51 protein-coding genes, 1 tRNA gene and 1 pseudogene (1 of these 53 running past the window's edge) are annotated in these 57,671 nt (G+C 42.1%); 38 read left to right on the top strand and 15 right to left on the bottom strand.

Annotated features, from left to right (window positions below; all coding sequences use genetic code 11):
* From gyrB to dnaA, 4 genes are all read right to left on the bottom strand, one after another.
* Positions 1–78: the start of a DNA topoisomerase (ATP-hydrolyzing) subunit B gene (gyrB, locus tag ACP7AE_RS11030; protein WP_055125618.1), read on the bottom strand. It extends 2,538 nt beyond the left edge of the window; the window shows 78 of its 2,616 coding nt (coding positions 1–78); it begins with the start codon at positions 76–78; the stop codon falls past the left edge of the window.
* Between the two features lie 488 nt (positions 79–566).
* Positions 567–1,766, bottom strand: coding sequence for a DNA replication/repair protein RecF (gene recF, locus ACP7AE_RS11025; protein WP_201540825.1), 1,200 nt, complete (start codon positions 1,764–1,766; stop codon positions 567–569).
* 171 nt (positions 1,767–1,937) lie between these two features.
* The gene (gene dnaN, locus ACP7AE_RS11020; protein ID WP_201540824.1) at positions 1,938–3,113 is read right to left on the bottom strand and encodes a DNA polymerase III subunit beta; all 1,176 of its coding nucleotides are present in this window, start codon (positions 3,111–3,113) and stop codon (positions 1,938–1,940) included.
* A gap of 161 nt (positions 3,114–3,274) precedes the next feature.
* The gene (dnaA, locus tag ACP7AE_RS11015) at positions 3,275–4,720 is read right to left on the bottom strand and encodes a chromosomal replication initiator protein DnaA (protein ID WP_201540823.1); all 1,446 of its coding nucleotides are present in this window, start codon (positions 4,718–4,720) and stop codon (positions 3,275–3,277) included.
* Positions 4,721–5,343: 623 nt separating this feature from the next.
* Here dnaA and rpmH point away from each other — a divergent pair.
* The 8 genes from rpmH (at position 5,344) to ACP7AE_RS10975 (ending at position 12,820) form a co-directional block, all read left to right on the top strand.
* The gene (gene rpmH, locus ACP7AE_RS11010; RefSeq protein WP_007394757.1) at positions 5,344–5,478 is read left to right on the top strand and encodes a 50S ribosomal protein L34; all 135 of its coding nucleotides are present in this window, start codon (positions 5,344–5,346) and stop codon (positions 5,476–5,478) included.
* A gap of 38 nt (positions 5,479–5,516) precedes the next feature.
* Complete coding sequence (gene rnpA, locus ACP7AE_RS11005) at positions 5,517–6,050, top strand: ribonuclease P protein component (protein ID WP_296292565.1); 534 nt, start codon at positions 5,517–5,519, stop codon at positions 6,048–6,050.
* Position 6,051: 1 nt separating this feature from the next.
* The gene (yidD, locus tag ACP7AE_RS11000) at positions 6,052–6,429 is read left to right on the top strand and encodes a membrane protein insertion efficiency factor YidD (RefSeq protein WP_426243061.1); all 378 of its coding nucleotides are present in this window, start codon (positions 6,052–6,054) and stop codon (positions 6,427–6,429) included.
* Positions 6,430–6,640: 211 nt separating this feature from the next.
* Entirely contained in the window at positions 6,641–8,338 is a 1,698-nt protein-coding gene (yidC, locus tag ACP7AE_RS10995) for a membrane protein insertase YidC (RefSeq protein ID WP_426243059.1), read from the top strand.
* Positions 8,339–8,529: 191 nt separating this feature from the next.
* Positions 8,530–9,975 carry a tRNA uridine-5-carboxymethylaminomethyl(34) synthesis GTPase MnmE gene (mnmE, locus tag ACP7AE_RS10990; protein ID WP_426243092.1) on the top strand — a complete coding sequence of 482 codons (1,446 nt, stop codon included), beginning with the start codon at positions 8,530–8,532 and terminating at the stop codon, positions 9,973–9,975.
* Between the two features lie 136 nt (positions 9,976–10,111).
* Positions 10,112–10,570: a transcriptional regulator NrdR gene (gene nrdR / locus ACP7AE_RS10985; protein WP_045453932.1), complete on the top strand. Its 459-nt coding sequence runs from the start codon at positions 10,112–10,114 to the stop codon at positions 10,568–10,570.
* A 99-nt stretch (positions 10,571–10,669) separates the two neighbouring features.
* Positions 10,670–11,725: a bifunctional diaminohydroxyphosphoribosylaminopyrimidine deaminase/5-amino-6-(5-phosphoribosylamino)uracil reductase RibD gene (gene ribD, locus ACP7AE_RS10980; RefSeq protein WP_426243057.1), complete on the top strand. Its 1,056-nt coding sequence runs from the start codon at positions 10,670–10,672 to the stop codon at positions 11,723–11,725.
* A gap of 420 nt (positions 11,726–12,145) precedes the next feature.
* The gene (locus ACP7AE_RS10975) at positions 12,146–12,820 is read left to right on the top strand and encodes a riboflavin synthase (RefSeq protein ID WP_055125626.1); all 675 of its coding nucleotides are present in this window, start codon (positions 12,146–12,148) and stop codon (positions 12,818–12,820) included.
* A gap of 50 nt (positions 12,821–12,870) precedes the next feature.
* Here ACP7AE_RS10975 and ACP7AE_RS10970 read toward each other — a convergent pair whose 3' ends face one another.
* Positions 12,871–15,702 (bottom strand): response regulator, encoded by a 2,832-nt coding sequence (locus ACP7AE_RS10970; RefSeq protein WP_426243055.1) that lies wholly within the window; start codon positions 15,700–15,702, stop codon positions 12,871–12,873.
* A gap of 349 nt (positions 15,703–16,051) precedes the next feature.
* On the opposite strand from ACP7AE_RS10970, the gene fmt reads away from it, so the two are divergent.
* The 16 genes from fmt to ACP7AE_RS10890 all read left to right on the top strand — a co-directional run bounded on the left by fmt (position 16,052) and on the right by ACP7AE_RS10890 (position 32,088).
* Positions 16,052–17,104, top strand: a complete 1,053-nt coding sequence (gene fmt / locus ACP7AE_RS10965; protein WP_426243090.1) for a methionyl-tRNA formyltransferase — start codon at positions 16,052–16,054, stop codon at positions 17,102–17,104.
* Between the two features lie 119 nt (positions 17,105–17,223).
* The gene (locus ACP7AE_RS10960; protein ID WP_426243053.1) at positions 17,224–18,789 is read left to right on the top strand and encodes a transcription antitermination factor NusB; all 1,566 of its coding nucleotides are present in this window, start codon (positions 17,224–17,226) and stop codon (positions 18,787–18,789) included.
* A gap of 44 nt (positions 18,790–18,833) precedes the next feature.
* Positions 18,834–20,255 carry a threonine synthase gene (thrC, locus tag ACP7AE_RS10955; protein ID WP_426243051.1) on the top strand — a complete coding sequence of 474 codons (1,422 nt, stop codon included), beginning with the start codon at positions 18,834–18,836 and terminating at the stop codon, positions 20,253–20,255.
* Between the two features lie 372 nt (positions 20,256–20,627).
* The gene (locus ACP7AE_RS10950; protein WP_227690087.1) at positions 20,628–21,725 is read left to right on the top strand and encodes a LysM peptidoglycan-binding domain-containing protein; all 1,098 of its coding nucleotides are present in this window, start codon (positions 20,628–20,630) and stop codon (positions 21,723–21,725) included.
* 76 nt (positions 21,726–21,801) lie between these two features.
* Complete coding sequence (gene dprA, locus ACP7AE_RS10945; RefSeq protein WP_426243048.1) at positions 21,802–23,073, top strand: DNA-processing protein DprA; 1,272 nt, start codon at positions 21,802–21,804, stop codon at positions 23,071–23,073.
* 516 nt (positions 23,074–23,589) lie between these two features.
* Complete coding sequence (locus tag ACP7AE_RS10940; protein WP_426243046.1) at positions 23,590–24,219, top strand: L-threonylcarbamoyladenylate synthase; 630 nt, start codon at positions 23,590–23,592, stop codon at positions 24,217–24,219.
* 122 nt (positions 24,220–24,341) lie between these two features.
* The gene (locus tag ACP7AE_RS10935; protein WP_045447558.1) at positions 24,342–24,860 is read left to right on the top strand and encodes a GbsR/MarR family transcriptional regulator; all 519 of its coding nucleotides are present in this window, start codon (positions 24,342–24,344) and stop codon (positions 24,858–24,860) included.
* Positions 24,861–25,017: 157 nt separating this feature from the next.
* Positions 25,018–25,965 carry a fatty acid desaturase family protein gene (locus ACP7AE_RS10930; protein ID WP_426243044.1) on the top strand — a complete coding sequence of 316 codons (948 nt, stop codon included), beginning with the start codon at positions 25,018–25,020 and terminating at the stop codon, positions 25,963–25,965.
* Between the two features lie 117 nt (positions 25,966–26,082).
* Positions 26,083–26,583 (top strand): hypothetical protein, encoded by a 501-nt coding sequence (locus tag ACP7AE_RS10925; RefSeq protein ID WP_426243042.1) that lies wholly within the window; start codon positions 26,083–26,085, stop codon positions 26,581–26,583.
* A 23-nt stretch (positions 26,584–26,606) separates the two neighbouring features.
* On the top strand, positions 26,607–27,572 hold the full coding sequence (locus tag ACP7AE_RS10920) for a TIGR01777 family oxidoreductase (RefSeq protein WP_201552194.1): 966 nt from the start codon (positions 26,607–26,609) through the stop codon (positions 27,570–27,572).
* 83 nt (positions 27,573–27,655) lie between these two features.
* Positions 27,656–28,111 carry a hypothetical protein gene (locus ACP7AE_RS10915; RefSeq protein WP_109592250.1) on the top strand — a complete coding sequence of 152 codons (456 nt, stop codon included), beginning with the start codon at positions 27,656–27,658 and terminating at the stop codon, positions 28,109–28,111.
* A gap of 115 nt (positions 28,112–28,226) precedes the next feature.
* Positions 28,227–28,454 (top strand): hypothetical protein, encoded by a 228-nt coding sequence (locus tag ACP7AE_RS10910; RefSeq protein ID WP_426243040.1) that lies wholly within the window; start codon positions 28,227–28,229, stop codon positions 28,452–28,454.
* Positions 28,451–29,104 (top strand): fatty acid desaturase family protein, encoded by a 654-nt coding sequence (locus ACP7AE_RS10905; protein ID WP_426243038.1) that lies wholly within the window; start codon positions 28,451–28,453, stop codon positions 29,102–29,104. Before ACP7AE_RS10910 ends, ACP7AE_RS10905 begins: the two co-directional genes overlap by 4 nt.
* 1 nt (position 29,105) lies before the next feature.
* Positions 29,106–29,567: a thiol-disulfide oxidoreductase DCC family protein gene (locus ACP7AE_RS10900; RefSeq protein ID WP_060492096.1), complete on the top strand. Its 462-nt coding sequence runs from the start codon at positions 29,106–29,108 to the stop codon at positions 29,565–29,567.
* Between the two features lie 187 nt (positions 29,568–29,754).
* Positions 29,755–30,789, top strand: a complete 1,035-nt coding sequence (locus ACP7AE_RS10895; RefSeq protein ID WP_426243036.1) for a metallophosphoesterase — start codon at positions 29,755–29,757, stop codon at positions 30,787–30,789.
* A gap of 156 nt (positions 30,790–30,945) precedes the next feature.
* Entirely contained in the window at positions 30,946–32,088 is a 1,143-nt protein-coding gene (locus ACP7AE_RS10890; protein WP_426243034.1) for a metallophosphoesterase, read from the top strand.
* Between the two features lie 109 nt (positions 32,089–32,197).
* On the opposite strand, the gene ACP7AE_RS10885 is transcribed toward ACP7AE_RS10890, so the two are convergent.
* On the bottom strand, positions 32,198–33,601 hold the full coding sequence (locus tag ACP7AE_RS10885; protein ID WP_426243032.1) for an alpha/beta hydrolase: 1,404 nt from the start codon (positions 33,599–33,601) through the stop codon (positions 32,198–32,200).
* A 456-nt stretch (positions 33,602–34,057) separates the two neighbouring features.
* On the opposite strand from ACP7AE_RS10885, the gene grpE reads away from it, so the two are divergent.
* Entirely contained in the window at positions 34,058–34,657 is a 600-nt protein-coding gene (gene grpE / locus ACP7AE_RS10880; protein WP_426243030.1) for a nucleotide exchange factor GrpE, read from the top strand.
* Between the two features lie 192 nt (positions 34,658–34,849).
* Complete coding sequence (gene dnaK, locus ACP7AE_RS10875; protein ID WP_045453885.1) at positions 34,850–36,793, top strand: molecular chaperone DnaK; 1,944 nt, start codon at positions 34,850–34,852, stop codon at positions 36,791–36,793.
* 108 nt (positions 36,794–36,901) lie between these two features.
* Here dnaK and ACP7AE_RS10870 read toward each other — a convergent pair whose 3' ends face one another.
* Positions 36,902–37,711 (bottom strand): methyltransferase domain-containing protein, encoded by an 810-nt coding sequence (locus tag ACP7AE_RS10870; protein WP_238049548.1) that lies wholly within the window; start codon positions 37,709–37,711, stop codon positions 36,902–36,904.
* A gap of 74 nt (positions 37,712–37,785) precedes the next feature.
* Complete coding sequence (locus tag ACP7AE_RS10865) at positions 37,786–39,018, bottom strand: 8-amino-7-oxononanoate synthase (RefSeq protein ID WP_426243027.1); 1,233 nt, start codon at positions 39,016–39,018, stop codon at positions 37,786–37,788.
* Positions 39,019–39,325: 307 nt separating this feature from the next.
* Between ACP7AE_RS10865 and ACP7AE_RS10860 the strand changes: the two genes are divergently transcribed.
* The 6 genes from ACP7AE_RS10860 (at position 39,326) to ACP7AE_RS10835 (ending at position 44,394) form a co-directional block, all read left to right on the top strand.
* On the top strand, positions 39,326–39,871 hold the full coding sequence (locus tag ACP7AE_RS10860) for a porin family protein (RefSeq protein WP_193008890.1): 546 nt from the start codon (positions 39,326–39,328) through the stop codon (positions 39,869–39,871).
* A gap of 111 nt (positions 39,872–39,982) precedes the next feature.
* Positions 39,983–40,525: a porin family protein gene (locus ACP7AE_RS10855; RefSeq protein ID WP_045447596.1), complete on the top strand. Its 543-nt coding sequence runs from the start codon at positions 39,983–39,985 to the stop codon at positions 40,523–40,525.
* Between the two features lie 209 nt (positions 40,526–40,734).
* Entirely contained in the window at positions 40,735–41,283 is a 549-nt protein-coding gene (locus tag ACP7AE_RS10850) for a porin family protein (RefSeq protein ID WP_045447599.1), read from the top strand.
* A gap of 184 nt (positions 41,284–41,467) precedes the next feature.
* On the top strand, positions 41,468–41,965 hold the full coding sequence (locus tag ACP7AE_RS10845) for an NfeD family protein (protein ID WP_087816353.1): 498 nt from the start codon (positions 41,468–41,470) through the stop codon (positions 41,963–41,965).
* A gap of 12 nt (positions 41,966–41,977) precedes the next feature.
* Complete coding sequence (locus ACP7AE_RS10840) at positions 41,978–42,838, top strand: SPFH domain-containing protein (RefSeq protein WP_426243025.1); 861 nt, start codon at positions 41,978–41,980, stop codon at positions 42,836–42,838.
* Between the two features lie 164 nt (positions 42,839–43,002).
* Positions 43,003–44,394 carry an esterase-like activity of phytase family protein gene (locus ACP7AE_RS10835; RefSeq protein WP_426243023.1) on the top strand — a complete coding sequence of 464 codons (1,392 nt, stop codon included), beginning with the start codon at positions 43,003–43,005 and terminating at the stop codon, positions 44,392–44,394.
* Positions 44,395–44,672: 278 nt separating this feature from the next.
* Here ACP7AE_RS10835 and hemN read toward each other — a convergent pair whose 3' ends face one another.
* The gene (hemN, locus tag ACP7AE_RS10830) at positions 44,673–46,214 is read right to left on the bottom strand and encodes an oxygen-independent coproporphyrinogen III oxidase (RefSeq protein WP_426243021.1); all 1,542 of its coding nucleotides are present in this window, start codon (positions 46,212–46,214) and stop codon (positions 44,673–44,675) included.
* 336 nt (positions 46,215–46,550) lie between these two features.
* A complete protein-coding gene (locus ACP7AE_RS10825; protein WP_426243019.1) occupies positions 46,551–49,034 on the bottom strand; it encodes a penicillin acylase family protein in 2,484 nt (827 codons plus the stop codon).
* Positions 49,035–49,404: 370 nt separating this feature from the next.
* Between ACP7AE_RS10825 and ACP7AE_RS10820 the strand changes: the two genes are divergently transcribed.
* Positions 49,405–50,982 carry a YifB family Mg chelatase-like AAA ATPase gene (locus ACP7AE_RS10820; protein ID WP_201540688.1) on the top strand — a complete coding sequence of 526 codons (1,578 nt, stop codon included), beginning with the start codon at positions 49,405–49,407 and terminating at the stop codon, positions 50,980–50,982.
* Positions 50,983–51,027: 45 nt separating this feature from the next.
* Here ACP7AE_RS10820 and ACP7AE_RS10815 read toward each other — a convergent pair whose 3' ends face one another.
* Together ACP7AE_RS10815 and ACP7AE_RS10810 are read right to left on the bottom strand one after the other, a co-directional pair.
* On the bottom strand, positions 51,028–51,729 hold the full coding sequence (locus ACP7AE_RS10815) for a phosphoglycolate phosphatase (protein ID WP_426243017.1): 702 nt from the start codon (positions 51,727–51,729) through the stop codon (positions 51,028–51,030).
* 165 nt (positions 51,730–51,894) lie between these two features.
* On the bottom strand, positions 51,895–52,395 hold the full coding sequence (locus ACP7AE_RS10810; protein WP_060492083.1) for a DUF4385 domain-containing protein: 501 nt from the start codon (positions 52,393–52,395) through the stop codon (positions 51,895–51,897).
* Positions 52,396–52,568: 173 nt separating this feature from the next.
* On the opposite strand from ACP7AE_RS10810, the gene ACP7AE_RS10805 reads away from it, so the two are divergent.
* Positions 52,569–52,937, top strand: a complete 369-nt coding sequence (locus ACP7AE_RS10805; RefSeq protein ID WP_201540690.1) for a hypothetical protein — start codon at positions 52,569–52,571, stop codon at positions 52,935–52,937.
* A gap of 87 nt (positions 52,938–53,024) precedes the next feature.
* On the opposite strand, the gene ACP7AE_RS10800 is transcribed toward ACP7AE_RS10805, so the two are convergent.
* Together ACP7AE_RS10800 and ACP7AE_RS10795 are read right to left on the bottom strand one after the other, a co-directional pair.
* Positions 53,025–53,100, bottom strand: a tRNA-Phe gene (locus tag ACP7AE_RS10800).
* 112 nt (positions 53,101–53,212) lie between these two features.
* Positions 53,213–53,635, bottom strand: coding sequence for a hypothetical protein (locus tag ACP7AE_RS10795; protein ID WP_201540691.1), 423 nt, complete (start codon positions 53,633–53,635; stop codon positions 53,213–53,215).
* 400 nt (positions 53,636–54,035) lie between these two features.
* Between ACP7AE_RS10795 and hisB the strand changes: the two genes are divergently transcribed.
* The 4 genes from hisB to ACP7AE_RS10775 all read left to right on the top strand — a co-directional run bounded on the left by hisB (position 54,036) and on the right by ACP7AE_RS10775 (position 57,264).
* On the top strand, positions 54,036–54,701 hold the full coding sequence (hisB, locus tag ACP7AE_RS10790; RefSeq protein ID WP_045453866.1) for an imidazoleglycerol-phosphate dehydratase HisB: 666 nt from the start codon (positions 54,036–54,038) through the stop codon (positions 54,699–54,701).
* A gap of 158 nt (positions 54,702–54,859) precedes the next feature.
* Entirely contained in the window at positions 54,860–55,495 is a 636-nt protein-coding gene (hisH, locus tag ACP7AE_RS10785) for an imidazole glycerol phosphate synthase subunit HisH (protein WP_426243014.1), read from the top strand.
* A gap of 183 nt (positions 55,496–55,678) precedes the next feature.
* Positions 55,679–56,053: a hypothetical protein gene (locus ACP7AE_RS10780; protein WP_426243012.1), complete on the top strand. Its 375-nt coding sequence runs from the start codon at positions 55,679–55,681 to the stop codon at positions 56,051–56,053.
* Positions 56,054–56,151: 98 nt separating this feature from the next.
* The gene (locus tag ACP7AE_RS10775; protein WP_426243010.1) at positions 56,152–57,264 is read left to right on the top strand and encodes a hypothetical protein; all 1,113 of its coding nucleotides are present in this window, start codon (positions 56,152–56,154) and stop codon (positions 57,262–57,264) included.
* A gap of 15 nt (positions 57,265–57,279) precedes the next feature.
* On the opposite strand, the pseudogene ACP7AE_RS10770 reads toward ACP7AE_RS10775, so the two are convergent.
* A pseudogene (locus ACP7AE_RS10770) lies at positions 57,280–57,671 on the bottom strand (hypothetical protein); the annotation flags it as partial.

Below are 57,671 nucleotides of genomic sequence, written 5' to 3'. Positions count from 1 at the left end.
AACCACCGCTGGTGCCGTAGTTTCAGCAATGCTGTCTGACGTCAGTTGCTCGTGGTCGGTAGGTAATGAATCACTCATGTGCATTCCTTAATCTAGCCATAATCAGCCGTTTGTTATTAGCGCACCACTACGATGACGCCTCATAACGTTATTTTAGACTTAATTTTTATAGTCAAAACCTTTGATAAGCATTACCAGCTAAAACACGATTAGCTAAAAATTCTTGAGTGTTGATAGCGACTTAAAAAGAGTTTCAAGTCCGCGCTTTTTTTCTCTAACATCGGCTTCTTTTTTTAAACATTATAAAAACCAAGAGAGCAAATAAAACATTTATTTATCAAATACTTAGAAATTTACAGGCATTGGAAAATACCTATATAACGTCATCAAACAACTTGCTGAGAACAGGACAAAAATAAAGCCCCATTTTAGCATTTTTTTGCCTCTAAGTCACTGTTTACTGAGCGTTTTATGCCTATAAAACCAGCTCGAAAAAATAGCCTATATCATTACGAAACGACAGGTAGATAAGTATCGATATGAAAGCCCGTGGAGAAAGGAAATAATTAAGGACTAAAGATTTGACCTTGTTTCACATGAAACGTACTGGGATTTGACCAATATTGATGCACCAAAGGCAAAATATCGTCGGTCAAACTGGTCATAAATACCTGACATGGCAGCTGCGCTAACGTCGACAATAGAATATCTATCGCCCTATAATCAAGCTCTGCAGTAATATCATCTAGCAATACCACTGGTGTCACCTGAGCACTATCATTTGATAGGTCATTAGTTTTTTGGGTATTTAGCAGTAATGGCAGTTGCGATAAACGCAGTGCTGTGATTAATAGCTTTTTTTCACCACGCGACAACACATTGGCTGCCTGCTCTTTTATAACAGGTACTTTGAGGTTAGTGTCCGCTTCATGCATTGTATCTGAGAGTTCGTTATTCGACGCTGCCGAGTCATTAGAACGCCAATGCACATGAACATCAGCACGGTGATTACCGATACGAGTATATCCCAGTTGCAAATCCTGTTCTAAGCGCTCGTTAAGCTGTATATCCAGCGCAACAGTAGTATCGTAACCAGCATTATAGCTAAGGCTCAATTGCTCCGCATAAGCGGGTAATAACTGCACGATACTTTCAGCAAAATAAGGCTGCCATTCTGCGAATATGCGTTCGCGATAATGATGAATCAGTGCCGCATGATTACTAAGTCCTTTGTCCCACGATTTTAGTTCAGTGAGCTGCACTTGGGTCAAATGACGTGTCTTTTTTAGCAAACTATTGCGCTGTTTTAATAGACGCTGATAGGCGAGCCATTGCGGGTGGAAACCTTGTTTCATGTGAAACACTAGCCAATCTAGCAGCTGGCGACGACTAGCACTACCCTGCTCTAACATATCCATCGTCGATGGATCTATCAGTAGCGTTGGTAGCTGCTCAGTTAAGATGCTTTGGTTATAGACAGTGGTTTGATTCAGACGTAGAATTGTGGTCGCGTCAGCTTGTTTTTGGATAGCTAAGGTACTACTATCATTGAGTCTAGCGTATACAGTCGCTGTATTTTGATGGTGCTGAATATAGCGTTTTGGCTGGTGATGACGAAAGCTTTTTCCTCTTGATAGCAGAAATATGGCTTCAAGTAATGAGGTTTTACCGCTGCCATTGTCACCGATAATGACGTTGCAAGCTGTCGCGTGTATATTGACTTGCGTCAGGTTGCGTAGATTGGATATTTGTAGACGTTCAATCATAATACCGACAGCCGCCTATTGACGCTACCTATAAAAAATAGGCAAAAGTTTAATAAATATTGAATTTAAAATACTGGATTTTAATCAAAGACACTGAGCTTACCTTAATTTTTTAGTGCAAACTGAGTGTCTTTAGTCCCTGCTATTAAGCCTATTGAAAACATACAGAAACTATATACGCATTGGCATAATGACATATTGATGGAACTCATCATTCAGCTGATTGACTAGCACCGACGCGTTTGATTGACTCATGTGCATTTGCAAGTCACCTTGAATCACACCAAGCACATCTTGTAAATAAGCCGCATTAAAAGACAGCTCCATCGGCTCACCTTGATACTTCGCCTGTATCATCTCCACCGCTTCATCTTGCTCTGCATTATTAGCACGCACCTCTACCATGCCATCGCTGGCAAAATTAAACACCACACCGCGAGATTTTTCATTACTCAAAATCGCGACACGGCGCAGTACGTCCGTCATTTTTTCTTGATTGAATAAAGCCAATTTATCCGTATTACTTGGCATAACTCGGCGATAATCAGGGAATTTTCCATCAATCAGACGCGCAGTGAAAGTAACCATCAGGTTCTGATTGACCTGCCCTGCACTATCAACGTCACCAAAGGGTAAGCTCACTTGCAAAAACTCACGACCAAAGCTCAAGGTGACCTGATTGTCTTGCTCACCAAGCATTTTTCCTAGCTCAGAGGCCAAGCGCTCAAGCTCAATGACAGCTTTACGGGGCAAAATAGCCTGCATGCTTAAATCAGCACTGACATCGATAACACTGCGCGCCAAAGCCAATCGATGCCCATCGGTTGCAACCGTCGTCAGTTGCTGTTGCGACACGTCAAACAACATACCAGTGAGATAATAGCGAACATCTTGAATCGCCATTGCAAACTGCGTTTTATGAATCAAATCGATAAGACGATTGCGACTGATGGTCAATGGCGTGATATTTTCGGGATTACCTAAACTCGGATAATCTTCGCTAGGTAATGTGCCTAAGGTAAAGCGACTCTTGCCACTGGTTAATAAGCAGCGTTCATTTGCTTGAGTGGCCAAATTAATTTGAGCTTGTGCAGGCAATGATTTACAGATGTCTTTTAATTTTGTTGCAGGTAAAGTCGTGGTACCAGCTTCAACGCAAGCACCAGCAGGCAATTTTAAAGTCGATGTCAGCTCTACTTCTAAATCAGAAGCCGTCAAAATAAGCGTTGATTCGGATAGCTGTAGCTTGATATTGCCCAAAATAACCATATTGTGCCGTTTATCAGCAGCCTTGGCGATCAAATTAATGGCTTTTAGTAACGACTCTCGATTAATCGATAATTGCATGCTTGGTTACTCTTATTTAAATGATTTTTATTATAAAACTTAACAATAATGGCTTAATCATACCCTGTCTATTGACTATAATCCATTCGCTGTCTGTCTACTCGTATTTTTAATATTATAAACCATATCAATCCACTAAAACATAGTGATACCGCGACCTGCTAACCCGCTTGCAGCATCAATGCCAGTGTTTTGTAATCCTTATCAAAAGCAGGATCTGCTGCTCGTAGCTCATTAACTTTATCGCAAGCATGCATCACCGTTGTATGATCGCGACCGCCGAATGATTGACCAATCTCAGGAAAGCTATCACCAGTCAACTCACGCGATAATGCCATCGCTATTTGACGCGGTCTAGCAATACTGCGCGTGCGTTTACGACCCATCATCTCTTTAATAGTCACATCATAGTACTCAGCAACCACTTTGCGAATATTATCCATATTCACAGCTTGCACACGCATCGCGACGATGTCTTTTAGCGCATATTGCACCATTTCAAGAGTAATCTGTGCACCCGTCAAGTTAGCATTAGCAAAAACTTGATTTAGAGCACCTTCTAAACGCCTAACATTTGAAACCACGTTTTGAGCGATGAATAATGCGCATTCTTTAGGCAGTGTCATACCATATGAAGCTGCTTTTTTTTGCAAAATTTGCACACGAGTATCAATCTCAGGCGGATCAACTGCTACAGTGAGACCCCAAGAAAATCTCGATCTAAAACGTTCATCGAATTCGGTCATTTGCGAAGGATGACGATCTGAAGCCAAAATCAGTTGTTTATCACCACTGGTAAAATCTGCAAATAATGTCAAAAACTCATTACTACTTTTGGTTTTTCCTGCTAATACATGAATATCATCTACAATCAATAAATCCACTTTTTTAATTTTCTTTTTAAAATCTTCTATTTTATTATTTCTTAACGAATAAACTAATTGATTAATAAATTTTTCAGAAGTGAAATAATAAAAACTTTGATTATTTTTTAAATAGCGATGTGCTACAGAATGCATTAAATGTGTTTTTCCCAAACCAGAAGGTCCGTATATAAATAAAGGATTGTGTCGATTTTTTGATTGGCGCTTACCAAGCTCATAACAGGCTTTATAAGCCAGATTGTTAGATTTGCCAGTGACAAAAGTTTCAAAAGTAAAGTCAGGGTTTAGATAACTTAACGACTTAGCATCAGCAGAATCAACCAATTCTGCATGACGCATATTGGCATCAATATCTGCTTTTGCATTGTTATGATGAATGGTTTCAAACTTATGGTCTGCAGGGGTAGGGGAGGGTTTATCTTCATCAAACAAAGACCCTGATTGCAATTGACGATTGTCTTCATTATCGCGGCCAGCGTTATCAACACGCACAAACACCTCTTCGATACTTCCTTGACTGTGCTTAGCAACCAGCTGCTGTATCTCTTGCAAGTGGTTTTTTTTGATGTAAGTCACAAAATAATCATTAGGAGCAAGTATAGTCAGCGTTTGCGCCTCTTGATGAGCTGACAATGGCCTCAACCACATAGTAAATACGTTGTCTTTGACGTTATATCGTAGGTCATTTAGACATTTATCCCAAATATTTGCTGTGTCTATCATGAAAAATACTAACCCTATAATTTGAAATAATATTTGTGTTTTAGCAGTGTGATCTGTTGCGTAGCCCTTCATATTTTCCGCAATTATTTCCGTTGGAAACCATATTGGAAGTTACGTTGATAAACTATACGAAGCCACATATTAAGTAGGGGCTAATCTAACACAAATACCCTGTGGATAAAACCTTGTTTTTTGGGGATAAGGCTGTGGATACTTTTGTGCATAACTTTGAAAGGTGAGTTATCCATATTTAACCCACAGGTTATCCACAGGTTTACCCATAGTACAATATATTGATAATAAAAAGGAAAACTTACTTAGCCACAGATAATCGAGCTCCCAATAACAACAATACTTATACATATTAATAGTTAATTATTATAGATTTCGACATAAACTGTGGATAACTTTTGGGAATCCATCACTGAATTAATTAACTGAGTCGTTATTTTTGAGTTATGAATATGAACTTTACACACGATGAATCATTTAAAATGATATTTCCTCTGTCAAAATATCTGTCTGCATCGACATAGATTAAATTAGTTCATTGACCAAGATTCTATGCGGTGGTATAATCCTCCGTTATTACGAATTTAGTCCATTATTTTGATAGGTGAGTTATGAAACGTACATTCCAACCAAGCGTGATCAAGCGTAAACGTACTCACGGTTTCCGTGCTCGTATGGCAACTAAAAAAGGCCGTCAGGTCTTAGCTCGTCGCCGCGCTAAAGGACGTCATCGTCTTACTGTATAATCAGTAGATTGCGATAAGCATGGCTTATAGTGCTTGTTGTGTTTCTATTATTTATAGATTGCGATAGTCAATCACCACAACTGACACTTAGCCATATATTAAAAGCGCCCACATCGGCGCTTTTTTTGTCTCTGTACTTTGTTGTTATTTCTGCGCTATTATTTCCGCTACCGTTATTCGCTCTTATACTAGGTTGTGCTATGTCCAATACTGTTTCAGCGGCAGCTAATGCCCGCTTCACCAAAGAGCAGCGTTTGCTCACGCCTGCAGCCTTCCGTGAGGTTTTTGATGCACCTGAGCGTAAGCTTCATCAGAGCCATCTAATGGCATTTGTGCGTACTAATGATCATGATAAGCCACGAGTCGGCATGGCTATTACCAAGCGTAAAGTTCCTACGGCTGTCGCGCGAAATTTAATCAAGCGTCAAATACGTGAGCATTTTCGTGTAAAGGCTCATTCTTTAGAAAACAAAGATATTGTTTTTATTGTTAAAAAATCTATAAAAGATATAGATAATAAAGAATTAAAAAATCAAATAATCAATATTATTAAAAAAGTAGAAAAAAAATAAGATGGATTTTTTATTTATTAATTTAAATAATATTCTTTATAAAATTATTTATTATTTTATTGTTTTTTATCAAAAGTTAATAAGTCCACTATTACCTGCTCGTTGCCGCTATTACCCTACGTGCTCGAATTATGGTAAACAAGCTTTGGCATGGCATGGAGTCCGAGCAGGCAGTTGGTTATTATTAAAACGTATCAGCAGTTGTCATCCTTTGGGTGGACACGGCATTGATTTTGTGCCGCTACCGTTATCTTCTTATCATTATCAATATGTACCTTTTAACGCACTAGCTACTGGTGTCAAAGTTCAAGGTTTATATGTTTTTAGAGATAATAAAGGCTATGTGTCTCGCTTAAACGATATGATGAAACTAACATAGCGTTCGTCATCGACTGCGAAGTTGTGGATATCTATTTAGTTACGCACAAGTTATCCACACTCTTGGTATCATTTAAGGCGGATTTTTAGTAAAATGATGCACATTTTATGTAAATGACTGGCAATACTGTTGTCACATACGATGATAATTGTACGGTCATGACACATGCCCTAATTTTTCATTCCCTAATTTTTTAATCTAGGAAAGGTTTATGCAAAAGATATTTCGGGTGATGATCATCATTGCGATGTTAATCACCGCTTATCTGCTGATTTTGGCATGGCGAGATGATTATGCCGATGCGCCAGCTGTAGATGCGGTGTCAGAAACCACTACTTCAGTAGGTGCTGACATCCCTTCGACAACTGGTGCCGCAGGTGATATTCCGGTACAGACACTGCCTGTTGATAACAATACAGTCGCTAATGATGCTGTGACGGCAACGCCTGCTAAAGACACGGGATTAATCACGGTCACTACCGATCGCTATGATATAAAGATCAACCCAGAAGGCGGCGATATTGTTTATGCTGCTCTTAAGCAGTATGACGCAACGCTCGATAGCGATAAGCCTTTCGTATTGCTAGAGAATAATAGTAATCGCGTGTATGTGGCTCAGTCTGGTCTTATTGGTCCTAACGGTATTGATACTGCAGAAGGTCGTGCCAAATACAGCCATACTGCTAATAATTACGTTATGGAAGCAGGGCAACAGACGCTGTCAGTACCGCTGACTTATAAAAAAGATGGCGTGACCGTTACTAAGACATTTACCTTTACTGAAAATAAATATCCGATTGATATTAGCTATCAAATACAAAATGCTTCTACACAACCGTGGCAAGGTCAGCTATTTGCCCAGTTGAAACGTGATGACAGTAAAGATCCAGGTATGTCTGATAAAGGTGCGCTTAGTATGGCGACTTACTTAGGCGGCGCTTGGGGTACCCCTGATGATCCATATAATAAGCTCAAATTTAAAGACTTTAATGATGGTGAGCTAGTTGTTAGTAGTGATAAAGGTTGGGTTGGTGTTGTGCAGCATTATTTTGTATCAGCATGGATACCTGAAAACTTTACCGCTACTTTCTTTAGCCGTGAAACAGGCGATGATTACTTCATCGGTTTCAACAGTCAACCTGTCAATGTCGCGCCGAATAAACAAGTAACATTAGATGCCACATTATACGCTGGTCCTAAAGTACAATCTGAGCTAAAAGATGTGGCAGTAGGCCTTAATAAAACGGTCGATTATGGGTTGTTATGGCCAATATCGAAGATTTTATTTGCCATCTTGGATGGTATTCATAAAGTCATCGGTAACTGGGGTTGGTCAATCATTGTATTGACGATTTTAGTCAAAATTGCTCTGATGTGGTTCTCGAATAAGAGCTACTATTCGATGGCGAAGATGCGTGCGATTGCGCCAAGATTAGCCGCACTTAAAGAAGAGCATGGCGACGATCGAATGAAGATGTCGCAAGAAATGATGGCTATTTATAAAGAAGAAAAAGTCAATCCAATGGCAGGTTGTTTGCCTATTTTGATGCAAATGCCTATCTTCTTAGCACTATATTGGGTGTTGGTTGAGAGTGTTGAGCTGCGTCATGCACCTTGGATTTTATGGATTCAGGATTTATCGGCGATGGATCCTTGGTTTATTTTACCATTGCTGATGGGTGCCTCGATGTTTGTACAGCAGCAGCTAAACCCGCAGCCAGCTGATCCGATGCAAGCGAAAGTGATGAAGTTTTTACCAATCATCTTTACTGCTTTCATGCTGTTTTTCCCAGCGGGTCTCGTACTATACTGGACAGTCAACAACTTATTCAGTATGACTCAGCAATATATTGTCAATAAAAAAGTCGAAGAAGAACAAAAGCGTCGTACTGTGAAAGTATTGGACTAAGTAGCTCATCAATTGATAAAAGACCATCGCTACGGCGGTGGTTTTTTTATGCGTGACATTTATATTATCGCTCACTGATTTGAAATAAAATAAGCGCAAGCATGGCTATTTAAAGTTTGCTTTGTCAGTCTGTGTCCAGCCGTCTATAATGGAGTTTTTAGCTATTGAGAGTAATTGTGGATTCCCTAGAGATGGCGTCAAACGTACCTAAAGCATCTGAATCACCTAAAGCATCTGGCTTGGCCACGATTGCTGCTATTGCCACACCGCTTGGAAGAGGTGGCGTTGGTGTTGTACGTCTGTCGGGTGCGCGTGCTTATGACATTGCCTGTATACTAACGGGTAAGTCTGCTTTTACGCCACGTATGGCCAGTTTTTGTCGTTTTTATCAGGCTGATGGTACAGTCATTGATGAAGGGTTAGTGCTGTACTTTAAAGGCCCGCATTCGTTCACAGGGGAAGATGTGATTGAGCTGCAAGGGCATGGCGGCATGATTCTACAAAACCAACTGTTAGCAAGGGTATTTGAGCTGGGCGCAAAACAAGCGGGTGCTGGGGAATTCTCTTATCGTGCTTTTGATAATGATAAATTGGATTTGGTACAAGCAGAGGCTATCGCTGATGCCATTGATGCGACCAGTGCTGCCGCTGCGAGTAGTGCCATTCGCTCCCTTAGTGGTGAGTTTTCAAAGAAGATTAATCAACTATTAGAGCAGCTTATTCATCTGCGTCTGCATGTTGAAGCGGCGATTGATTTCCCTGACGAAGAAGACGTGGATTTTTTATCAGACGGCGTCATACAAAGTAAACTTGAGCAAACGCAAGATAAGATACAGCAAGTATTGGCGACCGCTAAGCAAGGTCAGCTTTTACGTGATGGCATCCATGTGGTCCTAGCAGGTAGACCAAATGCGGGTAAATCAAGCTTGCTGAATCGTCTGGCAGGGCAAGAGCGCGCTATCGTTACTGACGTTGCAGGTACTACACGTGATACTCTGCAAGAGACCGTGGTTCTTAACGGTTTGACGCTGCATTTGACCGATACGGCAGGTCTGCGTGATACAGAAGACACGGTAGAGCGTATTGGGATTGAACGTGCGCGTACAGCCATTGCCCAAGCTGATATGCTACTGATGGTTTACGATGTGACTCGTGATGTTGAAGAAGAAAGCACACCGTTGCAACTTGCTGAACAATTATTTGGTGAGTTACCAGAGGCCAAACGCTTATTAATTATTGCTAATAAGAGTGATTTGTTAAGTGATTTACTAGATGATAGTAGCAGTCAAATACCCTCTGTCTCGCAAATCGCAATAAAAGAACGTGGTTATGAACAAGTTAATGTTTCATGTGAAACAGGTGCTGGTATCAATAATCTGGTCGAGGCCTTGTGTGCTAAGGTCGGTTTTCATCCGCCAGAAAACAGCCTAATTGCTCGCACACGTCATATAGACGCACTTAGACGCACAGCCGACTCTTTAGCAGAGGCGCACGAGCAGTTAACGGTCTTTCAAGCAGGAGAGTTAGTCGCTGAAAGCTTACGCCAAGCTCAGAACAGTTTGGGTGAGATTACGGGAGCGTTTAGTGCGGATGACTTGTTGGGCAAAATCTTTGGTAGTTTCTGTATTGGAAAATAATCAGCCGATTTTTTTTGAATTGCCTGATGCAGCTCGTTAATTCTCAGAAATTTCGGTCTTATAGTTTGGTCTTATCATTCGGTCTTATAAATAGTGACTGTGATTCTTGCGCTTAATATTGAAATAAGGAAACGCTATGCATTGCCCGTATTGTAACGCGTCAGAGACTAAAGTTATTGATTCGCGTCTGGCGGCAGAAGGTGCGCAAGTCCGTCGTCGCCGCTCATGCAATAGCTGCCAAGAGCGTTTCACTACTTTTGAGATGGTAGAAGTAGTGATGCCAAGAATCATCAAGTCAAGCGGTAAAATTGAGCCTTATGATAACGAAAAACTGCGCCGCTCTATTTTATTACCATTGCAAAAGCGCCCTATCACCATTGATGAACAAGAAGCGATGATCAGTCGTATTGAGAAGCGTGTTAGACAGATGGGTGAGCGCGAAATCAGTAGCAAGGTGTTGGGTGAGATTATCATGAGTGAGCTTAAAACGTTAGATGATGTTGCTTATGTGCGCTTCGCTAGTGTTTACCGCGACTTTCAAGATATTGATGCTTTCCATCAAGAGATTGCCAATATTCGTCCAAATGATAAGTAAATTGATGAATACAATCGAATCTTACTTATTTACTTTTTAGCTCAAAATGCTTGTTTTCTTAGATAGAATTTCCTGTGATCATTAATGAAGTCTACTTTTATGCCAGTCTTAAACCATACTCAGAATGCGCAAGACCGCTACCTTATGATGCTTGCGATCGAACAAGCCAAACAGGGTTTATATACCACCAGACCTAATCCAGCGGTAGGCTGTGTCATCGTGCAAGCAGAAGCGATCGTCGGTCAAGGGTTTCATCCGAAAGCTGGTCAGCCTCATGCAGAAGTATTTGCGCTAAAAGAAGCGGGTGCGAGGGCTTTAGGTGCAACCGCCTATGTGACTTTAGAGCCTTGTAGTCATACGGGGCGTACGCCACCTTGTGCTTTGGGCCTTATTGATGCCGGTGTGAAACGTGTCGTAATCGCAGGGCTTGATCCCAATCCACAAGTGGCAGGACGTGGTGTGAAACTGTTAGAGCAGGCTGGAATTCAAGTGACAGTCGGTATATTAACCGAGCAAGCAGAAGCTTTAAATCGTGGGTTTTTAAAGGCAATGCGCACCCAGATGCCTTATGTACGACTGAAAATTGCCACCAGCCTTGACGGTCGTACCGCGATGGCATCTGGCGAGTCGAAATGGATTACCTCAGCGTCTGCCCGCGAAGATGTGCAGAAGCTACGTGCTCAAAGTGGCGCGATTATTACCGGTAGTGAGACGGTTATCACGGATAATCCACAGCTTAATGTACGTTCCAACCAATTAGCTGTGCCACCTGAACAAGTTCCTGCTCCTAAGGTTGTCGTACTCGATAGGCGTCAGCGCTTAGAACACAGCTTACAGTCTGACTATCAATTATGCCGTCGACCGGATACGATTTATTGGCGCGACGATAACTTGACTGAATTACTAAAAAAATTAGTCAGTGATGATCAGTGTTATGACGTGTTGGTAGAGGCAGGAGCTAGTGTTGCTGGTAGTTTCTTAAGCCAACAATTGGTAGATGAGTTGATTGTCTATCAGGCGCCTTGTTTGTTAGGCGCGCAAGCCAGACCGATGGTCGATTTTAACCCATTGTCTTTAGCTCAGCAGTTGCGTTTTAATATTTATAGCCATGAAACATTAACTCCTGACCTTAAATTGACTTTATTACCGCTATAACTTGTTATTTATAAACAGCTTATCCACAGTCTGTGCTAAATTTTTGCTCAATGTGGATAAGCAGCCAGTGCCTTACAAGGTTCCACATGAAACTGTGTATAACTTTGTTTCACATGAAACAGAAAACTAGGCCTTTTATAAAAAATTTTATATTAATCTTGTATAATCAGTAACTTAGGTTTTATTTCTAATCTTTGTTGATATTAGCCAACATCTTGCTTTCTGTGGATAACTTAACGGAAATTCGTTTTTTAATACGTTATGAGTTGATTTATCAGTACTTATCCACAATCTATCCCATCATAGGCTCAATTAAGCCCAAGTTGCCATAAAAAACTGGCTTAGACAAATGCTGCCACAATCTTAATAGATCGAGATATGTTGTCTATAAAGACAACATCATAATGAAATGAGGTCGATATGTTTACTGGAATTATAGAGAGTGTTGGAAAGGTTAAGTCCATGCAGCCTACGGGCGGTGATATACGTTTGACGATAGAGTCTGATGATTTGGACTTTAGTGATGTGAAGCTAGGAGATTCTATTGCCTCCAATGGTATCTGCTTAACCGTTGTAGACCTAGGTAGTAATCATTACTCGGTCGATGTCTCACGTGAAACTATTGCTCGTACCGCATTAGAAACCTTGAAGGCTGGTCACACGGTGAATTTAGAGAAAGCGATGCTACCAACCACGCGTTTTGGTGGTCATATCGTCGCGGGTCACGTCGATGGCGTCGGCGTGGTCAGCAAGCTGCAACAAGATGCGCGCTCTATCTATATCGAAATCGAGATACCACAAGAGCTGGCGCACTATACAGCGACTAAAGGCTCCATCACGGTTGATGGTATTAGTCTGACGACCAACCTTGTACGAGACAATATTGTCTCTTTAAATATCATTCCGCATACCGCACAAGTGACCAATATCGCTAAGCATTGGCTGGTTGGAAATAAAGTCAATATCGAAGTGGATATCGTCGCGCGCTATTTAGAACGTTTGTTAAATAAGTCGCAAACCAGTGGTATGAATACGCCAAGTCCGCAAAGCCAAATTACAGAAGCATTTTTAGCAGATAATGGTTTTATGAAATAGTTGATTTATGAAGTAATGGTTTAAACCTAAAAAGTAGGTTTTACAGGTTGTCATGATTTTATGAAGCTCTGTAAAACCGACTCTAGCTCTTTTTTGTTGATAGGTTTGGCTAAAAATTCATCCATTCCTACTTCTATACAAGCGTCGCGATCTTCTTTGGTATTGTTCGCAGTCAGCGCCACAATCGCAATTTTATCGCCTTGCGCACGAATCGCTTGGGTAGCCTGAAGCCCATCCATGACAGGCATGCGACAGTCCATCAAAATGAGTGAGATATCTTGACGCTGTTGTTGTAGCATATCTAACGCTTGCTGACCATCTTCTGCGACCACACTGCGATAACCAAGTTTACTCAATATCTTGCACGTTATTTTCTGATTGGTTGGACTGTCTTCTACTACCAAAATAAGTGGCAATACATTCTCGTTGGCAGCTTTATCTGCTTCGTTTGCTAGCTGCTTATTCTCTTCTTTTATCTCTATGGCTTGAACCAGCTTCTGTCTCGCTGGTAAGGTTAAGCGCAGTAATTCAGAGAGCAATAAAGTCGCATCTAATGGTTTGCTCAAGAATCCTTCATATTTATCTAATAATATAGAGGGAATACGGCGCTCAGGTTTCATACTAAGTAGTATCTTTGGTAGCGACGGATTATCGAGTAGGGTATTTAATGCCTGTTGTTTATCATCATTCACTATCGCCTGATTAGCGGAAGCAATAGAGAGGGTTTCATAATATTCATAATCTAATAGCAAGATAGGTGCGAGTCTTTGCTCGTCTTGTGCCAATTTTTCGTTTAATTGTTGTAGATCTAATTTATCTATAGAAGTGTAGATAGTAGCTGGCATCGATAAATATGCGCAAAAATCGCGCAGATGTTTGGCACGTAGTGGTTGTTTAATCACTGCTATTAGATGGATATGAGTCAAATGCTGACTATGATGATAAATAGGCTGATAATTTGGACGTCTGCAAGGCAGATAAAGATTCAGACTGCTGCCTTCAGTCATCGTGCTTTTTATTTCAATAAAACCACCCAATAATCGCGCAAAACTATTGACGTTATTTAACCCTAGGCCTTGCCCAGTCGTATTCTTTTGAATGTAATTAACGTTTCGATGGGTGTTTTGGTTGTTGCTTTTATTAAGCTGAACCAACAGTTGATGTTGCTTCGCTATATCGATGCCCATACCGCTGTCTTTTATGCTAAAACGAATCCAGTCGTGTGAGGCATGATTGGGATTGTCTTTATTGATTTGACTATTTTTAATCAGTGTAGGGTCTTTATTAAGATTTACTAAGCTTCGGTTTTTTGTTGCTAATAGCTCTGCATTACTGACCGTTTCGATGGTCAGTGATACATAGCCAGAAGTGGTAAATTTCACTGCATTATCTAATAAGTCGTACAAGATTTGCTGTAGGCGCTGATGGTCTGTATCAATACAACGCGGACTGTCAGGTGTAAAAAAATACAGCAGCTCAAGTCCTTGCTGCCTTATCCTTTCTATAAATGACTGACTGACCTGTTGTCCCAGTCTATAAATATCAACAGGCTCAATGCTTAGGCGGGTTTTTCTTACCGCTATCTCCTCAATGTCTAGCACATCATTAAGTGTCGTGAGCATACTCTGACTGCTTTTAATTAAGGATATTAAAATGTCATTCTGCGCAGCAGTCAACGTCTCAGGATCAATCGGTTCTAGCGTGTCAATCATTGCTTCTAACGGCAGGCGCAAATCATGACCCATCGTCGATTTAATCGTATTAAATTCATCAATTAGGCGTTGTAGCCGTTGATTTTGTTGCTGTAATTGCCCTATTTGACTGGCAAATTCATTAACATTATTCAGCAGTACGGTAAAGCCGTGAACCTGACCATGTTCACCAAACCATGGCGTAACGTGCAATTGGTAAGCCTGTTCATTTTCTAACCCATAGACTGTTAAGGTACGAGTGACGCGTAGGTTGGATAACGTTTGCAGCAATCGTTGCGTAGATTCATCTTTACCCGCGATAAAATCCGTCAGTTCATAGTTGCTATCGCTTTGCGGTAAAGACATGAATATTTGTTCAAAGCGTTTATTGAAAAAGCTGATTTGACCATGACGCATGATCATCAGCATCGGTAAAGGGGATTGATCAACCAAACGTTCAAGACGATGTGTTAGGGTTTTAATGCGGCGATAGTCATTATGCAGCTGGTAGCTGACACGGCTCAGCGCATGGCCTAAACGCAGAAACTCAGGCGTAGATTTTTTTTGCAAAAAAGGCGGCGGACTATAGGCTTCTTTTGCGTGGCTACTTAGATTGTCCGTATAAATCAGAAGTTGTTCCCAATTGGTGCGACGATTGAGCATATACAGCAAAGCGATAATAAAAAGCATGATCGCTGCCATCAATGGCAACCAGTAGCGATATGATATCCAGTCAATGATAAGCGGTTTATGGCGCAATATAATATAAAGCTGATGACCACTTTTGAGTTTAATGGTGCCGGTTAAGTTGCGATTATTGAGCGTGTAAGCACTATGACTGCCATTATTAGAAGGGGATGAGCTAATGATAGGAAACGTAACGTTAGCAAAAGCACGCTCATTGGACTGAGTATGGCGATGGATATAAGTCTGCCCAGAGGGCATCATAAAAACCAGCTGATAGCTTATGTCTTCAAATACAGGTTTTTCTAAAATCCTTTTAATGTCAGGGTTTAGAAGATCATCACGTTCAGTAACTTCATACTGCAATGTATGGAAAGTATCGATACTGTGTTGTTCACTGTGTTTTTTTATCTCGTGAAACAGCGCAAAATAATAGATAGACAACATGACCAGCAAGGTCAGTGCATAAAATATGAGTAAGCGCTGTAAGGACTGAAACTGTTGCATGAAAGCGTGGTCCTATATCGACACAAGAAACATAGTGAGTAAGTCATCAGTTTGGCACAGTAGCTGGTTTATTCAAGCCGTTTTATCTTTTACAGTTGTACAGCTATTATCTAGAAAAAAATGGTGAATGGCAGTGGAATATCGCTCAATCACGCATTGTTTTGTAAATAAACTCATCAATAAGAGCGCCCTGCTTGCTTTCTATTATAAAGACAAACCGTATCATTGGTAACGCTCGATTACCGTTATTACAATCATGGCACAACATCGCAAACTCACCTATAATGAGTCAATCAACCCTATATAATGCCTGTTTATGACTATAATTGCTTCTGCCTCCGATTTATCCATGCCATCTACGACGAAAGATTGCTCATCTAGTAAGCGCTTAAGAGTTGCGTTTGCTGGCACTCCTGAGTTTGCCGCCGTTAGTCTTGAGGCGCTTATCAGCCAGCAAGAAGCGTTGAATATAGACATCGTCGCTGTATATACGCAACCCGATCGCAAGGCAGGACGGGGTCAAAAATTATCGGCCTCTGCAGTAAAGCAAGTCGCATTGGCGCATGATATTGCCGTTGAGCAGCCTCTCACCTTTAAAAAATCTAGTAGTGAAGGGTTGATTGCACGTGAGACTCTGCGTAGTTATCAGCCAGATGTTATGATTGTCGCGGCTTATGGCTTGATATTGCCGATTGGTGTATTGACCACACCGACTTATGGTTGCCTCAATATTCATGCGTCCTTATTACCACGCTGGCGCGGTGCAGCACCTATTCACCGTGCATTATTGGCAGGTGATAGCGAGACTGGCATTACCATTATGCAGATGGATAAGGGCTTAGATACAGGTGATATGATTTACAAAATCAGCGCTCCTATTGAGGCTGATGATACGGCTGCCAGCCTCCATGATAAAATGGCTGAGCTTGGTGCAACGGCTATTATTACCGTGCTAAAGGACTTGCCACATTATCAAGCACAGGCTGTACCTCAAGATGACAGTCAAGCCAATTACGCTGAAAAACTGGTCAAAACCGAAGGCGAAATCAACTGGACACAATCAGCGACTATTATCGAACGACAAATTCGTGGCTTGACGCCATGGCCAGGTGCATATACTTTTTTAGCAGGGCAGCGTGTCAAGATTTTAGCCAGCTTACCTGTGAATTCGTCGCAGCAAACCAATCAGCCTGCTGGTACGGTTATCAGCGTTGGACGCAAAGCGATATTGGTAGCTTGTGGTCATGACAGTAATATTGATAATGGTCTCGAAAAACCGCAAGCCAGCACTTTAGCTATCACCCAATTACAGTTTGCTGGTGGTAAACCAATGACAGCCGAGCAAATCTGCCATGGTAACCAATTAAATGATGGTGACCAGTTCACAGCAGACTCAAAATAATTGCTCCTAAATCAGTTTAATACCGCTTAACCTTATTTATTTTTATATTCGTCATTTAATACCAAACAATCTAACTTTTATCAGACGCTAACTATTAGGCGTCAAGGAAATTCAATTTAATGAGAAGCACTGCGCCAAGAAACAATAAGCTAAAACCATCAAGCAACCTTATAATGAATGGTAGCGTCCGCGTCCGCGTCATTCGCACCTTACTGGCGATTCAAAATGGTCAGTCGCTTGCAAGCGTCCTTGATCCGCTATTAAACAGTTTGCATGACGGCGATAAAGGTTTTGCCCATGCGTTATTGCTTACGACGTTGCGCCAATGGTACGCCCTTGAACGTCTACTCGATAGTCTGGCTGATAACTCTATTGATGAAAAAGAAGTACGTACGACGATTCAAGTAGGTTTAACCCAGCTGCTTTATTTGCAAGTGGCTGACCATGCGGCAATTCATGAAACGGTTGAAGCGGCAAAAGAAATCGAATTTGCGCATGCGACGGGTTTAATCAATGCCATCTTGCGTAAAGTCGCTAAGAACCCAAGTAAGTTCCGTAAGAAATGTGATAAAAAACACAGCTTACCGAATTGGCTTGCCTATCAGCTCAAGCAAGATTGGAGTGAGCAGTATGACGATTTGATGCAGGGTTTACGTCAACCTGCACCGATGTTTTTACGCGTGAATACAGCGGTTACCTCGGTAGAGGATTATCAGCAAGCCTTGGTGGAATTTGAAGTTGAAGCAGATTTGGTTGAGCTTACGAGTGGTCTACAACTCGACAACTCGTCGGATTCAGCCACTTCTAATAGTATAGTAACCAAAGGTCTTAGACTACATCAAAGCACGGCAGTCAATGCCTTACCACAATTCGCTGAAGGGGCTGCTAGTGTACAAGATAGGCATGCTCAGCTTGCAGCGCCGCTTATTCATAACGCTTTACTTAATAAACTGAGTGTTAAAAACGATGATGCAGAAGACGATATGGATACGAGCAACAATGAGATTCGTATTTTAGATGCTTGTGCAGCGCCGGGTGGTAAGCTTGCTCATTGGTTAGAATTAATCAGCTCAAATGAGTCTTCATTGTTTCACGTGAAACAAAACCATGAATCTGTTTCTCTGGTTTCGAAAGTTAAGATTACTGCGATAGATAATGAAGCTCCACGTATCGAGCGTATTCATACTAATTTACAGCGCTTAAACTTAAGTCAGCACGATTTACAGCAAGCTGAGAGAAATATTGAGCTTAATATTGTCTGTGCTGATGCGACCACATGGCAAGGGGCGGGTAAGAAAAAGAGCAAACTCGTATTTGACGCTATATTGCTAGACTCACCTTGTACGGCGACAGGCGTGATTCGTCGTCATCCTGATATCAGTATCTTGCGTACCGAAGAAGACGTTGATCAAACAGCACTCTTACAAGCAGATATCTTGCATAATCTATGGCCACAACTTAAAGTTGGTGGTTACCTCTTATACGTCACTTGCTCTATCCTAAAGCAAGAAAACGTCGAGCAGATGCAGGATTTTATGACTCACTATAACAATGTAGTAGCCGTTGAATTTAGCGACGATTGTAATTGGGGTATTGAACAGGCGATTGGTCGCCAGTGCTTGCCAATTGATAGTCTGGGCGGCGACGGTTTCTATTATGCCTTGTTGCACAAAACTGCTGAATAAACTGTTTTAATTAATTATCATCTCATTGTAGACAGGACAATCTAATGAAATATATCAGTACCCGTGGTCAGACAGCGCCGATGGATTTTAGTGATGTGTTATTAATGGGTCTTGCACCAGATGGTGGTTTGATGTTGCCTGAGCATTATCCAAACATTGATAGTGCGACGCTTACTAAATGGCGTGCGCTGAGCTATCCACAGCTGGCTATGGCGATTATGCAGCGCTTTGCCACTGATATTCCTGTGGCTGATTTGCAAGACATTATTGAGCGCACTTATACCGCTGAGGTATTTGGCTCTGATGAGATTGTTCCTGTCCGTAAGCTTGAAGACAATTTATATATTCTAGGATTATCAAACGGTCCGACGTTAGCGTTTAAAGATGTTGCCATGCAGTTTTTGGGTAATGCTTTCGAATATGTACTGAAGAAGAAAGACGCGCGCATCACCATTATTGGTGCGACCAGTGGTGATACAGGCAGTGCAGCAGAATATGCCCTGCGTGGTAAAGAAAACATAGAAGTCTTTATGCTGTCACCGCACGGCAAAATGAGTGAATTCCAGCGCGCGCAGATGTATAGCTTGACCGATGATAACATTCATAATATCGCCATCGACGGCATGTTTGATGATTGCCAAGATATTGTCAAAGCGCTACAACAGGATGCTAAGTTCAAAGCGGCCTATAATTTAGGTACGGTTAATTCTATTAACTGGGGTCGTATCCTAGCGCAAATTGTTTATTACTTTAAAGCTTACTTTGCTGTGACTTCAAGTAACGACGAAAAGGTTAGTTTTAGCGTGCCATCAGGCAACTTTGGTAATATTTGTGCCGGTCACATTGCACGTGAAATGGGGCTGCCAGTTGATCGTCTAATCGTCGCGACCAATGAAAACGACGTTTTAAACGACTTCTTTAATCAAGGTGCTTATCAGCCGCGTCCGACTGCCAAAACCTATATTACTTCAAGTCCTTCAATGGATATCTCTAAAGCCTCTAACTTTGAGCGTTTTGTTTATCTCTTATTAGATAAAGACAGCGCCCGCGTTCATGAATTGTTTGAAGGGGTGAAATCTGGTCAAGGTTTTGATTTGTCTGACCTAATGGAGGCGGTTAACACTCGCTACGGTTTTGCTGCGGGCAAATCTACTCATGCCGACCGTCTCGATACTATCAAAACACTTTATGAGCAGCATGGAGAGTTGGTTGATCCGCACACTGCTGATGGCATCAAGGTTGCCAAAGAGCTACAGCGCGAAGGTGAGGTGATTGTTTGTGCCGAAACCGCACTGCCAGTGAAATTTGCCGATACGATCATCGAAGCTATTGGATCGATAGAAATCGCACGCCCAGCCCATACCGAAGGCTTGGAGAGCTTACCGCAGCATGTGGTGGTGCTTGATAACAGCGCTAAGCTGGTCGCTGAGCAAATTCGTCAGCATGTGATACCAAATCCAGCATAAATCAGAGTGGATTTTAATACTTATTTTCATGAGGAACTCTATAAATATCAATGAGGAACTATAGAAATAATATTCATATAAAAGTTACGCCATTGTAATAAAGTGTTTATGATTGTGTTATGGTAGATATAATTGTAATATTAGAAACAGCGTCGGCGACTCATCATTTTGCTAGACGCTTTTTTAGTAATCATACCAGCCAATTACACTGAACAGCTGCCCTATAAGCGTCATGATAATCGTACGGTTAAGTCCTTTTACGACCCTTATTGCTTGTCACTATTTTAATGACAGTCAAAGATTAAGGTTAAGTAATAGATCTAAATGGTACTAATTGTGGCGACAACAGCGGTACATATTGTGGATATAACAATGAAGATGAGCTTAAAAACGATAGCAAAAGCACTGTTAATCACGACATTTAGTAGTGCAATGCTAATGAGTGCTGCCCACGCTAACAATCCACCACCAGCCATCAAAGCGGATGCGCCCAATCGCTATATCGTCAAAAAAGGCGATACGTTGTGGGACATATCAGGACGTTATTTAGACAGTCCGTGGCGCTGGAAAGAAATCTGGGCAACCAATAAGCAAATCAAAAACCCCAATCTTATTTATCCTAACGACATCCTTATCTTATGTGTGATTCAAGGTAAAACCTTAATTGGTGTTGATACTGGCGAAGGTTGTGCTGGAGTTGAAAAGCAGTTAACGGGTAACGTGGTATCTAGCACAGTCTCAGTCACTTCAACAGCCAACAGTATTCCACCGCTTCCGTGGTCTGCTATTCAACACTGGTTAGATAAGACAGTCATCGTTAATCCACAAGATTTTAACACCACGCCTTATATATTGGCCTCTAAAAAAGGCAACTTAATTACCGCCAGTGGCGATAAAGTGTATGCCAAAGGTGTGCCACTGATCGTTGGTCAGCGTTATGGTATCTACCGTGAAGGAGAGCTATATGTTGAGCCAAAAACCCAAGAAGTTATCGGTTTAGAGGTCACGCAAGTTGCGACGGGTTTGGTTACTTCGACAGAAACCAACGGCGTCAGCAGTTTGCAGCTCACCGACAGTTACGACAAAGAAGTACGTGAAGGTGATCGCGTATTCGTTGAGTTGAATAACTCTATTCCACCTGTGTTTTATCCAGCCCCTGCAATTGTCAGTCGTGGTGGCATGATTGTCCGAGTCATGGACTCAATCAGCTCAGCGGCGAAGGGTAGTGTCGTTGCTATCAACTTAGGTAGTACCCATGGTGCTAAGCCTGGTGATGTATTGACTGTCTATCAAAAAGGGGCTTTGATCCGCGATACCAAAGACAATGACACGCCAGTACGCTTACCAAATGAGCCAAGCGGTATGGTCATGGTATTCAATACTTTCGATAATATTAGCTATGCTTATGTGCTTGATTCAGAGCTACCATTGAACGTCGGCGACCAGCTGTTACCACCGCCATATCTATAAATGAGTACACTATAAGTGAGAACATGCTTATTTTTGAACGGGACACACTAACTTAGCCTATACGAGCTAGATGATTATGATGGCAGTTACTTCTTCTTTATCAGATGAGCAGCGCGCAGTACTGGCGCTGTGGAATGAGGTGAATGCATCATTATCTGCTTATCATAAGCTCATTACTTCTTTTGGCACAGCAGAGCTTGCTTGGTACGCCAAAGTAGATGCTTGGCGGCAATTGGGTATTCATCATAGCCATCTTGCCCGTCATGAACAGCCAGAGCATACGCAAGCCAGTATCAATAACATTCAGCAAGCGCTCATCGAAGGGCGCTATGGTCTGCTATTTGCTGACCAGCTTGATTATCCCGCACAGCTCTCGCAAATCTATGACCCACCGCCTTTATTATTTTACCGAGGCAATAAAGCGCGTTTGCGTCAAGCGCAAATCGCGATCGTCGGTAGCCGAAAACCCACTGCCCATGCCCAAAAAATCACCTTTGATATCGCACAATATTTGGCGCAAGCTGGTTATATCATTACCAGCGGTCTTGCCATGGGTGTCGATAAGCGAGCACATCTAGGCGCGTTAGCACAGGCGGATACTGAATATCAAGGTCGAACGATTGGGGTAATGGGTACGGGTATTGAGGTCAATTATCCCAATCATCATGATAAATTGTTTGCCCAAATAATTGAGCAAGGCGGCTGTATTATTAGTGAGCTGTTGCCGCATACAATGCCACATAAGCATACGTTTCCACGGCGTAATCGTTTGGTCGCTGGATTGAGCTTAGCAACAATTGTGACGGAGGCGACCATTCAGAGTGGTTCGCTGATTACTGCGCGTTTAACCTCCGAGCAGGGCAAACAAGTTTTTGCGATTCCAAGTCATATTGATAATAGCAATGCTGAAGGCTGTCATCATTTGATACGTGAAGGCGCGACCTTAATTTATCATCCACAGCAAGTGCTAGAAGACGTCAATGCTCAGTTGGGTCATGAAAGTTATACTCATAAATCAAAAGATACTGTGGATAGTGGTATAGATATTATCGAATCTAATGGCTCTCAAACGAATAATAGCAAAGCTACTAAACATACAAATAAAGATAAAAACATCGCTGTAATGTCTAACCATCCAATACCCTCTAATATCAAATCTGCTCCTAGCCCTATCGTCGTACCAGAGCATTTGATGCTTGTGTATGAGCAGCTTGATTGGCACGGGCAGGATTTAGATGCGCTGATTATCGCTACCAAACTTGCCACACCGCAGTTGATTGGACAGTTAATGGAGCTTGAATTATTAGGCATCATTAGTGTGCAAGGTGGACGGTATTTGCGCGTCTAAAATCGTACTTTCTATCGCTTTAGGCTTTTCACTTATCTACTGCCAAGTGATTGACGACAGTACAATCTAGGGCGTTTCATCAATTAGATTGTGAGGCTTAAAATGAGAAAAATTGTAGATAAACAAGGAAGCAATTGCCGTTAGTATGAACATATTGACAAAATTGCTGACGATATTTAGCAAAATTTAGCCATTTTAAGACCACTAAACGTACTAATGTGCTAATCGATGACACGTCCTAGGTAGCTGCTAATAAGGTCGCTTTAAACTTCGCTGCCCTAATTTTTCTTAGGGCGTGTCCTCATTTTAAAAATGGCGATAAAAATGAGATAAATTGCAGTCAAACAAGGAAAATAGCGCAGATAATATCGAGATATTAGTCAGCTATTTGACGCCGTTTGGCAAGATTTAGCCATTTTTAACCCATTTAGATAACTATCGATTGAATTGAGGACACGCCCTAGTCTTATGTTATGATGAGTGCTTAAATTTCTACCTTTTTGAAGCCTTCAAGCCATGGAAAAATCCACATCTTTTACTACTGACTCTGTCATTCAAGCTGCCAAATGGCTTAAAGAAGGACAGCTACTTGCTTATCCCACCGAAAGCGTTTGGGGTATTGGTTGTGACGCTTATGATGAAGCAGCCGTTCAACGTATTTTATCTATTAAACAGCGTCCACAAGCCAAAGGCATGATCGTCATTACTGACAGCGCTGAGCGTTTAATGCCGTTACTAGAGCCTCTAGAAGAAGGTCAGCGCCAACAAATCATCAAGAGTTGGCAGGCAGATACTGACAGTATAGCCCTACAAGGTAAGCAAGCCCATACATGGCTACTGCCTATCCCTCAGACACTTGAAAAGACTATCCCTCGTTGGATCACAGGGCAGCATCAAACAGTGGCGGTTAGAGTTATTGCGCATCCTATGATTCGTCAATTGTGCCAACAACTGGTCGACGTTCAAAACCCATTTGGACTATTGGTTTCCACAAGCTGTAATCCATCAGGGCAACCGCCTGCTATGACTTTCACTGATGCTTATGGATATTTTGGCGAGCAAATCAGCTACTTGCAGGCTGACACTCTAGGCTATACTTTACCGAGCCAAATTCGTGACGCAACCACGGGTTTAGTGATTCGTTAGCGCATGACAGTCAAACAAGTGATGAGTGTCATCTATTGATTTCACTATTGACAGAAATAAAAGAATAGCGCAAGATAAGTCAATAAATAACCAAAACTTATAAAGTAGAGTACATATTAATCATGAAACTGAATCCTGTGACCGAAAAATTTATTTTACATTGGGGTGAAATGGGCTCGCAGTGGGGTGTTAATCGCACCATGTCACAGATTCATGCGTTGTTATTCATCATTGGTAAGCCATTAAATGCTGAAGAAATCACCGAAACACTTGGTGTTGCTCGCTCTAACGTCTCAAACAGTATTAAAGAGTTGCAGCATTGGGGCTTAGTACAAAAGGTTTCCATATTAGGCGATCGTCGCGATCACTTCACGACCAATACTGACGTTTGGGAGCTGGCACGCATCATCGTGGTTGAACGACAAAAGCGTGAGCTTGAGCCAACAGTACAGTTTTTACAAGAATTGATGGACAGTCCTGAATTTGAACATGAAAATAATGAGGTAAAGTCACGTATTCGTGATACCCAAGAATTCGTTAGTACCCTAACCACATGGTCATCTGAGATGCTTAAACTGCCCACAAGCATCCTCAAAAAAGTCCTAAAACTGGGCGCTAGTATTAAAAAGGTCTTACGTTAATAGTTAGCGGTGTAATTTAACATAAAAAATTTGCGATATAATTTCTTTTTTGACAGAAATATATGTAATAACTATAAAAGCCAGTTAAGTTTAAGTGAGATAAGTTTCAGTAAAAGTAGCAGCAACCAAAAATAGCACTGACAAATGGATGTGTAAAATGACACTCAATCAAACACACGCTAATAAAGAGCAAGCTGTTAAAAAGGCTATTACTGCAGTCGAGTGGCAAGACTTGCGCCGGTTAACGCGCGGTCAAATCGCTTACAACGTTATTTTGCCTTATCCGTTTTTATTGTTGTCATGGTGGTTCGCCAGCCACTCTTGGTATGTCTTAGCATGCGGGGCTTCTTATTTATTCTTTGCTGCCGCTTTTCGCCAAGCGCACGATGGCTATCATCATAGTTTGGGTACAGGAAAACGTACGACCACCGCCATATTATTATTGCTCAGCGTACTATTAATGACCAGTTTGCACAGCATTCGAGCCACGCACATGGCGCATCATCGTGACCCATTGGGCGATAGTGATATTGAAGGCAGTCTAGCAAAAGGCTCATGGTGGCAAGCGCTGCTCGGCGGGATAACTTATCGACTCGATATTTATCGCCAAGGACTGCGTCTCAGCAGCCGTCGCAATCAAAAATTGGCTTGGCTAGAATTTGCTTTGATTGGTTTAGTCATCATAGTTGCCCTTATATTGACCGCCTTTACTATTCCTACTTTCACGATATTAGCGCAAGTATTGATGTATCATCTACTGACCATGATGTTGGCCAATGCCAGTGTTGGCATCATTGCGGTGTGGGGCGTACACCATGATTGTGATGAGACAATCGCCCGAACTGAGCGCAATCTTTTGGTCAACTTGCTGACCTTTAATTTGCTTTATCACGTAGAGCATCATCTCTTTCCTGCTGTGCCATCCAATCATTTAGCTGAGCTTGCCAAGCGTTTAGATGCAGCAGCGCCACATCTGACCAAAGCACATGTATTGCCAAGTATGGTTAACGTCATAGATTTTATTAATCATCGTTGGAACAAATTAAAGAATAAATCTCAAAATAATAATGATAGTGACTGTCCTATTCGTAAGCGTTTTGCTTAATCAGTAGGCTAAATAAAATCAAGATACTTATCCACCAATTATCCACAGGAATTTCATTGGCTTTGGCAACGCCATATTTATACTTAATTAACGACGAATGTTAATGGAATAAATAGAATGAAAACGAATAATGAGTTAGGTGTGTATCCTTATCTACAAGTGATTATTTTGTTTGCAGGGCTTGGTAGTATGATTGGTGGATTGATTGCAGAGCTGGCTCTATTGTTCATTTTTAGGAATGCGGATTTTGCCCAAATTGGTTACCAGCCATTACTCTATGTTGGTCTGCTTGGTTTTATTCCTGCTTTATTAACGGGTGTTATCGTCGCTTATAAGAATATATGGCGCGGTGATCATAAGAGTCTACGCACGACATTTTTAGTGGGGTTTATAACGTCAGCAGGTTATATGGGTGCAATCATCCTATATCTAGGCATCAACTCATGGATAGAGGTTGGCGTGCTATTGGCCTTTATGATTGGTATAGGATTGTTTGGCGCAATCAATTCAGCGATTGCCAGCCGCATTGCTTTACCAAAAGTACGTAAAAGTCATTTTGATATTAGTACTAAAAAAGTAGACGATGGCTATGACGGATTAAGTTTTACTAAACGATAAGCGAAAAATATAGGGAGTAGGACATGAATATTTTAATCAGTGGTGGCTCAGGCTTTTTAGGCAGTGCTTTTAGTGACGAGCTTATCAAACGCTATCGTACGCAGGATAAGGACTTACACATTACATGGCTAACACGCGATAACAGCCAAACGCATCCTGACGCGATCAGCATGATGACCTACGATGAGCTAGCGAGTTCGGATAAAAGCTTTGATGTTATCTTAAACCTAGCAGGCGCAGGCATTGCTGACTCGCGCTGGAGCGATGCGCGCAAAGAGCAGTTGCTCGCCAGCCGTATCAAGCCTACCGAATCCTTATTGGCATTTATTAAGCGCACCAGTATTAAGCCCAAGCTAATGGTCAGCGGCTCTGCGATTGGCTGGTATGGCGCACAAGGCGATAAACCTCTTACCGAAATCAGTAATTTTGAAACTGATTTTGCCCATCAATTATGTGAACAATGGGAACAGCTAACTTTGACAGCAACGGAATATGGCGTACCTGTGGCTATCGTGCGAACCGGTGTGGTGATTCATCCTGAAGGCGGCATGCTTGGTAAGTTATTAACCCCATTTAAAATGGGTGTTGGTGGGCAGTTAGGTGATGGCAAACAAATCATGAGCTGGATCAGTCGTGAAGACTGGGTTGGGGCGGTGATATTCATCATTGAAAAGCATCTTGCTAATTATGCGGACACTCAGACTACCGATGAGCACTCGTTAGAAACTATCAATGATACGCCAGTGCTGGTTTATAACCTCACTGCGCCTAATCCAGTGACCAATCATACTTTTACCAAAACGCTTGGAGCATGGCTACACCGGCCCACCTTTTTTACTTTACCCAATTTTCTGCTTAAGCTAATATTTGGTGAGATGTCGACGCTACTAATAGATGGACAAAAGGTATTGCCTCAAGCATTACAGGACGCAGGTTATGATTTTAAACAGCCAACACTGAAGCAAGCTTTAGAAGAGCAGAGTTCGTAAATCATTAAGCGACTGTTTCATGTGAAACATCATTATTATTTACATGATGCTTTGTTTCATGTGAAACCTAAATAGAGGTGTGTATGAGTGATATTGAGATTAGCGCTACAGCCACAGCATCCAGCTATCCTAAAGCTAAGGTAATAGGAACTTATGGATTGTTGGGAGGTGCGATAGGTGGTCTGATTGTCTGCTTATATATGATTGTGATGCTTGTAATTGACGGTAATATTTTTAGGCAAGAGTTAACAGATATTTTCAAAATGCTATTAGCTTCTATTGTAGGCGGATTCTTTTTTGGTTTGCTCCCTACGTTAGTAGCTGGATTAACTATATGTAAGTTGAAGATAGTCTTTGACTCCATACTAAAAATAGTACCGTTATTCTTCATTGGATTCTTTAGTACTTTTATATTTTCAGTTTGGATTATAGCAACAGATGTTTTTTTAGAGAAAATAATATTTGGATTGGTTCTTAGCTTGATAGGTGGAGCCAGCGCTGTGATTACAGGTCTTATCGCATTACCTAAACACAAATAAAATTTAACTTTAAATTTCATTATTGACAGAAATAAAGTAAATTAAAACAGCCGATTAAATTAAGTGGTCGCGCCAGCAAGACAGCTACTGCTTATCACTAAGCAAGGAGAACATCATGCGTCATCCTTCGTTAGCCAATATTGAATGGCAAGATTTGCGTCAGCTCAAGCCCACTGAGACCGTTTACAATATCTTTTTATCGTTACCATTTTTATTATTGTCATGGTGGAGCGCGTGGCAAGGGTGGTGGTTGCTTGCACTTGTGGCGACATTTTTCTTTTTTACTGCCGCACTGAGACAAGCGCATGATTGCTATCACCGCACTTTAGGGGTGAGTAAGTGAGTAAAGTCGCCACAGAGCTCATGCTGTTTCTTCTCAGTATCACGATGCTCTGTAGCACGCATGCTATTCGGCATACTCATCTTAACCATCATAGAGATCCACTGGGTGACAGCGATGTCGAGGGTAATTGGGCTCGTCTGCCTTGGTATCAGGCGATATTAGGCGGTGGGCTATTTTCGATTATGATTCAATGGTTTGGCTTGACGCATGGTAGCCGCCGCAATCGTATGCTCGTTGGCTTTGATCTATTGCTCATTTGCGCAGTGATTGCCACCGCTTTTATCACGATGCATCCAGTTTTGATGTATCACGTATTGGTAATGATATTGGCCAATACGATGGTTGGGTTTTTTGCCGTATGGAGCGTCCATCATGGTTGTGATGACGTGGTATATGCCCGCAGTGAGCGCCATCCATTGATTAATTTACTGACTTTTAACTTGCTCTATCACATCGAGCATCATTTGTTTCCAGCGGTGCCGACCAATCATTTACCGGTACTGGCCAAGCGCTTAGACAGTGCTGCGCCGCAGTGGACGCAGCAGCCAGTCATTCCCTTTTTAGCCCCAGCCAATCAGTACCAAGAATCTAGTGTGACTCAAAAATCTAATAGTCTTGATACTGAGATATCACTCATAAAGGAGTCGTAAGATGATTATCCAAAACCATATCAACAGCTATAGAGAGCAAGCGAATTTGTCCATTACCATGTACTACGATGATGCGTGCGTGATATGTAGCACCGAGGCGCATAATATGAAAAAACGTCAACCGGAAAAGATACACTTAGTTCCTGTAGACGAGGGGGTTGATGAGTTGGCAGTCGCAGGATTCAGCCGTAAGGATGCGATGACTTATATGTGTGTGCAAGACAGCTACGGCAATTGGTATACTCACATGGATGCCGTGCGGCTGCTCTACAGAACGGGCAGCGTGAAATTGTCAACGTTGTTATTTTTGCCAGTGGTCAAACAACTTGGCGACTTCGCTTATCCGTATGTCGCGCGCAATCGCTATAGAATTCCGAATTGGGTGACCAAGCTGCTCTATGGCAAAGCGCTGATGCAGGCTTGTGAAAACGGCGTTTGCAAAATAGCACCAAATACACGTTAAAGTACGTTTATTGGCAACCATTTATTTTTGTGGCAACAGCACTCTAGACGTAAAGCATATGAAGTTTTCGTGGAAAAAAGGAGGCTATATCCAGAGCATCAAATTTTTCACGTAAGATGGCGTTATCTCTATCTGATTAGACCTTACTATGTGGTTCTTCATCGTTTTTACTCAGTTGCTAGCTGTTATGACCACCGTTCTTATTTACTGGTTAATAAAGCCAAAAACGACTGCCGCCAAAGCTGTGCTGATAGCTGCTGTCTTTATTATTAATAATAGTGCTCTCATTTATGGTTTGACTGAGTTTTGCGGTGAGCGCTTTCACGTTTATCTGGTCGTTAGTATTTTGCAAGGTTTTATGCTTTATGCGGGTTTGATAACCGCTGTAGTTGCGCTATTCGTTTATCAGCTCTTTAAGCGGAAATCTCGTCCAATACTCTTGCGCACCTTTGCCATTACAGTTTATGTCGCCATTGTTAGCTTAGCGGTATTCAATGCTTATTCACCTGTCGTACATCGTCTAACTGTTACGATTGACAAACCGCTGGCTAAACCAATGGATATCGCGCTTGTCTCTGATACGCATCTGGGTAGATGGTTTGGCAATCGACAGATAAAGAAAATGGTAAGCCTTATCGATGCGCAACATCCTGATGTCTTGGTTATCGCTGGTGACATTATGAATGATAATACGATTGCTTACGATAATACCAATATGCATGAGCAGCTATTAAAGCTAAAGGCACCGCTTGGCGTCTATGCGACTTTAGGCAATCACGATTATTTCGGTTATGACCAGCAGATTACACAGGCGGTGGAAGAGGCGGGCATCAAAGCGCTTGATAATGAGAGTGTGCTATTAGATGATTCAGTATGGCTGGTGGGGCGCTCAGATGATATTGATCGTACCAGATTGTCAGCCGAGGAATTATTAACGCAAGTAGACACAGAAAAACCAGTGATATTTTTGGAACATCGTCCTAGCGCGATGGATGAGGTCAGCGCCCTGCCAGTCGATTTGCATCTGTCTGGGCATACCCATGGTGGGCAGATATTTCCACTAACGCTATTGATGGATTGGTTGACACCGTTAAGCTATGGCAGCAAAAAAATAGCCGATACGCAGTTTTTGGTGACCTCTGGTTATGGCATTGGTCCCGTACCATTTAGACTGGGTACGCGTTCTGAGATTTGGATAATTACGTTGCAGTCTGGTGTATGAGCTATTTAAATAAACAGTGTTGCCCCTATGATAAAGCCTCTACCATATCTAAATAGTAGAGGTTTTTATTTGCTGTTAGGCTGGCTAATAGCTACTTTGCTCGTCTTGTCAGCTGAAAATACACTGCATTGATGCCATCATACTCAAGGATTTTTCATGCGCTACGCATTTTTTATCACCATTTTTGTGCTATTGCAGCTGTTTAGTGTCGGCGCAGCTCTAAGCGTGCAATGGTGGTTACAGCCTTGGCAGACAGCAGGTTTGCAAACTTCGGTATGGGTTATTGTATTCGTTATTACCAACGGTTTGCTTCTACTCAGTGTCAATAGAGCATTTAAAAATAGCTATCGCTGGATCAGTGGTTGGATGTTAGTTATGCATTTCATGCTATTGACGGCTTTAGTTACCAGCCTATTTTATGGTGGCTATTGGTTAATCACATCGCTAACTGGTGATGCGCTCGCTACACCGGCTACCGTCGATTTTGGGTTGCGCATATTGGCATTGGCAATATTTATCGGGTTGTTTTTCTATGCCCTATATAGTGCTTATGCGCCTGTGGTACGTGAGTTATCTGTTAATATTGATAAACCTTTGGCTAAGCCTTTACGTATTGTGGTCGCTAGCGACTTACATATCGGGAGACTGTTTGGCAGTGGTGCAATAGATAGACTGCATCATCTTATGGTAAAAAATACAGCCGATATATTGCTAATGCCGGGCGATATCATGGATGATAATACGCAAGCATTTACTGATTATAATATGGCGAAAAACTTTGCGGAGTTATGCAAAAGCTTGCCGTATGGTGTTTATGCGACATTGGGCAATCATGATTTATACGGGCATGAGCAGCCGATTGTCCAAGCGTTGCGTGCTGCTGGCGTGCAGTTGTTAAATGATGAAGTAATCGGCATCGAGCATGAAGGTCAACCAGTCTGGCTGATAGGGCGTTTTGATAACCATAAAAGACAGCGGGTAGCCACAACCGATCTACTGGCTCAAGTTGATACTACACAGCCAGTGATACTGCTAGATCATAGACCAAGTGATATTGCTGAGCACAGCCAAATGCCGATTGATTTACAGCTCTCAGGGCATACCCATAACGGTCAAATATTCCCCGCCAACTTTATTGTCAGTGCCATCAATCGCTTGGGTTATGGCTATGAAGCCATTGGCAAAGGACACTTTGTGGTGTCATCTGGTTACGGCTTTTGGGGCATTCCATTTCGCTTGGGTTCGCGCTCAGAGATTTGGCTGATCACTTTGAATGGTCAGGTTGGAGATAACGTTTAAGCAAGTCATATTTAAGAAAACAATGCTTAAAAAAGTAACGTTCAAATAGTGGCAGTGCCATTCTATTTTATAAGTAAACAGGCACTCTCTTATACAACTGTATTGATAACTATGCCGCTAATTGTGACTGGGTATTGATAACGTCACGCACAAAACTCGCAAACCCTTTAATAATATCGCCTGTTTCTTGTCTGATACCTTGATGAATACTCATAAAATGAATAAAGCCATGCGGCGCACCCAGAATGGTATGAGTCTCGACTGCTATACCATGCACCTTTAACTGCTTTGCATAAGCAAATGCTTCATCACGTAATACGTCTAATTCTGCAGCGACAATATAAGTCGGGCATACTTTACTATTATCACCAAGCATCGGACAGTTAAGGATATGCTGGCGTGGCAAGGGGCTGTTATCTAAACAAGCAGCATCAAATACAGCCACATCGGCATGATCCAATAATAATCCCTCACCATATAACTCCCAACTTGGATAATCCGTTTCGATATCCGTCACAGGATACAAAGGCATTTGTGCAAGCGGCTTTGGTAAGCGCTCTAATAAATCGAACATTTTTTGACCTGCAATGCCCAGATCTGACCATGCGACTTGCGAGGGCGCAGTAAGTTGTTGAGCAATCAAAGTGGACAATCCGCCGCCAGCACTATCACCTGCTAGCACGATTCGCGAGGGTAAAGCACCTAGGGTATGGCAATGCTCAGCCAGCCAAGCGTAGGCAGTAATACAGTCTTTTAATGCGGCTGGTGCGGGATGCTCAGGTGCTAAGCGATAATCAACACTGACTATCGGCCAGCCCGTCTGCTCACAAACCGCGTGGCAAAATTCATGATGGGTATTGACATCACCAATACAAAATCCACCCCCATGAAAATATAACAGCACTGTTTCATCAGAATTATGAGTATCCGCTTTTTTGAACCCTAAGCCATGAGAGCTCGCGTCTGATTGATAACAGCGAATGGTCATATAGCCATCATCAGCGTTGGCAATCACTTTGTCTTCCCAATGCACAAGTTTCTGATTTTTTTTCGTAAATCGTTTCATGTTGCCGATGACATTGTCACTTGTTTGCTGCCATACGTACGGCGCTTGCATCGCCACGGCGTCAGCGGCGAACCTTTCGCGCAGCTCATGCATTGGTGTCAGCTCAAGAGGCGTTTTAAGCTTACTATTCACAGCGAGAATCAAACGCAGGTGAGCATCGGCGTGCAGGTATTGTTTTGAGGTCGGTCCTTTTAAATACCCAACCAAGCTCTCTAATAGTGGCGTTGGCAGATAGCCGACTCCTTTCATGGCATAGTGCAAGGTATGCGGCTGGCAAGTCGTCAACGGGTTATAGCTAAGCACTTTTTGTTTGACGGTCAAACGATTCTCTTGAGTGCCATTTTCTTCTCTTATACCCTTATCTATACGATCTGTTGATGCGAGCTTTATCGTCATCAGCGCTTTATTTAATAGCGCGTTGATTGATAACACGGTTGATTTAGACATAACACTTCTCGTTAATGATTGTCAGTATGCGTTGTCATATATGTGAGCGTTCACTTTGACATGAGCCATACTATTTGTAGCAATAATAGAGTAATCAAAAATAAAGTTGAGTATTGTTTGGTAATGGCTTATGTATCAATGGTAAGTTTTTTGGAATAAGTACTGCTTTCTTGTAGCTTGTGTTAACGAGCATGGATAGCCATTTACCACCTATGAAATTCTGTTTTGAGCACTTTAATCCAGATTTAGGCAATATTTGTTGTAAATTAGAAAGATTCCCTTGGCTTAGGCTTGAAATTTACCTTCATCACCTTTATCAAACAGCTAGTAGAAGGTACTCATAACAACAATGTGTAAGACGGGTTAATTATTTAATAAGAGCGCAGTATCCCTAGCAAATAGTGAACTTGTTGCGTCTTATATAAATTGTCATTATTAAAATTCTAAGGAGCTATCATGAGCGAGCAAAATACCAACCACGAATCGCCTGAGCAAAATGTGGCGCATGACAATATTGAACACAGTGACAGTATTTTAGAAGAAACCATGAAAGAGTTTGATCCAAAGCATAACTCAGGTGAAGAGATGATCATCGAAAATGAAATCGATCTCGACACCTTTAAAGCGCGTATCGCTGAGCTAAAAGGTGAAGTGAAGCAAGCTAAAGAAGTCACCGCCCGTGCCAATGCTGAAGCTTACAATGCACAAAAACGCATGGAGCAAGAGGCGGATAAGAGTAAGCGTTTTGCCTTGCAGAAATTTGCCAAAGAGCTATTAGAAGTGGTCGATAATTTAGAACGCGCCATCGAAAGCGCCCATGCCGATGACCCTGTTACAGAAGGGGTGAGACTGACGCACAAAGCGTTATTGGACGTATTAAATAAGAACGGCGTCGAAATGGTTGACCCACAAGGCGAGAAATTCAATGCGGATCTGCATGAAGCGGTGGGTATTGATGAAGAAGCCGAGGCTGATACTGTCGGTACTGTATTACAAAAAGGTTATAGCTTGAACGGTCGTTTATTACGCCCAGCCATGGTACGTGTTGGGCAGTAGTACTAAAAATTGGGTTTTTAATGTGCTAAACCCTACTATTATTAAGGGTTTTCACAAAAAGTCACACGAAAGACAAATTTTGCGTGATGATTGACTTGAAAAAATCCATAAGTAAACCGATATATATAGCAACAAGAGATCAACCACGGTCTGAATAGATAAATACTTAAAACAAATTAGGAGCAAATAATTATGGGTAAAGTAATTGGTATTGATTTAGGTACGACTAACTCGTGTGTCGCAGTGATGGAAGGTGATAAAGTCAAAGTCATCGAAAATGCTGAAGGTACTCGTACAACACCATCTATCGTTGCTTATAAAAACGATGAAATTTTGGTGGGTCAGTCAGCCAAACGTCAAGCGGTCACCAATCCAAACAACACGTTGTTTGCGATTAAGCGTTTGATTGGTCGTCGTTTTGATGACAAAGTCGTGCAAAAAGACATCGGCATGGTACCTTACAAAATCGCCAAAGCGGATAACGGTGATGCATGGGTAGAAATTAACGGTAAAAAATTAGCACCACCACAGGTTTCTGCTGAAATCTTGAAAAAAATGAAAAAAACAGCAGAAGACTATCTTGGTGAAACTGTTACTGAAGCGGTTGTAACCGTACCAGCCTATTTTAATGACTCACAACGTCAAGCAACAAAAGACGCGGGTAAAATTGCAGGTCTTGATGTAAAACGTATCATCAACGAACCAACAGCTGCGGCTCTTGCGTACGGTATGGACAAGAAGCAAGGCGATAGCACGGTTGCTGTTTATGACTTGGGTGGTGGTACTTTTGACGTATCAATCATCGAAATCGCTGACGTTGATGGCGAGCAGCAGTTTGAAGTTTTAGCAACCAATGGTGATACATTCCTTGGTGGTGAAGACTTTGACTCAGCATTGATTGATTATTTGGTTGATGAGTTCAAAAAAGACCAAGATGTCAATTTGAAAGGTGACTCATTGGCGATGCAGCGTCTAAAAGAAGCGGCAGAAAAAGCGAAAATTGAGTTATCAAGTGCCCAAAGTACTGAAGTGAACTTGCCTTATATTACTGCAGACAGCAATGGTCCTAAGCATTTGGTGGTCACTATCAGTCGCTCAAAACTTGAGAGCTTAACTGAAGAGTTGGTACAACGTACCATGGGTCCTTGTAAGATTGCGCTTGAAGATGCTGGCATAAAAATTGGTGACATCGATGATGTTATCTTAGTTGGTGGTCAGACTCGTATGCCACTGGTACAGCAAAAAGTACAAGAGTTCTTCGGTCAGGAGCCACGTAAAGATGTGAACCCTGATGAAGCAGTAGCGGCAGGGGCTGCGATTCAAGGCGCGGTATTGTCTGGTGAAAAAACAGACGTATTGCTACTTGATGTGACGCCACTAACGCTTGGTATCGAAACGATGGGTGGTGTCATGACACCAGTTATTGAGAAAAACACCATGATTCCTACTAAGAAATCACAGGTATTCTCAACGGCTGAAGACAACCAACCAGCTGTGACCATCCAGGTTTATCAAGGTGAGCGCAAAATCGCTAACCAAAATAAACAGCTTGGTCGTTTTGATTTGACGGATATTCCACCAGCACCACGTGGTCTACCGCAAATTGAAGTTACTTTTGACATCAATGCTGACGGTATCATGAATATCTCAGCAACTGACAAAGGTACGGGTAAAGCGCAAAGCATCCAGATCAAAGCAGATTCTGGCTTGACGGATGAAGAAATCGAGCAAATGGTTCGTGATGCAGAAGCCAATGCTGCAGAAGACGAAAAATTCGCTAACTTAGCGCAAGTTCGTAACGAAGCAGATGGTCGTATTCATGCGGTACAAAAAGCGTTAAAAGATGCTGAAGATAAGGTAACTGCTGAAGAAAAATCAACAGTAGAAGCTGCTATCACTGAGCTTGAAGCGGTGATGAAAGAAGATGATCATGATGACATCAAAGCCAAGCTTGAAGCATTAGACAATGCCTTCTTGCCAGTTAGTCAGAAGATTTATGCTGATGCAGGCGCAGGTAGCGAGGGCATGGATCCAAGCCAGTTCCAACAAGGCGCGGACAATGCAGCAGATAGCAACCAAGCTGATGATGACGTCGTTGATGCTGAGTTTACTGAAGTAGACGAAGACAAAAAATAATTGTGATTTAGTAACTAAACGCAGTTAAAACAAAAAACGCATCCTTCGGGATGCGTTTTTTTATGGCTGTTATTTATAAGAAATATCCTACCACTCTATATCTTGTCTTTATGATTTAAAGGCACTCACTATCAGTACTTCATAAGTCAAATGAACGATAGGCTGACCGTCGTCATCTTGCGCCGAAAAATGTTGCCAATAATCAGACTCAAACTGTTGCAAGCGTGCCTTGGTCCACATAAAGGGCTGGGTGCTGTTGGCTTTTACTTGCGTCTGATTGGTCGATACGCCGGTCAACTTCATATGTTTTAAGATAGCGTAGGGACTGGCAAACGGTAACTCGAAACGCTGAGTGGACAGTTCAATTTTCTCAAAACCCGCACTAATCAGTGCCAACTGCCACTCGTCGATATCTGGGTAATAGAGTCCTTGACCGGTCAAACTTTTAATTTGCCAAAAGTTATTTGGCGTAAAAGTGTTAAACAGCAGTTGACCTCCAGCTCGCAAACGGCGTGATGATTGCGCAACAAAGTTTAAGGGATCATCAAACCATTGCACTGCATTGGCACTGATTATCAAGCTATGCTCATCCTCAAAGTTCATCGTTTCAGCATCGCCAATTGCTATGTCAGCATTGGGCATTATGGACTGTAAAGTAGCCGCTTGTTCAGCGCATAATTCATTGATTAGCCAATATTGACTTTGAATGTGTGCTGCGAGTAGGCGGGTCATTTGACCAGTTCCTGCACCGACTTCAAGCACACTATCGTGTTCAGTGTGAGTGAGTTTGTCTATTAAATATTGACATACTTGCTGCTGAATATTGGCATGCTGATCATAGTCGCTGGCATTGGCAAAATGACGAGCGATGGTTTGTTTTCTGGTGCTAAAGTTATCAGGCGTGGTGAGTGTTTTCATACGGTTTATTATATCCAAGTGAGCCAATTATCAATCGATAGCAGGACTGACGTCGCTGATGTATAACAACAGCGTTATAATTGTCTTATCAATTGTTCGCAGTCTTCATCTGTCAGCTTGGCATTCATCACCAAACGGATACGAGCGGTGTTTGCAGGCACAGTGGGTGGCCTGATAGGCAGGGCGTAAAAACCTGCTGCTTGCAATTGTTGTGCTTTGGCAAGCGTGCTGGCATTGTCACCCAAGATGTAAGGCACAATTGGTGATTCATAGTGTGGATGCTGGATGTTCTGGGACACACGGTATCTTGGGTCGATGGCTTGACTAAGCTTGGTAGATAACCTCGCTAAATGCGCCCGTTGATTATTTAGCATTGGCATTTTTGCTAAAATAAATCGCGTCCATGCGTGATTGATAGGGGGTAATGTAGTACTAAAAATGAGTGGACGCATACGGTTAATTAGCCATTGCTTGACGACATCATCGCACATGATATAAGCACCTACCGAGGCAAACGCTTTACCGAAAGTACCGACCAAATAGTCAATATCAGCCAATGTCTGTGTTTCTTCCGCTAGCCCCAATCCTGTATGACCTAATACACCGATGGCATGAGCCTCATCGACATACAGTTCGATACGAGCATCGCTAGCCTTTAATTGTACCAGTTGACATAAATCCGCACGATCACCATCCATACTAAAGATGCTCTCAGTGACAATAATGATGCGCTCAATGTCTGGCGCTGCTTGCTCAATAAACGTCGCCAAATGTTCATAATCATTGTGACGATAACGACGATAGCTGACAAGTTTGCTTTGGCTCAACCGCAACCCATCGATAATGCTGGCATGTACCAGTTTGTCAGCCAGAATAAGTGTTTTGACTGGCAAGGTTGTCAGGGCTGGCAATATACCAAGATTGGCATGATAGCCGCTATTCAATACCAATACCGATTTTGAAGCAGAGATATCACGTTTGCCAACAGCGGTTTGATACCATTCCTGCAACTCAGACTCTAGCGCTTGTAGCTGTACATCATTTCCAGTGAGCAAGCGTGAGGACGTCGCACTCATTTTAGGTATTTGTGCGACTGATAGCGGTGTTAGTTGACTGAGAAATTCGTTTTGTAATTCGGTGTCGCCGCCTAAGCCCAAATAATCGTTACTGGCGATATTGAGTAAGGTTTTACCCTCGCTAATAACGTATTGCCCATGATGTTGGAGATTGGGTAATTGACGATATTGTTGGGTGGCTTTGAGTACTGTAAGCGCTTCTTGTAGGCGGCTAGTTATACGTCCAGTCATTATTTTTACCTCAAAATATTCGGTTTCTCTTATTGTTTTATGCTTATTTCTGCTAGAAAGGCGATGAAATGAGTAGGGATTATTGCATAAACTCAGTGGTTGTAACAAAAGATTTCATATCTTTGCCTTTGTAACCCAAGCACTGATAAATACTTGCAAATCTTAACTCTCATACCATCAAACACTGACAGACGACTTGAAATAGTTTGTTACTATATACCCATCGTTAGCAAACAAGGCGATAGGGCTATAAAAGCCAATATAAATAGATAACTTGTTTGTCCAAATTGATTTTAAGGAGCTAATAATGAAAACTCTACAAAAAACGCTACTTGCACTAGCAGCTGGTTCTTTGTTAACTGTTGGCGCACAGGCCGCTACTTCTTATAGCAACGGTTACACTGGTCAGCCTTATGTCGGCGTCAAAGTCGGTCAGTTTGATCTAGATATCGACAATGCAGACGATCCAACTGCTTATGGTGTCTACGGTGGTTATAACTTCGATCAAAACTTTGGTGTTGAAGCAGAGTATGTAGGTTCAGATGATGCTGATTACAGAAACGGTGATCTTGATGCCAAAACTTATGGCGCATACGGTACTGCACGCTACCAGTTCCCAAACACTGGCTTATACGCTAAAGGTAAGCTAGGGGTTGCTAAAACTGAAGTAGAAGGTGATTACACCGTTGGTCCAGTTAAAGTTTCGAACTCTAGCAGCGACACAGGTCTTGCTGGTGGTGTAGGTCTTGGTTACTCAGTGAACCCTAACTTTGGTGTCGAAGCTGAATACTCAATGATGGACAGTGATGTCGATGCCAAGCTACTTACTGTTGGCGCTCAGTTGAAGTTCTAAAGCCAAAACGATTTATCAGCTAAACGAGTGAGAGAAGATGGCAATAATAATTTTTTCTCCTCCAAATACATTATAGACAAATAATTAAAAATATAACCCTAGGGGAATACTATGAAAACTTTACAAAAAACGTTACTTGCATTAGCGGCTGGTTCTTTATTAAGCATGGGTGCACAAGCTGCCGTATCTTATGGCAATGGTTACACTGGTCAGCCATACGTTGGTGTAAAAGTCGGTCAATTTGACTTAGATGTAAACGGTGCTGACAAGCCAACTGCTTATGGTGTCTATGGTGGTTACAACTTTGATCCTAACTTTGGTATCGAAGCAGAATATGTAGGTTCAGGCGATGCCGATTATTACAACGGTGATATCGATGCCAAGAGCTATGGCGCGTATGGTACTTATCGTTATCAGTTCCCAAATACTGCGCTATATGCCAAAGGTAAATTAGGTGTTGCTAAGACTGAAATCGAAGGTAACTATATCGTCGAAGACTCTAACAGAAAAACCATTTCTAACGACGATACCAGCCTTGCAGGTGGTGTAGGCCTTGGTTATTCGGTTAACCCAAACTTCAGTGTTGAAGCTGAATATGACATGTTAGGTAGCGACGCAGATCTTATGACTGTTGGTGCTCAGCTAAAATTCTAAGTTTTTGATTAGCAGTATGATAACTAAAAAACGCACCCTTCGAGGTGCGTTTTTTTGTACGATAAAAAGCACTGTAAGCGTCATTAAAAAAGAGTGCATTTGAAATAAGGTTCTGTTAAAATCTCGAATTCGACAATAGTTCAGCTAACTTATATGCTCTGTTATTTTCATTCAGATGGTATTTTTAGTTTTATTTAACAGGAAGATATATGAATACTTTACAAAAAGCTTTGATCGCCCTATCAGTTGGCTCTTTATTGAGTGTCAGCGCGCAAGCGGCAGTTAACTATGCAGGTCAGCCGTATGTTGGTGTAAAAGCTGGTAAGTTCATGGTAGATGCTGATGATCTAGATGATCCTACTGCTTATGGTATTTATGCTGGTTATAACTTTGATCCTAACTTTGGTGCTGAAATTGAATATGTAGGCTCTAGTGACACTGATGTTGATACAGGTACCAGACTTCTTAAGGGTGAATATGACCTTAAAACTTATGGTGCTTACGGTACTTACCGTTATCAATTCCCTAATACTGGTTTATATGCCAAAGGTAAGTTAGGGTTTGCTAAAGCTGAGATTGATGCTTCTTTAAGTGACGTACTTGGAAACACTGTTAGTGAAAGCGATAGCGATAGTGGTGTTGCTGGTGGTATTGGCTTGGGTTATAACTTTAATCCTAGCATGAGCGTTGAAGCTGAATATGATTATGTCGCTGAAGATATTACTCTATTGACTTTAGGTGCTCACATTAAGTTTTAATAAGTTGATTAAAGAAAAAAGAAACGATCGCTTTGGCGGTCGTTTTTTTATGCTCTAAGTTTTAGTATGTATTTCTCATATTTTTCGAAGTATACACATCATATATTGATGATTTTTAAGAAATTATTAATACCAAAAATGTGCTACATTAAAAGTTAGAATGATAAAGATAGGGAATGTAGTGATGATGGAGATGCTGTGGATGATTGAACCTTGGCACTGGTTAGTCTTAGGTTTTATATTGCTGATCATTGAGATGTTTGTGCCGACATTCGCCAGCCTTTGGTTTGGCGCCGCTGCCATCATCGTTGCCGCGCTTTCATGGCTATTGCCTATTTCTGTCTCTGTGCAAATTATTATTTGGTTGGTGCTTTCTGCCATATTCTTGCTGGCATGGTTCAAGTTTATTAAACCCTTATCAGTAGATCGCACCAAAGCAGGCTTGGGTGGTAGTGTTATCGTTGGTGAAACTGGCATGATTATCGTCCAGCCACAGCCAGATAGAGCGGGCACCGTCAGATTCAGTGTTCCTATTGTTGGGGCAGCGGAGTGGATGTGTCGCACTACGGGTGAGCCGGTGGCGGTCGGCGATCGAGTGGTGGTGACCGATATTGTCGGTAATGAGCTGATTGTGAGCAGTATGAAATCGCAGGCAGCGATTAATAAAGACATGCAATTATAATAAGGAAGAATTATGGAAAGCTTCAGCATTGTCATGGTGGTTTTGGTTGCACTGGTTGTCTTTACGGTTTTCAAAGGCGTTCGAATCGTGCCACAAGGCTATAAGTGGGTGGTGCAGCGATTGGGCAAATATAGCCAAACACTAGAGCCGGGTCTCAACCTTATTATTCCTTTCGTTGATGATGTCGCTTATAAAGTGACGACCAAAGACATTGTCCTTGATATTCCCTCACAAGAGGTCATTACGCGAGACAACGTTGTTATTATTGCCAACGCTGTGGCTTATATCAATATCGTGCGCCCAGATAAGGCTGTTTATGGCATTGAAGATTATGAATATGGTATTCGTAATCTGGTGCAGACGTCACTACGTTCAATTATCGGTGAGATGGATCTTGATAGTGCATTGTCTAGCCGTGATGAAATCAAAATGAAGCTAAAGCATGCGATATCAGAAGATATTGCGGACTGGGGTATCACCCTAAAGACAGTAGAAATTCAAGATATTAATCCATCGCAAACGATGCAAGCATCAATGGAAGAGCAGGCAGCGGCAGAGCGTCTGCGCCGTGCGACAGTGACTCGTGCTGATGGTCAAAAGCAAGCGGCGATCTTAGAGGCAGATGGACGTTTAGAGGCGTCACGTCGTGATGCCGAAGCACAAGTGGTATTGGCGAGAGGTTCTGAAGAGTCTATTCGCCTGATTACTAATGCAATGGGCGAGGAAGAGATGCCTATTGTCTACTTACTTGGTGAGCAATATATTAAGGCGATTCGTGAGCTGGCAGAATCTGACAATGCCAAAATGGTGGTATTACCTGCTGACATTTTAAGTACCATCAAGGGTATGGTGGGTGATAAGCTTAAGATTTAATCAGTCATGTATAGCCATGTGCTATAGCATTAACTCTTAAAATGGTCAGTGAGCTTATTGGGCGCTGACTATTTTTTCGACTGTCAATTGTGCTGAACGCTACATCTAATAAATTACTCATATGGTTCGTTTAACAGGAATAAAATATATATCAGGGATAAAAAATGACTATAAAAAACATTAATACAGAAATCATTCAAATAAAAGACTTTATCCAAGGCACGGCACTACCTTATACCGTGCTCGATGATACGCATACCAATGCTGCGTATCCTGAGAGGAAGCTTGAGGTTAGAGGGGGTGGTTTTGGTTCAGATGCAGCGGCTCATCCAACCAATGCCAATCAACTTTATGTGCTCACCGATCGCGGTCCCAATGCGGATTTCGGAGGTAGTGCAGGCAAAGGTAAACAGTTTTTAGTACCTGACTATACACCGCGCATCGGACTGTTTGAGCTACAAGCAACTGGGCAAATTATTAAGATCAAAGAGATACTACTAAAAGACGCAAATGGCAATCCTATCTCTGGGCTACCAAATCCACAAGCACTCGGCGGAACTAATGAAGTCCCTTACGATGTCGACGGCCAGCCGATGACCATGAATCCCAATCTACCTTTTGATACAGTGACCAATCCTATCAAAAACGATATCAATGGTTTAGATCCTGAAGGTCTTGCTGCGCTCACAGATGGTAGTTTTTGGATCAGTGATGAGTATGGTCCTCATTTGGTTCATTATAATGCGCAGGGGGTGGAGATTGAGCGTATTAATGCCTTTGCGAGCGATCAGCGCAATAATGTGATGGCTAATGGTCAGCTGATTTTACTACCAGCAGAATTTACCAAACGTCGTGCAAATCGCGGTATGGAAGCATTAACGATTACTCCAGATCAGAGCACACTGGTGGGTATTATGGAGTCTTCTATGGACAACCCTGATCAGTCAGGTCGTGTCGCCAGTTTGACGCGCGTCGTCACTATCAATCTATACTCTGGTCAAATAGCACAGTATTTGTATCGTCTCGATCATGCTCACCATGTGACTTCGGGTATCGTTGCGATTAATAATCACGAGTTTTATTTGATTGAACATGATCGCAAGTTTCCGCTGCAAGACAAGTCTGCGCAAAAGCTCATTTATAAAATTGATCTCTCGCAGGCGACTGATATTGAGAATATTTTAAATACAGATAATATCAAGCAAGATCATGTATTGGGTTTAACGATTAATGAACAAACGCTGGAGCAGCTTATTGCAGCCGATGAAAAAAATTGGCAATTGCTGAAGGAATTGGCAATCAAACCAGTCAAGAAAACCTTGGTGGTCGACGTTCTCGCGACTGTAGAGTATCCGCATGATAAGTTAGAAGGTTTGTGGTTGCGTCAAGATGGCTCATTGGGTCTACTAAACGACGATGACTTTGCGATGACGGATTCAATGATTGCCAACGCTAAAGGCACAATTGAGCAAAAATATTTAGACAGTGAAAAAAAAATAGAAGATACAAATAGGCTATATATAGTGATGCCTTCTGAATGTGGTGATGGCTACTGAGTAGGCTAGGGCATATCCTCAATTCAATTGATCATATCTAAACGGGCAAAAAATGGCTAAATTTTGCCAAACATCGTTAAATAGCTGGTTAATATCCCGATATTATCTGCGCTATTTTCCTCGTTTGACGGCAATCTATCTCATTTTTATCACCATTTTTGAAATGAGGACACGCCCTAGAGGTATTTTTCGTCAATCATCAGCTTTATTAAACACCATAAAAAAGACCTCAAGTTAGGTCTTTTTTATGACTGCTTTTAATTTGTGGAATCACTCAATCAAATAACTTTTGAGAAACGATTCTTATGTTTTTTCTCAAGGTATTCATCAAATACCATGGCGACGTTACGACCTAATAAGCGACCTTTTGGTAGTACGCGAATACCAGCCGCGTCCATATCGATGAGCTTGTCTTCTTGCATGGCGCCAAGCTGTTGAATCTCATTGATAAAGTAAGTGATGGCATCGATACCAAATTTTTGATTGACGTCTTTAAAGTCGATATAGTCGTGACAAAGTAGATTCATAATCACATATTCACGCAAGCGATCTTTGATAGATGTTTTGATGACTTTTACCGCAGGCATGGCAGCCGAGTTACTTTGTGCAGCATCGATACTCGCTTGATAAACTGATAAATCTGTATCATTTTGCAAAATATAGCGGGTATTGGCATTGGCAATTTGACTGATAGAGGAGACGCCGAAGCCCAATAAATCACAATCGCCCATGATGGTATAACCTTGAAAGTTACGATGCAGTTTGCCCTCACGCTGCGCCACGGCTAATTCATCATCAGGCTTGGCAAAATGATCAATACCGATATATTGATAGCCAGCTTCGGTCAGGGTATTGATGGTATTGCCAAGCATCGTAAGCTTGGCCGCTGGATCTGGCAAATCGGCTTCTTTAATCTGGCGCTGGGCTTTAAAACGTTCTGGCAAGTGTGCGTAATTAAATACTGACAAGCGATCCGGCGACATCTCGATGATACGGCGTACCGTTTTATCCAAGGTTGCGGGTGTTTGATGCGGCAAACCATAAATCAGATCGATATTGATAGAATGAAAACCTAGATCACGCGCCTCATTTAACACATTTTCAATGAGCTCTGCTGAATGTACGCGATTGACGGCGATTTGTACCGTTTCATCGAGGTCTTGTACACCTAAACTGACACGGTTAAAGCCAAGGTTACGCAATACTTTTAACGTCTCGCCACTCAGCTCACGTGGGTCAATTTCAATAGAGTAATCGCCTTTGTCTTCAGGTAAGAATTCAAACTGAGTTTGTAAAAACTGCCACAGTTGAACCATTTCTTCATCACGCAAAAATGTTGGCGTACCCCCACCCAAATGCAGCTGTTTAACGAGGGGTTTGCTACTACCTTCTGGGACAGATAGCAGGCGGCGTTTGTGCTTAATCTCAGCGATTAAATACTGTAAATAATCGCCTGAGTCGCTATTTTTCTTGGTAATAATTTTATTGCAAGCGCAGTAATAGCAGAGGTGACGACAAAAAGGAATATGAAAATATAAAGACAGTGGTGCACGAGCTTCACGGTTCTGAAGGATCTTTGCCTCAAGACCATCAGAGATGGGTGAGAACTCTAAAGCGGTCGGATAGGAGGTATAACGTGGTCCTGAACGATTGTATTTATTAATAATAGCTTCATCAAAGGCAGGTAGCTGCTTACTCATCATACTGCCACGCGTACTGGCATAAGGACTTTCTGATTGCATAACAGGGCGTGTCGTGGTCGGTTGCTCTCCTGCACGATTGTAAGGCTGCTGAGTATTTAATTCTGAATGTTCTGTCATGCGGTACTCCTCGTTTTGACCTTGAGTATTACTGTTTTTACATCTCTAACGACCAAATATCTGAAAGCCAGTAGGTGTTTGATAGATGATTAATAACCATAATAACTTTGTTATTAATAATAATTTTCACAGCGCTATCTGCTGTTAAATTTATAGTAATCAATAAGCACTAGTATAACAAATCCTTGTTTGCAGTGGGGTGGTCGGCGAGTTTTCTTAATAATGAATCGACGATCTGCACACAGGCTGCTTCCATAAAGTAAAAAAGACCTCAGCATATATCTGAGGTCTTTTTATCACTAATTTAAGCTATCACTAATTTAAGTTACGTCAAACTTATTCTTTTAGCTGGATTTTATTGCCAACGGCTTGCTTGCTAACGTCATTAGCATTGAAGGGTAAGCGAATCCATTCTTTAGCTGAGTAGCGATGACTCTGGTCACGATGGAACGGTCGAGTAGTATCAGAAGCTTGCGAATAACCTAGTAAGGCTTCTGCTACAGGGCCGCTTTTATCAAAGGTAACGGTTTGCATATATGTCGGACCAAAATTAATCAGGTAGTTTGCGCCATCATTAGCGCTGGTGCCTCTCGTTTCTGCAACATTGAATACACCTTCACGACCAAAGCCACCATGCATAGCAATACGCTCGTCGTTTTTACTAGCATCAACGATATACTGCAAATCAGATAAGGGCGCATCAAGAGCGATATTTTTATCTTGGAAGAACTTAATTGAATCTCCTAAAGCAGTACGTGTATCCGCACTAATAATTAAACCACGAGGCGTATTGACTGGGTCTTTTGCATCAAATTTAACACTGAATATCGTATCCGTCGTTTCATTGAAATCCACATTACGCCAAAACTCTCTAAAGACATGAGCACCTTTGCTATCTAAATTATTACGACGATCCCAATTACTCAAGATATTACAAGCATTAGTTGCATCAATAGTAGAGCCACCCGTCAAAGGTAAGTTAGCATTCGCTCGACAATCTGCTAATACGTCGTCGAGTACCAACTCAGCGACATAACTGCGGTTACCATAGACGACCTCTTGCATATTGTTTAAATTGAAGTTAGTACCGCCCAAGTTATCTTTATTACTGAATCGATCTTGTATTTGAACCAGTCCCATACGTGAGCGCATAAGCAATGGAACACCATCTGCTGGACTAGCACCTAAGAAGGGGGCTAAACGACGACGTAGGAGTGGTGAAAATCCAGTCAGTGGTTGCTCTAAATTGCTTAACCAATAGCTATCATTTGAGTTAGCAACATAATCATCGCGGATCAAGAAAGGTAAGTTTGAGCGCCCAAAAATACCCGCTTGCGGTGAGTCTGTATCAACTCCCCATTCACAGGCAGCGGTACTACCATTCAGTGCTGGCAAGTCAGAGGCAATTAACGCACCAAGGAAGGGACCAGATGCAGCACTACTACAAGCTTCAAGCTTAGCTTTGGTCACATTTGGTACAGTTGAGATGTCAGCATAGAGTGCCTTACCATTACGGTCGGTAGCAATAGTATTAACAAACCCAAGACCAAGGACGCTTTGCATTCTATCGACTAAGTCCTCAACGCTCGTAGCCTTATTCATACTACGCCACTGATTGAGTGCTCTTGGGTTTTCAGAGGCGGCGTCACGGATAGTATAAGCTAGATTATTAGCGCCCCATGCTGGTAATTGACCATTGAGTAAATTGACCGCTAACATAGGTCCATATTGTGAGACATAAATATTGTGAACCTGCGTCTGATTATTTGGTAGCTGAATAGTGACAGGAACGGTTTCGATATCACGCTGCTCAGTCACACCAGCGCTATTAGTATAATTGTATTTGAGAGGATCTCCATCAACTAGGCTAAGCTGATAAAGCGTAAACCGTTTTGCAGTGGATACGGTATGGCTCCAAGCCACGTCTTTATTAAAACCGATGTTAGGGAAAGGCTGACCTTGTTGAGCCGCACCCATCACATCCAGCTCACCTGGCATCGTTAAGTGAAATTGATAGAAGCGTTGGACGCCATCCCATGGCTCATGCGGATTGCCATACATGACCCCGCTACTAGTACCAGTCACCTCCTTACCAAAGGCATAGGCATTACTACCGGCACTCATCGCATTAATCGTATCCATATTGAATGCAGGTGCTGACTCTACGACAGGGTTTGCGACTGGAACACTACGCATTCTTGAGCTACCCTGAATGCCAGAAATAGAGGGCGGTGCCGCTGCTACAATGGGACCGACGAAATTAGATAAGCCACCACGTAGATTGGCTTTACCGTAGACCGTCAATAAATCATCGAGAGTAATCTCGCGTACCCATTCAGCATTGGCACAAGCAGGATCGATATTAGCCACGCCTTTGTCACGTAGATAACGGCTATAGCCTGCTGCATAACCTGTCACAGCATCAATGACTTCAGGGTCTTGAGCTGCTAAAAATTCAGCTTTTCGCTTGTCAGTGTTGTACCACGTATAAAAAGCATCGCTAGCCAAATTACCGTCAGCACCTAGATAGAGCATACTCTGACCGCTAGCGACTACAACTTCACGCGCTAGTGAGCAGAAATTATCTTCTGCGAATGCATAACCGACGCCATAACCAAGGCCTTTGTAATCCTTTGCGGTGATGTGTGGTATACCGAACTCAGTGCGCTGAATATCGGCTTCATAATTAGTGGAAGGGGGTATGACATCATCGTCATTGAAACTATTGTCGCTGTCTGAGCAGCCGAATAGTCCTAAAGAGACTGCTACTGTCAGTAGCGTGAGTATGGGCACACGCCGATTATGCGTCTTTATGCTCATAAGCTTATCCGTCCATGGTAGTAGGTGTTATATAAAGTAGGTGTTATATAAATCTGCAGCAAAAAGCCGCCAGCAAACTTTATATGATCAATAAAATCCTTTTATTGCCAATACTCTTGCTAATCTTTAATGCTTTGTAGCGCGATTAAAATTATCCAATACGTTAATAACGTGGTTAACAGGCGTGAGAATCTTTGGATAATCTTTGGGGCAGCATAGCCGAATAAGACTGAGCGAAAGAGCATCCGTTTATCATATAACAACTGTTGATAACTATGCTAGTAAATAAAATGAGACAAGGAAACACGACATTTGCGCACTGATACATAATACTCTATTATCAATTATTCCCTATATTAGGAAAATGCTGATGTCGTTTGCCCAAGTCTATACTCGTTCAGTCGTCGGACTGCATGCGCCCAAGGTCATTATTGAAGTGCATCTGTCGCAAGGGTTGCCAGCATTGACCATCGTCGGTTTGCCGGAGGCGGCGGTACGTGAGAGTAAAGACCGTGTACGCTCTGCGATTCTGAACTCTGGCTTTCAATTTCCTAATCGTCGTCTTACTATCAATTTAGCCCCCGCTGATTTGCCTAAAGATGGCTCGCGTCTTGATTTACCGATTGCTATCGGAATCTTGGCAGCCAGTGATCAGTTGGATCCAGAAGTATTATCAGGGTTTGAGTTTATCGGTGAGTTAGCGCTCAATGGGAATTTACGGCAAGTGACAGGCAGCTTAGCGGTGGCACGAGCGATCAAAGCTGAGGCGCTGGCATCCAAAGTATTGCAGGTGGCAAATATCACTGAACAGGAGCTGAGCGAACCGCAGCCAAAACCACAAACACCGCAGCTTATCGTACCGATTGATAATGGTGCTGAGGCTAGCCGTGTGGATGGCGTGACGATACTAGCCGCGCAAAGCTTAAAGACAGTTTGTGACCACTTACAGTCGTTAGCCAATCCAAGCGCAGCCTATGAATCTTTGGACGTTGTACAACCCAGTCCAGCACAGCAGCATGTTGGCTATCAAGTGGATTTGGCTGATGTCAAAGGACAGCATCATGCACGGCGCGCGCTAGAGATTGCCGCTGCTGGTGGTCATTCGCTGTTATTTACAGGGCCACCCGGCTCAGGCAAAACGTTAATGGCGTCACGGCTGCCGACCATATTGCCGGATTTGAGTGATGAAGATGCATTAGAGGTTGCCAGCACTTATTCAGTGGCAGACAGCGATTACGATTATGGGACAAGACCGTTTAGGCAGGTTCATCACACTATATCAGCCGTGGCTTTGGTGGGTGGTGGCTCACGACCAAAACCGGGTGAAATTACCCTTGCCAATAAAGGCGTATTGTTCCTTGACGAATTGCCAGAGTTTGATCGGAGTGTGCTCGAGGTATTGCGTCAGCCATTAGAAGCCAAGCAAATCACTATTAGCCGTGCCAACTCGCAGATGACTTTTCCAGCAAATTTCCAATTGGTCGCTGCCATGAATCCATGTCCATGCGGCTATGATGGCGATACCTCAGGGTGTTGTCGCTGCCGACCTGAACAGATTAAACGTTACCAAGACAAACTTTCAGGGCCGCTATTAGATCGCATTGATTTGCATATCACTGTACCTGCGCTGCCAATTGCCGACTTGCAAAATGCTCAAGCTGGCGAAACCTCCGAACAAGTGCGCGTTCGAGTCATTGCCGCACATAAACGTCAGATGCAGCGGCAACAAAAGGTCAATAATGAGCTTAGCCCTAGCGAGATTGATAAATATATCCAACTAGGAGAGGGTGAACAGCAACTATTACAGCTCGCTCAGCAGCGTCTGAATTTATCGGCACGCGGTTATCATCGAGTATTGCGAGTGGCGCGTACCATTGCTGATTTGGCTGACAGTATCGATATTACAAGCGCTCATGTGTCTGAGGCGCTCAGTTATCGGAGCAAATAATGATTTCAAAGAATGGCTTAAATGAATCATTCTAATGTTCAAATTTTAGCTGTCTATCTTATAATTTTTGAAAATATATTCTACTAATGCCGCAAAATCATCAAAGGCTTCGGTAGGGTTTAACTCACGAATGTCTTGCCCATAGTTATAGCCATAAGACAATCCAAGCGTATCCATATTAGCATTTTGTCCGGCTAAGATATCGTTTCTAGAATCGCCAATCATCACAGCTTGTTCTGGAGTGACGTTCAACGCTTTACAGACATGCAGTAGCGGTGCTGGATCAGGCTTTTTAGTTGAGAGACTATTACCGCCTAATACTTCACTGAATAAGTCCTGCCAGCCAAAGGATTGCAATATTTTCGGTACAAAACGAATCGGTTTATTGGTCACTAAGGCCAGCGTAAATCCTGCCGCTTTTAGCTTTTTTAGTCCGCTATCGACATCTGGGTAAGCAACGGTTTTGCTACCACTGAGATTTTTGTAAGCCTCAAAAAACAGGTGCTCTGCGTGATTGGCTTCCTCGACCGTAAACTCGCCTTCTAACACGTCTACCTTACCTACTAGTGCGCGCTCTACCAGCAATCTTGAGCCGTTGCCTATCCAGTTTCGTATGGTCTCGATAGGGTAAGTCTCTTTGCCCAGCATGTTTAACATCGCATTAGTCGCATCAGCCAAATCTGGCACACTATCAATGAGCGTGCCATCGAAATCAAAAATCAAAAGTTGCTTAATATCTACAGTCATTATTATTTGCCCACGCTATCAATTTTATACTTCTTTGGAGTATTAGCTCCAAGCCCTCATTACCTTAGCACAGCAAATCATGAATTCAATTATTTAACAGTCTGTCATTATAGATATTTCTATCTTTTCAGACTAAGGGTAATGTTTTATTGATATGTTTCATGCTTATTCAACCTCTTTATAACGTTCGCGATGCTCAGCTTTCATTCTTAAATAATCTTCGTTCTCACGACACTCGTCCCATTTTTGTTTAAATATGCGCGCTGACTCTGCTTTGACTGGGTCTTCGATTTGTCGTGGCAACTCTTCGCGACCATGTGCGCCGCTTTGACCTTTTTTATCATCGGGCACTGGCCCTTTGTATTTTTTGCCGCCTTTGTGATTGGCATAACGACGGGCGCGGGTATAGCCCATTTGAATAAATTTGCGCGCCATATCAGCACCCACAAAGTCATCGGCCGCCAGATAATCTAAAAACATCTGATAAATTGTCTCGCTGCTCTCAAGCGCAATATCAGGGGTCGCAAAGCGCCAGTGTGGCAGGATTTCGGATTTGTATGGCTCTACCAGTAATACGCCTTGCTCGCCGCGCCCGACCCGATACAGCTCTGGCTGCGCGCGTAAATCTAGGTTTTTATAATCCAAATCGTAATCGAACGCTCTCATCGCTTTTCCCTATTAGTATTCGTCATCTGTCAAATTTATCATTATCAATACTATCGAGTATACTGAGCGCCGCTGTCTAAAAAACAGCACAAAAATGTTATGCAACCGTGATAGTAAGCGTTTAGCATAGAGAATAGAATCAATCATTGAGCAGGTCTGAGTAGGTTAAAGTTATGACAGTTAATAAAAACATCCTCAATAGCATCAGTCTAGCTGGCTCGATTTTTACGATGTCGTTAAAAAGTATATTTATGATATCGGTGCTGCTGCTCATCAGCGTATTAAGCACCAATGCTGCCCATAGCGCATGGTTTGAGCGGTTGATTCCGCAAGGAGAAACTTATACGGTACGTGAGATAGATCGTGATTTGGCGTTCGTGATTGATGGTTTCATTTATGATGCGCGCACGTCTTGTTTTTTAGCAGTGGGCGATCGGGTGATATTTTTTGAAGGGCGTCATGGTATCGATTACCGCGCGACGGTTTATGACTTAGACTCGCGTGAACGTTGCGAGGTGTTGTTAAGAAGACGTTTGTCATAAGCTATTAGACTTATTTCAGAACGGGATATAAGCATAAAAAAAGCCCCAAACAGCAATGTTCGGGGCTTTTTAGAATTCTTAAACGAATGGTGGCTCGAGGCAGGTTCGAACTGCCGACACACGGATTTTCAATCCGTTGCTCTACCGACTGAGCTATCGAGCCGTCTTCGTTGAGGCGCTATTAAACTAAATATAGACGTTGCTGTCAAGTAGTTTTTGCATAATAGAAGATAAATAATCAAATATTGGCAAAATTAACTGTTTCTGCTCTCGATTTAGTCTTTAACACGCAGTAAATCATACTCGCTCATGATACGGTGAATATCCGCATCGGCAGGGACAAACTCACGGACGCCTTTTTTTATCTCAGCATCATAGACCAGTTTGATGAATTTGGCATCGATAGCGCGACCGCGATTTTGCTGATGTACCGTTAAATATTGCAGACGCTTGGCGTCGGTTTGCCCATCATCAAAACAGGCAACCGCAGCGATAGGCTTGTCATTAAACATACCGACATACAGACATTGCCCGCGCTTAAAACCCTGCTCAACGATATTCAATACCTCGAGACCGTCAGGCTGCGCGTCATCGCTATCGTACAATGCCTGCAAGCGCTCTGCTAGCTCATTGTCACGCGCAGGTTTTTTGATAAGTGGTGCATCCAAGCTATTAATGGCGATCGCTTCTAAAGGCATAGCAGTTCCTATAAGCAGAGGGTTTTTATCGTATAAAGTAGCAGTATGACACAGCACAAAGTTATAACACGGCAAAAGTCATAGAAAGTAGGCTGTAGAATATGATATCTAAAAGTCAGTGCAAATCATGATTAATAATACTGAACACACTATTTTAGCAGAATGCGGTAATTTTGTGCGTGGTTTACCGCTTGGTCGTGGCAGTAAATGTTAGGGTTTGCTATGATGAGGCTAGATGATATTTAGTACGTACAAACTCTAATACTTTGATATCTTTTGTATATATCATTTTCTACTACATTTTTTGCTAGCGCTGACCCAGACACTAGTAAAATATTTAAACATGTTTTGCCTTATTTATTGACCGCTTTTCACTGATAAAAACTGATAGAGAGTAGCCATGACAGCCAATGCAATGACGACTGCTGATACACCTGAGCAAAATGCACCAAAAAACCTAAATCTACATGGTCGCCCTGAACGTATTGCGACCGTTGAGCGCATTACTGCTGAGACCCAAGTGACTTGTACCGTCAATCTTGATGGTACGGGTCAAGGAGTCGTAGATACTGGCGTACCGTTTTTGGATCATATGATTGACCAAATCAAGCGTCACGGTTTGTTTGACTTAGAGATTAAATGCAACGGTGATACCTTTATCGATGACCATCATAGCGTTGAAGACACTGGTATTACCCTTGGGCAAGCATTTAACAAAGCATTGGGCGATAAAAAGGGCATTCGTCGTTATGGGCACTTTTATGCGCCGCTAGATGAGGCATTGACCCGCGCTGTCGTCGATCTATCAGGACGTCCGGGTTTACACATGGACATTCCCTTTACCCGTTCGCATGTCGGTAATTTCGATGTTGACCTGTTTAGTGAATTCTTTTATGGTTTTGTGAACCATTCTTGGATGACGGTGCATTTAGACAATCTAAAAGGCAAAAACAGCCATCACCAAATCGAGTCTACCTTTAAAGCGTTTGCTCGTGCGTTACGTATGGCTTGCGAATATGATGAGCGTGCGTTAAATACATTGCCATCGACCAAAGAGGCTTTCTAAGGCGCATTTAAGGCTCTTCTACGGTGTCAGTCAAGCTTGGCGTACTAGTTGTACAGCCTGCGCTTGACTTCCTTGTAGAAAAACCTTATCTACACCTTGGTAATAGCCAATAATATAAATAGTATAGTAATCAAAATATCTAAAATGAGAACCAATTGATGACTAAAGTAGCACTATTAGATTATGGCATGGGCAACTTGCACTCTGCTAGTAAAGCACTATCGGTAGTCGGGGCAGACGTCTCTATCACCAATGACCCAAAAGTCGTCGCTGCGGCAGACAAGATTGTCTTCCCCGGTGTCGGTGCGATGCGTGACTGTATCGCTGGCATGCATGAAGCAGGGATTGATGACGTCATACGCCATGCGGTGTTTAACAAGCCTGTCATGGCTATTTGTGTGGGCATGCAGGCATTGTTTGAGCAGTCCGCTGAAAATGGTGGTACAGACTGCTTGGGTATCTTAAACGGCACTGTAGAAGCATTTGACCCTACGTGGAAAGACAAGCAGGGCGCAACTATAAAAGTACCGCACATGGGCTGGAACACCATTAGCGGTATGGATTTTGACCACCCATTGTGGCATGGTATTGAGGACAACGCGCACTTTTACTTTGTGCATAGCTACTACTGCGAGCCTACTGATAGCTCACAAGTGGCGGCGGTATGTGACTATGGTCAACCGTTTTGTGCCAGTGTCATCCAAGATAATTTATTTGCCACCCAGTTTCACCCAGAAAAAAGTCATACTGCTGGCTTGCAGTTGTTGAAAAATTTCGTGGATTGGAATGTGTAAATAGACGATAAATGTCAAGTGAATATTTAATTTAGTAGAAGGTAGATTATCAATTGTATAATCTGCCTTTTTTATGCTCAGCCATCACTTTGTAGCTACCACTCTTTAGCTATTATAGTTTAGCTATCATGGTTTAGTGATACTCTCAGTCGTTTTCTACTTGCTTATATTTGGAATACTCTAGTGGATTTTACCGCTTTTAAAATCAATATTATTGAAGTATCTGGCCTTGCCAAAGATGCCTTACATATCTATGTTGGCGTCGGCATCTATCTTTTGTGTCTGCTTGTGCTGCGTCCTATCATTAAAAACCAAAGCATCAGATCATTCATGGCTTTAGTCGTCGTGACGGGCATTGCGCTGTTGGGTGAGTATTTGGATAATCGAAATACGATTGAAGCATCAGGCATGGCTGGCTTAAGCCACGAACAGCTGGTCGCAAGCCTCCGCGATTTGATCAATACCTGCCTGCTGCCTTATGTGCTTTATGCCTTAAATAAATGGACGAAGATATTTCATTCGTCCAACCCCTTAACTAAGCTATTAAAGCAGCGCTAATATACTAAAGTAATTTTCTTTAAGTCGTTAAAAAAGCAAACTTAAGTAGGATTTTATGGTGTAAAATTCATAATATAAAATATATAGCAGACCATATTATGTCTTCATTTAAAATACCTACTCATATTTTTTCTTCTATCATTCTATGCCTAACGACGTTTAGCTATCATTCAGCAGTGGCAAATCAAAATGTCATCATTGACCTAAACAAACCCATATCGGCAGCACTTTTGGCGCAGTATAATCGTGGTGGTATCGAGATTGACTACGATGATACGACTGTATTGAAATACATTTATGTGACAGCAAAAGATGGGGCAATCGCACGTCAGTTACCAAGCGGCGCTGCTCGAAAGGTGAAAAGCTATACCTTTGGTGAGAAACTAGACGTCATTGAAGATAGAAAGGATTGGTATACGGTACGAGATAGTATTGATAGACAATACGATGAGAACAATGACGGTGTTATTGATAAAAGTATTAGTCAATGGGAAAAAGTCTTTGTGAAAAAAGAGCAAACGGGTTCTACTATGCCCGCCTCGCTAACGTCCAAAGATTTAAACATACTAGCATATCTATCCGTTGGCGAAGACTACGAGTATTTTGAAGATGGCAAAGCACTTAACGACTACCTAAAAATAGAGCTGATTAATAAGGCTTTGTTTGAGAAAAAACGTCCACTTGCTGTTGATTTTCTATCAAAAAATAAAAGTTTTAAAAAGAGAAATGGTGTGATATCCATTCCAACTGCAAAAAAACCAGTGAAGTTTGTTGATAAAGATAATGGTGATGACGGCGATGAGCGTTTTGATTACATCGGTAGTATCGATTTTTTAAACCAACATTTAATAGAAGGAAACTACTGGGAAAGCTCGAACTACGAGATGATTGATAAAAATTCGGGTGAGATGACGCAGGTATTTATAGATTATCCTCATATCTCTCCCAATAAAAAATATATCATCTCAGCCTATACCAACCCATATGAGCAATACACCGATCTAGAGCTGTATAAAATTAAGGGAACAGACACCATCCCGATTATGGGTGCAGGCTTTATGCATTGGATGCCTACTGTTGAACCAGAAAATATATTTTGGGCAAAAGATGGTTTCCTATACCTAGCGGTTAATCATAGCGCTGCCTTTTGGAAAGAAGATGGGCATATCAATGATGAGTTTCAATATATTAGGATAAAGGTGGATTTATAATTGTTAGGCTAAATACTAACGAGTAGCATCGTAAATGCGCTCAAAGTTATTTTCAGTAAACTCAAAACAGAAGTATCCACTATCCTCATCACGATAAGCAGAAATATCTCCCTCTATACAGAATTCGTTAGAATCTTTAGAAAAACTTAGTTTTTTATAATTAACTAAGTATCTAAAAGGATAAGCTATTTGAGTTTCTGGGTTGATAACAACTAAATAACCAAAGTTATCTTCCGGAAATACTAAAACTTTATCTTTATCAAAATTAACAGTCTTGTCAGTATTTTTATATAGTAAGTTTAATATAAAATCGATACAGCCCATATCATGAAATAGTTTAGGCAGATTATTTTCCATCCATCCTTGGCGTAGAAATTTAGCTTGTGCCCACTTCTTCTCGATAGGAT

It is taken from the genome of Psychrobacter sp. TWP2-1-2, assembly GCF_049896785.1.
Lineage (GTDB): Bacteria > Pseudomonadota > Gammaproteobacteria > Pseudomonadales > Moraxellaceae > Psychrobacter.
The sequence above is the reverse complement of the archived record's forward strand: the minus strand, read 5'-3'. Positions and strand labels throughout refer to the sequence as shown.

Excerpts from the sequence above, each read along its gene's own strand:
- recF (WP_201540825.1), bottom strand. The coding sequence starts at position 1,766 with ATGATTGAACGTCTACAAATATCCAATCTACGCAACCTGACGCAAGTC.
- dnaN (WP_201540824.1), bottom strand. The coding sequence starts at position 3,113 with ATGCAATTATCGATTAATCGAGAGTCGTTACTAAAAGCCATTAATTTG.
- dnaA (WP_201540823.1), bottom strand. The coding sequence starts at position 4,720 with ATGATAGACACAGCAAATATTTGGGATAAATGTCTAAATGACCTACGA.
- rpmH (WP_007394757.1), top strand. The coding sequence starts at position 5,344 with ATGAAACGTACATTCCAACCAAGCGTGATCAAGCGTAAACGTACTCAC.
- yidD (WP_426243061.1), top strand. The coding sequence starts at position 6,052 with ATGGATTTTTTATTTATTAATTTAAATAATATTCTTTATAAAATTATT.
- yidC (WP_426243059.1), top strand. The coding sequence starts at position 6,641 with ATGCAAAAGATATTTCGGGTGATGATCATCATTGCGATGTTAATCACC.
- mnmE (WP_426243092.1), top strand. The coding sequence starts at position 8,530 with ATGGCGTCAAACGTACCTAAAGCATCTGAATCACCTAAAGCATCTGGC.
- nrdR (WP_045453932.1), top strand. The coding sequence starts at position 10,112 with ATGCATTGCCCGTATTGTAACGCGTCAGAGACTAAAGTTATTGATTCG.
- ribD (WP_426243057.1), top strand. The coding sequence starts at position 10,670 with ATGCCAGTCTTAAACCATACTCAGAATGCGCAAGACCGCTACCTTATG.
- ACP7AE_RS10975 (WP_055125626.1), top strand. The coding sequence starts at position 12,146 with ATGTTTACTGGAATTATAGAGAGTGTTGGAAAGGTTAAGTCCATGCAG.
- ACP7AE_RS10970 (WP_426243055.1), bottom strand. The coding sequence starts at position 15,702 with ATGCAACAGTTTCAGTCCTTACAGCGCTTACTCATATTTTATGCACTG.
- fmt (WP_426243090.1), top strand. The coding sequence starts at position 16,052 with ATGCCATCTACGACGAAAGATTGCTCATCTAGTAAGCGCTTAAGAGTT.
- ACP7AE_RS10960 (WP_426243053.1), top strand. The coding sequence starts at position 17,224 with ATGAGAAGCACTGCGCCAAGAAACAATAAGCTAAAACCATCAAGCAAC.
- thrC (WP_426243051.1), top strand. The coding sequence starts at position 18,834 with ATGAAATATATCAGTACCCGTGGTCAGACAGCGCCGATGGATTTTAGT.
- ACP7AE_RS10950 (WP_227690087.1), top strand. The coding sequence starts at position 20,628 with ATGAAGATGAGCTTAAAAACGATAGCAAAAGCACTGTTAATCACGACA.
- dprA (WP_426243048.1), top strand. The coding sequence starts at position 21,802 with ATGATGGCAGTTACTTCTTCTTTATCAGATGAGCAGCGCGCAGTACTG.
- ACP7AE_RS10940 (WP_426243046.1), top strand. The coding sequence starts at position 23,590 with ATGGAAAAATCCACATCTTTTACTACTGACTCTGTCATTCAAGCTGCC.
- ACP7AE_RS10935 (WP_045447558.1), top strand. The coding sequence starts at position 24,342 with ATGAAACTGAATCCTGTGACCGAAAAATTTATTTTACATTGGGGTGAA.
- ACP7AE_RS10930 (WP_426243044.1), top strand. The coding sequence starts at position 25,018 with ATGACACTCAATCAAACACACGCTAATAAAGAGCAAGCTGTTAAAAAG.
- ACP7AE_RS10925 (WP_426243042.1), top strand. The coding sequence starts at position 26,083 with ATGAAAACGAATAATGAGTTAGGTGTGTATCCTTATCTACAAGTGATT.
- ACP7AE_RS10920 (WP_201552194.1), top strand. The coding sequence starts at position 26,607 with ATGAATATTTTAATCAGTGGTGGCTCAGGCTTTTTAGGCAGTGCTTTT.
- ACP7AE_RS10915 (WP_109592250.1), top strand. The coding sequence starts at position 27,656 with ATGAGTGATATTGAGATTAGCGCTACAGCCACAGCATCCAGCTATCCT.
- ACP7AE_RS10910 (WP_426243040.1), top strand. The coding sequence starts at position 28,227 with ATGCGTCATCCTTCGTTAGCCAATATTGAATGGCAAGATTTGCGTCAG.
- ACP7AE_RS10900 (WP_060492096.1), top strand. The coding sequence starts at position 29,106 with ATGATTATCCAAAACCATATCAACAGCTATAGAGAGCAAGCGAATTTG.
- ACP7AE_RS10895 (WP_426243036.1), top strand. The coding sequence starts at position 29,755 with ATGACCACCGTTCTTATTTACTGGTTAATAAAGCCAAAAACGACTGCC.
- ACP7AE_RS10890 (WP_426243034.1), top strand. The coding sequence starts at position 30,946 with ATGCGCTACGCATTTTTTATCACCATTTTTGTGCTATTGCAGCTGTTT.
- ACP7AE_RS10885 (WP_426243032.1), bottom strand. The coding sequence starts at position 33,601 with ATGTCTAAATCAACCGTGTTATCAATCAACGCGCTATTAAATAAAGCG.
- grpE (WP_426243030.1), top strand. The coding sequence starts at position 34,058 with ATGAGCGAGCAAAATACCAACCACGAATCGCCTGAGCAAAATGTGGCG.
- dnaK (WP_045453885.1), top strand. The coding sequence starts at position 34,850 with ATGGGTAAAGTAATTGGTATTGATTTAGGTACGACTAACTCGTGTGTC.
- ACP7AE_RS10870 (WP_238049548.1), bottom strand. The coding sequence starts at position 37,711 with ATGAAAACACTCACCACGCCTGATAACTTTAGCACCAGAAAACAAACC.
- ACP7AE_RS10865 (WP_426243027.1), bottom strand. The coding sequence starts at position 39,018 with ATGACTGGACGTATAACTAGCCGCCTACAAGAAGCGCTTACAGTACTC.
- ACP7AE_RS10860 (WP_193008890.1), top strand. The coding sequence starts at position 39,326 with ATGAAAACTCTACAAAAAACGCTACTTGCACTAGCAGCTGGTTCTTTG.
- ACP7AE_RS10855 (WP_045447596.1), top strand. The coding sequence starts at position 39,983 with ATGAAAACTTTACAAAAAACGTTACTTGCATTAGCGGCTGGTTCTTTA.
- ACP7AE_RS10850 (WP_045447599.1), top strand. The coding sequence starts at position 40,735 with ATGAATACTTTACAAAAAGCTTTGATCGCCCTATCAGTTGGCTCTTTA.
- ACP7AE_RS10845 (WP_087816353.1), top strand. The coding sequence starts at position 41,468 with ATGATGGAGATGCTGTGGATGATTGAACCTTGGCACTGGTTAGTCTTA.
- ACP7AE_RS10840 (WP_426243025.1), top strand. The coding sequence starts at position 41,978 with ATGGAAAGCTTCAGCATTGTCATGGTGGTTTTGGTTGCACTGGTTGTC.
- ACP7AE_RS10835 (WP_426243023.1), top strand. The coding sequence starts at position 43,003 with ATGACTATAAAAAACATTAATACAGAAATCATTCAAATAAAAGACTTT.
- hemN (WP_426243021.1), bottom strand. The coding sequence starts at position 46,214 with ATGACAGAACATTCAGAATTAAATACTCAGCAGCCTTACAATCGTGCA.
- ACP7AE_RS10825 (WP_426243019.1), bottom strand. The coding sequence starts at position 49,034 with ATGAGCATAAAGACGCATAATCGGCGTGTGCCCATACTCACGCTACTG.
- ACP7AE_RS10820 (WP_201540688.1), top strand. The coding sequence starts at position 49,405 with ATGTCGTTTGCCCAAGTCTATACTCGTTCAGTCGTCGGACTGCATGCG.
- ACP7AE_RS10815 (WP_426243017.1), bottom strand. The coding sequence starts at position 51,729 with ATGACTGTAGATATTAAGCAACTTTTGATTTTTGATTTCGATGGCACG.
- ACP7AE_RS10810 (WP_060492083.1), bottom strand. The coding sequence starts at position 52,395 with ATGAGAGCGTTCGATTACGATTTGGATTATAAAAACCTAGATTTACGC.
- ACP7AE_RS10805 (WP_201540690.1), top strand. The coding sequence starts at position 52,569 with ATGACAGTTAATAAAAACATCCTCAATAGCATCAGTCTAGCTGGCTCG.
- ACP7AE_RS10795 (WP_201540691.1), bottom strand. The coding sequence starts at position 53,635 with ATGCCTTTAGAAGCGATCGCCATTAATAGCTTGGATGCACCACTTATC.
- hisB (WP_045453866.1), top strand. The coding sequence starts at position 54,036 with ATGACAGCCAATGCAATGACGACTGCTGATACACCTGAGCAAAATGCA.
- hisH (WP_426243014.1), top strand. The coding sequence starts at position 54,860 with ATGACTAAAGTAGCACTATTAGATTATGGCATGGGCAACTTGCACTCT.
- ACP7AE_RS10775 (WP_426243010.1), top strand. The coding sequence starts at position 56,152 with ATGTCTTCATTTAAAATACCTACTCATATTTTTTCTTCTATCATTCTA.